This is a genomic window from Kitasatospora sp. NPDC101801 (assembly GCF_044766665.1).
Taxonomy (GTDB): domain Bacteria; phylum Actinomycetota; class Actinomycetes; order Streptomycetales; family Streptomycetaceae; genus Kitasatospora.
Genome location: NZ_JBIWML010000002.1, coordinates 374,039 through 431,709 on the forward strand (window position 1 = coordinate 374,039; position 57,671 = coordinate 431,709).

Consider the following 57,671-nt stretch of genomic DNA (forward strand, 5'->3'; position numbering starts at 1 on the left):
CGACGGCCGACCCCGCTGTACTCGAACTCGTCCTCCTCCTGGGTCGTCGCGGCCGGAGCGGCGACCGGGGCGGCGGCGGGCGCGGCCGGAGCGGCAGCGGCGGCCGGAGCACTCACGGCGGCGGCCGGAGCGGCGACGGGGGCGGCGGGGGCGACGTAGGGAGCGGGCTCCTGGAAGACCGGGGCCTGGAAGATCGCGGTGGACGGGCGGACCGCACGGCGGCGGGCCCGCGGCGGGGCGGCGTCCTCGACCACCGGGGCGGGCTCGGCGACCACGGCCGGGGCCTCGGCCACCGGCTCCTCGGCCGGAGCCTCGGGCTCCTCCTCGACGACCGGCTCCTCGGCCACCACCGGGGCGGCCTCGACCACCCGGCGACGGCGGGGGCGACGCGGCGGGGCGGCGTCCTCGACCACCGGAGCGGGCTCCTCGGCGACGACCGGGGCCTCCGCCACCGGCTCGACCACGGGGGTCTCCTCTGCCGCGACCGGGGCGGTCTCGGCCCGCTTGCGGGGGGTGCGACGGGCCCGGACGGGCTTCTCCGGCGCGGGCTCCTCGGCCACGGCCTCGACCGGGGCGGGCGCCTCGACGGCGGTCTCGACCGCGTCCGGCGCACCGGCCGGGGACTCCACGCGCTTGCGGGCCCGACGGGCCCGCACCGGCTTCTCGGGGGCGGGCTCCTCGGCGGCGGCCGGGGCCTCCTGGGTCTCGGCCGGCAGGACCGTCCCGGTGGTCTCCGCGGCGGCGCCCTGCGGCGTACCCGCCGGGCGGGACACCGCGCGGCGCCGGCGGCGCGGCGGGGCCGCGCTGTCGTCGGCCGCGGACTGCTGCGGTTCGTTGTTCTCGTTCTCGAGCATGCGGGTGGATCTCCCGTCAGGCCCCCGGGCTCCGCATCCGGGCACGGCGCGACGCCGCTGGTTCCGGTCGGTCGCGAGCTTCGCGGGCCGACCTCCACGGCGTCGCCGTGCGGGACGCCGATGCCGCACAGGGGCTCGTAGTCTCGCTCGGCGCCCCGCACAGTGCGGGGTGTCGAAAGTCTTCTGGTTCTGACCAGTCTTCAAGTTTTGTCCGGGCCGGTGCCGTCCCCCGTCCCGGATGGCTGCCGGAGGGGTCCTCGGGCCAACCGCCCATCCGGGGCGGCGGGCCACCAGGGGCTGGCCTGCGTTCGACGGCGCTCGCTCCCCTGGGGAGCCGCAGCGGCCCGGAGGGGACAGGCCCGGAGACCGGGCCGGCCCTCCTCCCGCTAGGCGGACGCAGGTGCGCGCGGCCCGGCGGCCTACAGGCCGGCCGGGGCCGCGGCGCGGTCGAGCGCCAGCGGGTCGGTCACCGTGCCGGTCTCCTCGTCGAGCGGCCCCTGCGCCAGCCTGGTCACCTCAGCGGGGACCGGCGGCGCCAGGTCGGCCGTCGCACGGAGACCGGACAAAACGTCGTCGGGTCGTACGGCGGGTGTGGCGTGTCGTACTACCAGCCGCAGTATCGCACAGGGATTGGTGCTACGAACATCGGAGGTACCGTCCGTGCCGGTCTCGTTACCATCGCCGACCTGCGGCGAAAGCAGTTCGAGTGCCGCGACGGGCCCGCGCGCGTCGAAGACCCGTACGCCGTTCTTGGTGAGGCGTTCGACCTCGACCCGTTCGGCGGCCAGGAAAGCGGTGATCGCCCGACCGGCCTCCTCGGGCGTGACCTGGTCCAATCGGACCTGCCACTCGGAGGCTTCCAGCCGCTCCACGAAGTTCGGGGTGCGGACCTCGACGGCGTCGGTGATGTCCAGACCGTCCGGCAGCGACTCGTCGAGCTGCGCGCGCAGCTGCTCCGGGTCGCGGAACTCGGCCAGGCCGATCTCCAGGTACTCGGCTTCGCTGGCCACCCCGGTCGGGGCGGCGTTGGCGTAGGAGACCTTCGGGTGCGGGGTGAATCCCGCCGAGTACGCCATCGGGACGGCCGAGCGGCGGAGCGCGCGCTCGAACGCCCGCTGGAAGTCACGGTGGCTGGTGAAGCGCAGACGGCCGCGCTTGGTGTACCGGAGACGGATGCGCTGCACCGTCGGCGCGGGCGGCGGACCGTCAGGCGTGCGGCGTGCCAGGGTCGCTCAGTCCTTAGTCAGTGGGCCGGTCCGGCCACTGCACCAACGGGCTCCGGCCGGACTCTGTCAGGCTCAAGGGTACGGCCTGATCACCCCACCAGCGCCCGCCTGGCCTCCCGGGCCGCCACCCGGACGGATGCCCAGGCCCGCCGGAGCTCGTCCTTGACCGGCCACCAGACCTCCCGGCGCAGCCAACGGCACGGCCGCGCCACCAGGGACCGCCACAGCCGGCCGCCCAAGTGCCAGGCCCGCCCCAGGAGCTGACCGACCGTCCGGAGCGCCAAGTACAGCACCGTCCGCCACAGCCACCCGAGCGGCCGCGCGACCAGGTGCCACAGCAGCCACCCCAGCCCGCGCACGAGCAGCACCGCCGACCGCAGCAGCCCGCGCCCGAGGGCGGCCACCCCCGCGACCAGGGCGCGCCAGAGCGGCGTGAGCACCGACCGCCACACCCACACCAGCGGCAGCACCACCAGCCGGTGGACCAGGTGGACCAGCGCCCGGCCGAGCCATCGCACGGCGCGCACCAGGCCCCGGCCCGCCGGGGTCAGCACCCGCTGCCACAGCCACCCCAGCGGGGCCAGCACCACCCACTCCACCAGCCACGCCAGCGGCAGCACGACGCCGTTGCGGGCGAACCAGAGCAGCCCCCGGCCGAGCGGGTTCAGCACCTTCCGGTGACACCACACCAGAGGCAGCAGCACCAGCACCCCGATCACCCAACCGACCGCCTGGCCGAGCCCCGCCGCCGCGAGCTCCAGCCCTCGGCCGACCGTACGGACGGCGAGGGCCAGGCCGCGCCCGAGCGGCGCCAGCAGGTTCCCGTACAGCCACTCGGCGGCCAGCGCCAGGCCGCGCCCGGTGGCCCGCACTGCGGCGGCCAGCGCCAGGCCGAGCGGTGCCAGCACGGAGCGCCGGCACCACCCCAGCAAGGCCAGCAGCATCCGGCCGGCCCAGTACGACGCGTGGCCGAGCGGGGTGAGCAGATGGCGGTGGACCATCAGCAGCGGCCGGCCGACCAGGCCGTAGCAGATCCGGCCGATCAGCCGGCCGAGCCAGTTGAGGGCCGCCCCGACCGGCCGCCGGACCAGGACCAGCAGTTCCCAGCCGAAGCGCAGCGGGACCACCACCGTGAAGGCGATGATCCGGGCCGGTATCCGGACGAAGGCGACCAGACAGCCCTCGGCCGGTCTGTCGTCCTGCTGCTCCATCGGTGTTCCCCCCTTGAATGCCCTGACGGCCCCTCCCGTGCAGCACGCACGGGAGGGGCCGTCAGGTTGCGGACCGGTCCTACGAGTTGAGCACGGTGAGCGGCAGCAGCTTCACGCCGGTCGGGCCGATCTGGATGGACGTGTCCATCTGGGGGCAGACGCCGCAGTCGAAGCACGGGGTCCAGCGGCAGTCCTCGACCTCGACCTCCTCGAGGGCGTCCTGCCAGTCCTCCCAGAGCCAGTCCTTGTCGAGGCCGCTGTCCAGGTGGTCCCAGGGCAGCACCTCCTCGTAGGTGCGCTCGCGGGTGGTGTACCAGGCGACGTCGACGCCGGTGCCGGCCAGGCCCTTCTCGGCGGCGGCGATCCAGCGGTCGTAGCTGAAGTGCTCGCGCCAGCCGTCGAACCGGCCGCCGTCCTCGTAGACGGCCCGGATGATCGCGCCGACCCGGCGGTCACCCCGGGAGAGCAGGCCCTCGATGATGCCGGGCTTGCCGTCGTGGTAGCGGAAACCGATGTTCTTGCCGTACTTGCGGTCGCTGCGGATCGCGTCCCGGAGCTTGCCGAGCCGGGCGTCGGTGTCCTCGGCGGAGAGCTGCGGCGCCCACTGGAACGGGGTGTGCGGCTTGGGGACGAACCCGCCGATCGAGACCGTGCAGCGGATGTCGTTCTGGCCGGTGACCTCGCGGCCCTTCTGGATCACGTTCTTCGCCATCGAGGCGATCTGCAGCACGTCCTCGTCGGTCTCGGTGGGGAGGCCGACCATGAAGTACAGCTTCACCTGGCGCCAGCCGTTGCCGTAGGCGGCGGCGACGGTGCGGATCAGGTCCTCCTCCGACACCATCTTGTTGATCACCTTGCGGATCCGCTCCGAGCCACCTTCGGGGGCGAAGGTCAGACCCGAGCGACGGCCGTTCCTGGTCAGCTCGTTGGCCAGGTCGATGTTGAAGGCGTCGACCCGGGTGGACGGCAGCGAGAGGCCGATCTTGTCCTCGGTGTAGCGGTCGGCCAGGCCCTTGGCGATGTCACCGATCTCGGTGTGGTCGGCCGAGGAGAGCGAGAGCAGGCCGACCTCCTCGAAGCCGGTGGCCTTCAGCCCGCGCTCGACCATCTCGCCGATGCCGGTGATGCTTCGCTCCCGCACGGGGCGCGTGATCATGCCGGCCTGGCAGAAACGGCAGCCGCGGGTGCAGCCGCGGAAGATCTCCACGGACATCCGCTCGTGCACCGTCTCGGCCAGCGGGACCAGCGGCTGCTTGGGGTAGGGCCACTCGTCCAGGTCCATCACGGTGTGCTTGGAGACCCGCCACGGCACGCCTTCGCGGTTGCCCACCACGCGGGCGATCCGGCCGTCCTCCAGGTAGTCCACGTCGTAGAACCGCGGGACGTAGACACCACCCGTACGGGCCAGCCGGAGCAGCACCTCGTCGCGGCCGCCGGGGCGGCCCTCGGCCTTCCAGGCCCGGATGATCTCGGTCATGTCGAGCACGGCCTGCTCGCCGTCCCCGATCACCGCACAGTCGATGAACTCCGCGATCGGCTCGGGGTTGAACGCGGCGTGCCCGCCGGCCAGCACGATCGGGTCGTCCAGACCCCGGTCGGCGGCGTTCAGCGGGATACCGGCCAAGTCGAGCGCGGTCAGCATGTTGGTGTAGCCGAGCTCGGTGGAGAAGGAGAGCCCGAACACGTCGAACGCCTTGACCGGCCGGTGCGCGTCGACGGTGAACTGCGGCACGTCGTGCTTGCGCATCAGCGCTTCCAGGTCCGGCCAGACGCTGTAGGTGCGCTCGGCGAGCACGCCCTCGCGCTCGTTCAGCACCTCGTACAGGATCATGACGCCCTGGTTGGGCAGCCCGACCTCGTAGGCGTCGGGGTACATCAGGGCCCACCGGACGTCGGCGCTGTCCCAGTCCTTGACGGTCGAGTTGAGCTCGCCGCCGACGTACTGGATCGGCTTCTGGACGTGCGGGAGGAGGGCCTCCAGGCGTGGGAAGACCGATTCGACTGGCATGCGGTGAGCCCTTTGCGGCGGGGACAGGGTGACCCTCAAGGGTAGCCGAACCGGACGGGGTCAAATCCCTATCGGCCGCTGGGTGCGGACGCACTGGAGCAGGCCGATGCCGATCCAGACCGCGAACATCGAGGAGCCGCCGTAGCTGACGAAGGGCAGCGGGATGCCGGCCACCGGCATGATGCCGAGGTTCATCCCGATGTTCTCGAAGGCCTGGAAGGCGAACCAGCTGACCACTCCGGCCGCCACGACGGTGCCGAACAGGTCGGTGGCGTGCCGGGCGATCCGGCAGCCCCGCCAGAGCAGCACGCCGAGCAGCACGATCAGGCCGAGCGCGCCGACGAAGCCGAGCTCCTCGCCGGCCACCGTGAAGACGAAGTCGGTCTGCTGCTCGGGGACGAACTGGCCGGTGGTCTGGGTGCCCTTGAAGAGCCCCATCCCGGTCAGGCCGCCGGAGCCGATGGCGATCCGGGCCTGGGCGGTGTTGTAGCCCACCCCGGCCGGGTCGAGCGCCGGGTTGGCGAAGGCGGCGAACCGGTCGATCTGGTACTTGCTCAGCACCCCGAGCTGCCAGATCGCGGCCGCGCCGAGCGCGCCGGTGCCGATCAGGCCGAAGACCCAGCGGTTGGCCGCGCCGGAGGCGAGCAGGATGCCGAGGATGATGACGCCCATCACCATCACCGAGCCGAGGTCCGGCATCAGCATGATCACGGCCATCGGCAGCGCGGCCAGCCCGAGCGCCTGGAGCACGCTGCGGTCCGGCGGGAACTCCCGCTCCCCCGCGTCCACCCGGGCGGACAGCACCACGGCCATGGTGAGGATGATGGCGAACTTGGCGAACTCGGCGGGCTGGATCGAGAAGCCGCCGCCGAACTGGATCCAGGCCTTGGCGCCGTTGATGGTCGAGCCCAGCGGGGTGAGCACCGCGAGCAGCATCAGCAGCACCACCACGTAGACCACCGGCACGGCGGTGCGCAGGCGCCGACTCCCTATCAGGACCACCACCCCGCACAGCGCCAGACCGATCGCCAGGTTGGTGAGGTGCCGGAACAGGAAGTACTGCGGGTCGCCGTGGGTCAGCGAGTCCCGGCCCCGGGTGGCCGACCAGACCAGCAGCGAGCTGCCCAGCGAGAGGCCGAGGGCGGCCAGCACCATGATCCAGTCCAGTCGGCGGAGCGGAGAGCCCTTGGCCAGCGCCCGGCCCACCGTGCCGCGCTGCGGCGCCAGCCGGTACTGGCTGTACGAGGAGGTCATGCCCGGCCCCTTCCGGCGGTGCGGGTGGCGGGTTCGAGCGCGGCCAGGGTCAGCGTGCCCGGCGCGGCGGGGGCAACCGGCGGCAGCGGGTCGAGGAACGCCACCGGGTGGACGGCGGTCCCGTCCGGGTTGAACTTCGGCAGCTCGGCCTGCGGCTTGCTGAGCAGCGCCTTGCCGTTGTCGATGTTGCCCTTGTCGTCCACGCCGTACAGCGCCTGGTAGATCCGCCGGACGGCGTCACCGGAGGCGCCGGAGCCGGTACCGGCCTGACTCATCGTCATGACCACCGCGTAGTCGCGGCTGTAAGTGGTCAGGTAGGAGGTGGTCTGCTTGCCGAAGACCTCCGCGGTGCCGGTCTTGGCGTGCAGCTCGATCTTGCCCTGCGGCCAGCCCGCGCCGGTGAACTTCCAGGCGGCGCTGCCCTGCTCGATGACGCCCTTGGTGGCCTGGTCGATGTACTGCAGGGTGCGCTCGTCGGTCGGCAGCTTGCCGTCCACCTGCGGGGCGATCTCGCGGACCACGGTGCCGTCCGGGCTGACCACGGCCTTGCCGATGGTCGGGCGGTAGAGCGTGCCGCCGTTGGCCAGCGCGGAGTAGATCTTGGCCATCTGGAGCGGCGTCACCAGGGTGTCGCCCTGGCCGATGGCGTAGTTGACCATGTCACCGGCGCGCATCTGGTTGCCGTCGGCGCAGTTCTCCTTGGCCACCAGGGTGCCGTACTCGTTGTCGTTCTTCTTCGCCTGCTCGCACCAGGCGTCCTTGTTGGCGTCGTAGTACTCCTGCTTCCACTTGCGGTCCGGGATCCGCCCCGGGGCCTCGCTGGGCAGGTCGATGCCGGTCTTGGCGCCGAGGCCGAACTGCTTGGCGGTCTTGAAGAACCAGTCCGCCGCGTCCTTCTTCGGCTTGATGCCGCCGTCGGCCATCCACTGGTCGTAGGCGAGGCCGTAGAAGACGGTGTCGCAGGACACCTCCAGCGCCCGGGCCAGGCTGATCGAGCCGTAGCCCTGGCTCTCGAAGTTCTTGAACTCGCGGCCGCCGATGGTCAGGCTGCTCGGGCAGGGGTAGTTGCCGTTCAGCGAGTACCCGGCCTGGGCGGCCGCGGCGGCGGAGACCACCTTGAAGGTGGAGCCGGGGGCGGACTGACCCTGTATGGCCCGGTTCAGCAGCGGGTAGTTGGACTCCTTGCTGGTCAGGCCCTGGTAGTCCTTGCCCGCGATGCCGCCGACCCAGAGGTTGGGGTCGTAGGTCGGGGCGCTGGCCATCGCGACGATCCGGCCGGTGTGCACGTCCATCACCAGGGCCGCGCCGGAGTCCGCCTCGTAGTTGCGCTTGGTGTCCTTGTCCCATGCCTTGCGGGCGTCCACCATGGCCTGCGCCAGGTTGTCCTCGACCGCCTTCTGCACCCGGGCGTCGATGCTGGTGACCAGGTTGTTGCCGGGCACCGCCGGGGTCTTGCCCGCGCTGCCGATCACCCGGCCGAGGTTGTCCACCTCCAGCCGGTCGATGCCGGTGGTGCCGCGCAGGTCGTTGTCGTACACCGACTCCAGGCCGGCCCGGCCGATCTGGTCGACCGGCAGCCGGCGCTCCCGGCCCTCCTTGTCCTTGGACTTGGTGACCTCCTCGTCGGTGACCGGCGAGAGGTAGCCGAGCACCTGGGCCAGGTTGGCGCCCTCGGCCCCGGTGTAGCGGCGCAGCGAGGTGGGCTGGGCGGTGATGCCGGGGAAGTCCTCGTGCCGTTCCATTATCTGCATCGCCTGCTGGGTGGTGGCCGCCTTGGTGACCGGGATCGGCTGGTAGGGCGAGCCGTTCCAACAGGGCTGCGGGGTCTTGGCGTCGCAGAGCCTGACCTTGTCCTGGACGTCCTTGGCGGGCATCCCGAGCACGTCGGCGAGCCGGGCCAGCACTGCCTTGCCGTGGTCCTTCTGCTGGAGCAGCGCGGTCCGGCTGACCGAGACCACCAGCTTGGCCTCGTTACCGGCCAGGATGCGGCCCGAGGCGTCCAGGATCTCGCCGCGGACGGTCGGCTCGACCACCTCGCGGACGTGGTTGCCCGCGGCCTTCTCGACGTACTCGTGGCCGGTGCGGATCTGCAGGTACCAGAGCCGTCCGCCCAGGGTGGCGAGCAGCGACAGCACCAAGACCTGCAGGACGATCAGACGGATCGTCACCCGCTGGGTGCGGCCGGTCTCCGGGATGTTGCTCAACGGTGCTCGCTCCTCAGGGGCGCTTGGCCAGGCCGGGAATCCGCCGCTTGCGGCCGTAGCCGGGCAGCGGGGACGCCTCGCGGGTGGTGCGGTAGCGGGACAGCGTGCCGAGGCCCGAACCGCCGGAGTCCTCGGACTCGGTGACCACGCTGCCGCCGTCGAACCGGCGGGCCAGCATCATCACGGCGGGCACCACGAACGGGGCCAGCAGCACGTCGTACAGCAGGGCGCTGAACACCAGGCCGGTCAGGCCGACGTGCCGGGCGGCGGTGTCGCCGACCAGGGCGCCGACCGTCGCGTACAGCAGGGTGGAGGCGACCGCGGCGACCGCCACGATCAGCAGCGCGCTGACCGCCGAGCGCTGCCGGGCGCCGTCCGGGCGGAGCAGCCCGGCGACGTAGCCGAGCAGGCAGAGCACCAAGGCGTAGCGGCCGATGGCGTGGTCGCTGGGTGGGGCCAGGTCGGCCAGCAGACCGGCCGAGAAGCCGACCAGGCAGCCGCCGGTGGGGCCGTAGACCAGGGCCAGACCGACCACCACGAGCAGCAGCAGATCCGGTGTGGCGCCCGGGAGTTGGAGCCGTCCGAGCACACTGACCTGGATCACCAGGCCGAGCAGGATCAGGATGGCGGAGAGCAGGACGCGGTTGATCCGCATGGTCAGTTCCCCCCTGCGGGTGTCGAGGCGGGCGGCAGCACGGCGTCCCTCGGGTCGGTCCGCGGCGGGACCACCACCACGCCGACCAGGTCGAGCCGGGTGAACTGGACGAACGGCTCCACCAGCACGGTCTTGGTGAGCTGACCCGGTGTCGCCTCCACCTCGACCACCTTGCCGACCGGGACGCCGGGGACGAACGGGCGGCCGCTCTGCGAGCCGAAGGTGACCAGCCGGTCGCCGGCCTTGACCTGGGCCTTGCCGTTGAGCAGCGAGACCTTCATCGGCCCGGTGCCCTGGCCGTTGGCGAAGCCGATCTCGCCGGAGCCCTCCATCCTGGTCCCGACGCTGAAGCCGGGGTCGGAGGCGAGCAGCACGGTGGCGGTGGTGGGCGCGATGGTGGTGATCCGGCCGACCAGGCCCTGGCCGTTGATCACGGTCATGTCCCGGGTCAGGCCGTCGTCGCTGCCGGCGTCGATGGTGATGGTCCAGGAGAAGCCCTGGGCGGCGCCGATCGCGATCACCTGGGCGGCCTTGACGGTGTAACCGCCGCTGCCCGCGGTGCGCAGCAGTTCGTCCAGCTGCTTGGTGCGGCCCGACGCCGTGTCGGAGGAGGCGACCCGCTGGCGCAGGTCGGTGTTCTCCCGGGTGATCTGGTCCAGCCTGGCCTGGTGGGTGCCCGCGTCCCGGACCGCCCGGACGGTACCGGCCACCGGGTCGACCACCCCGGCCGCCCCGCGCTCGACCGGGCCGAGCACGCTCGCGGCGGCCCGCCGGGCGCCGCTGAGCGGAGAGCTCTCGCCGCCCTTGATGTCCACGGTGATCAGGGCGAAAGCGACCGCGACCAGCAGGACCAGCAGCAGTCGGCTCTCTCGGGTGTCCCTCACGATGCTGGAGCTGCCCCTTCGGTGCCGGGCCCCCACCCGCTGTGGACGGCTGAGGGCCCTTCAGTTGACGTGTGTTCTCTCCCGCTCAACGACGGGGCTGGGCGTCCAGTACCTGCTGGAGCGCCTCGAACTCCTCGACGCACTTGCCGGAGCCGAGCGCGACCGAGTCGAGCGGGTTCTCCGCGATGTGGATCGGCATGCCGGTCTCCCGGCGGAGCCGCTCGTCCAGGCCGCGCAGCAGGGCGCCGCCACCGGTGAGCACGATCCCGCGGTCCATCACGTCGCCCGCCAGCTCCGGCGGGCACTGGTCCAGGGTGGTCTTCACCGCGTCGATGATCGAGTTGACCGGCTCGTCGATCGCCTCGCGCACCTCGGCCGCGGAGATCACCACGGTCTTCGGCAGACCGCTGACCAGGTCGCGGCCGCGGATCTCGGCGTGCTCGTCCTTCTCGCCCTCCAGGGCGAAGGCCGAACCGATGCTCATCTTGATCTGCTCCGCGCTGCGCTCACCGAGGAGGAGGCTGTACTCCTTCTTGATGTGCTGCACGATCGCGTTGTCCAGCTCGTCGCCGGCCACCCGGATCGACTGCGCGGTGACGATCCCGCCGAGCGAGATCACCGCGACCTCGGTGGTGCCGCCGCCGATGTCCACCACCATGTTGCCGGTGGCCTCGTGCACCGGGAGCCCGGCGCCGATCGCGGCCGCCATCGGCTCCTCGATGATGTGCACCTGGCGGGCGCCGGCCTGCGAGCTGGCCTCGATCACGGCGCGGCGCTCGACTCCGGTGATGCCGCTGGGCACGCAGACCACCACCCGGGGGCGGGCCAGGTAGCGGCGGCGGTGGATCTTCAGGATGAAGTACCGCAGCATCCGCTCGGTGATCTCGAAGTCGGCGATCACGCCGTCCTTGAGCGGGCGGATCGCGACGATGTTGCCGGGCGTGCGCCCGATCATCTTCTTCGCCTCGGACCCGACCGCCAGGATGCCGCCGGTGTTGGTGTTCACCGCGACCACGGACGGCTCGTTGAGGACGATCCCCTTGCCCCTGACGTACACCAGCGTGTTGGCAGTACCCAGGTCGATCGCCATGTCACGGCCGATGAACGACAGATTGTTGGCCATGGGGTGTGTGGTGCCTTCCCGAGCTCGGAATCAGATGGCGGGGAGAGGGGGGCGGACGACGGCTGACCTGCCGTACCGAGCCCGTGAGTTGTGCTCCATCGTAGCCACGCCGGTCGTCTCGGACTGCGGGGTACGGCGTGCTGCCCATTCTCCGGCGGCTCGTCGGCATCTCCGAGGATTGGGACGCCGTGTCGGGCCTTCGAGTTCCGTATTTGAGGATGAAACGCCTGGATTCACCTGGTCGGGCCTGACGGTGCGTGGCCCGACCAGGTGAGGGCCCGTCAGGCGGTCAGGCCTGGGCCGGGAAGAAGATCTTGATCTCGCGCTCGGCCGACGCCTCGGAGTCCGAGGCGTGGATCAGGTTCTCCCGGGTGATGGTGGCGAAGTCACCGCGGATGGTGCCCGGGCCCGCCTGCAGCGGGTCGGTGGCACCGGCCAGCGCGCGGATGCCGGGGACGACGTTCTCGCCCTCGACGATCAGCGCGATCGACGGACCGGAGGTCATGAACTCGAGCAGTGGCTCGTAGAACGGGCGGCCGACGTGCTCGGTGTAGTGCTGCTCCAGCGTCTCCCGGTCGAAGGTGCGCAGCTCGACCGCGGCGAGCCGCCAGCCGGCCTTGCGCTCGATCCGGCTGATGATCTCGCCGGCCAGGCCGCGCTTGACGGCGTCGGGCTTGAGCAGGACGAGAGTGCGCTGCGACACGTTAACGGCTCCTGGGGACTAGGGGTCGGTCACCCGAAAGGCTACCTTGCGTGAGCGCGGGGCTCGATCTGCGGTACTGGTGATGCCGGTAGGGGCGCGGGGAACTGCGCGACCCGGACGGCGGAGCACCTGCAAGCCGGGCTCGGTGAGCCGGTTGCCCGTGCTGCCCTGCCGTGACGCGCAGTTCCCCGCGCCCCTGGGACGCCCACGCGCGCGGGCCCGCCACCTAGGCGGCAGCGGCCTCGCGGGCGGCCTTGATCTCGTCGATCCGGCGCCCGTAGTGCACCGAGCACCACCAGAGCGCCGCGAAGACCAGCCCGAGCCCGAACATGGTGGGCAGCACGAAGCCGCTGACGATCAGTCCGATCTGGAGCGCCCAGCCGACCGCCACCGCCCCGGGGCGGGTGATCGCGCCGCAGAGCAGCACGCAGAGCAGCATCGCGATCCCGCTGACGATCCACACCGTGGTGGTGGGGACGTCCGAGAGCTGCATCGCGACCAGCGCCGCGAACATGATCAGCAGTGCCTCGCCGATCAGGGTCGAGGAACACAGGACGCGCATGTCACTTCCTCCCGAGCAGGATGCGGGCCTCGCCCACGGTGATGACCGAGCCGGTGATGACGACCCCGGCGCCGCCGAGCTCCTCGTCCTCCGCCATCGTGACGGCGGCGTCGATGGCGTCGTCCAGCCGGGGTTCGATCCGGACCCGGTCCTCGCCGAAGATCTCCACCGCGATCGCGGCCAGCTGGTCCACCGGCGTGGCCCGGTGGGTGGAGTTCTCGGTGATGACGACCTCGGCCAGGATCGGCTCGAAGACCGACAGGAAGCCGGAGGCGTCTTTGTCGCCGCTGGTGGCGATCACGCCGACCAGCTTGGTGAAGCCGAACGACTCGGTGATCGCGGCGACGCTGGCCTCGGCCCCGTGCGGGTTGTGCGCGGCGTCCAGGATCACGGTGGGGCTGCGCCGGACCACCTCGAGGCGGCCGGGCGAGCTGACGCCGGCGAACGCGGCCCGGACCTTCTCCGCGTCCAGCGTGCCGCCCCGGGCACCGCCGACGCCGAAGAACGCCTCGACGGCGGTGAGCGCGAGCGCGGCGTTGTGCGCCTGGTGGGCGCCGTGCAGCGGGAGGAAGACGTCCTCGTACTCGGCGCCGCCGAGCCCCCGGATCGTCACCAGCTGACCGCCGACCGCGACCTCACGGCGGATCACCCCGAACTCCATGCCCTCGCGGGCCACGGTGGCGTCCACCTCGACCGCGCGGCGCAGGATCGCCTCGGCGGCGTCCAGCGGCTGCTGGGCGACCACGGCGAGCGCCCCCGTCTTGATGATCCCGGACTTCTCGACGGCGATCTTGCCGGTGGTGTCGCCCAGCCGGTCGGTGTGGTCCAGGCCGACCGGGGTGATCACCGCGACGTCGCCGTCGACCACGTTGGTGGCGTCCCAGGAGCCGCCCATCCCGACCTCGACCACCGCGACGTCCACCGGGGTGTCGGCGAACACGGCGTACGCCATGCCGGTGAGCACCTCGAAGAAGGACATCGGGATCGGCTGCTGGGCGTCGACCATCTGCACGTAGGGCTCGATGTCGCGGTACGTCTCGATGAACTTGGCGACCGTGATCGGTGCGCCGTCCAGGCTGATCCGCTCGGTCACCGACTCGACGTGCGGGCTGGTGTAGCGCCCGGTGCGCAGCTCGAAGGCGAGCAGCAGCTGCTCGATCATCCGGGCGGTCGAGGTCTTGCCGTTGGTCCCGGTGATGTGGATCGCCGGGTACGCCCGCTGGGGCTGGCCGAGGATGTCCATCAGCGCCGCCATCCGGTCGAGCGACGGCTCCAGCTTGTTCTCCGGCCAGCGGGCGGAGAGGGCGGTCTCGATCTCGCGCAGCTCACCCGCCGGGTCTGCGGGGTCCGGGTTGACGGGGCGGATCGTGTACGGGTTCTGCGGGGCCTTGTCGCTCACGCGCCCAGTCTACGGAGCCGCTTCACCGCTCCGGTCCGGGTGGTCCACGACTCACGTGAGGGGGGTCACTCGGCAAAGAGTTGGCCAAGTTGAAGGTTTACCATGTGAATAGATGATGATTGAAGCAAGTCACCATCAAATCGAAGATCATTTTGCCGATGGAGCCTTGCAATGAATGCCGTTCACGCGTACTTCCTCAGTCACCGGACCCAGGTGCTGTGGACGGCCGAACTGCTCTCGCTCGCCCTGCTGGCGTACATGGTCTTCGTGTTCGGCCGCTTCCTGCTCTACTGGGCCGGCTCGGCCGACGCCTTCCGGCGCAGCCGGCCGGCCGAGCCCGGTGACCCGGCGGTCTTCCAGTGGCACCTGGTGATCCCCTGCCGGGACGAGGAGGCGGTGGTCGGGCAGACCCTGGCGGGGCTGCGCAGGTCCTCTCCCCGAGCGCACCTCTGGGTGGTGGACGACGACAGCGAGGATCGCACCCGCGAGCTGGTGCAGGCCGCCGCCGACCGCGACCCGATGATCCACCTGGTGCAGCGCCGCCGTCCGGACGCCCGGATCGGCAAGGGCGCCGCGCTGAACGCGGCCTACCGGCAGATCTCCGACCGGCTGGCGCCCGGCACCGACCGCGAGCGGGTGGTGCTCGGCGTGATCGACGCCGACGGCGAACTGGCCGCCGACACCCTGGCCCTGGTCAGCACCGAGCACGCGCTCGGACGCCCGGACACCGGCGCGGTGCAGATCGGCGTCCGGATGCGGAACGCCGACGACCCCCGCCCGCTGCCCGGCCGCGGCCGGGCCGCCAACGCCTTCGCCCGGGCCCTGGTCCGGATGCAGGACGTCGAGTTCCAGGCCAGCAACTCCGGCATGCAGCTGCTCCGCCGCCGCACCGGCAGCGTCGGCCTGGGCGGCAACGGCCAGTTCGTCCGGCTCGCCGCGCTGGACGCGCTGGCCGGCCGGGAGCAGCGCCCCTGGCCCGAGCGGGCATTGCTGGAGGACTACGAGTCCGGCCTCGAACTCCGGCTGGCCGGTTACCGGTTGACGCACGTGCCGGAGACCCGGGTGTCCCAGGAGGGCCTGGTCTCGGGCCGCCGCTTCCTCACCCAGCGGACCCGCTGGGCGCAGGGCAACATGCAGTGCCTGCGGTACGCCGGCCGGGTGCTCCGCTCCCCGCACTACACGCTGGGCGGCAAGGCCGAGGTGATGTACACCTTCCTCCAGCCGGTGGTCGCGGTGCTGCTGGTGCTGCTCCTCCCGGTCACCCTCGGCATCTCGCTGGCCACCCGGATCTTCTTCGGCGCGGCCGCGGCCGCCTTCGAGGCCGCCTACGGACCGCTGATGCTGCTCGCCTTCGCGCTCGCCGCGCTGCCGCTGGTCTGCTGGGGCTTCGCCTACCGCCGGACCGTGCACCCCGACCGCAGCCGACTGCTGGGCCTGCTCTGGGGATTGGCGCTCTGGCTGTACACCTACCACGTCTTCCTGGTGGCCACCCGGGCCGCCGTCCGGCTGCTGCTCGGCCGGAACGGCTGGGCGAAGACCCGCCGCAACGCCGAGCGGACCACCGCCGGCGCCCCGACCGCGCTCGAAGCCTGAACGGAGCCGTCCGATGACCGCCCCCTGCCACCCGTCCGTCGCCGCCTTCACCGGCAACCGGATCGCCGTCGTGCTGGGCACCCGCCCGGAGCTGGTCAAGCTCGCCCCGCTGATCCACGAACTCGGCCCGGCGGCCCGGCTGATGCACACCGGCCAGCACTGGGACGAGGCGATGTCCGGCCGCTTCCTGCGCGAACTCGGCCTCCCTGAGCCGGAGTTGCTCTCCGGCGTGGGCGGCAGGCCGCGGGCCGGGCAGATCGCCGCCTCGCTGGAGCAGCTGGACGCCGCCTTCACCACCGAGCGCCCCGGCGCCGTGGTGGTGCAGGGCGACACCAACGCCACCCTGGCCGGCGCCCTGGCCGCCAACGCGCACGGCATCCCGCTGGTGCACGTCGAGGCCGGACTGCGCAGCCACGACCGGGCGATGCCCGAGGAGCACAATCGGGTGATGGTCGACCACATCGCCGACCTGCTCTGCGCCGCCACCGAGGAGAACGCCGCCAACCTGCGCACCGAGGCACTGGCCGAGCGGGCGATCGCGCTGACCGGCAACACCGTGGTCGAGGTGGTGCGCCGTCAGCTCCCGGACGCCGAGGCCAGGGCCGAGCTGCTGGCCCGGTACGGGCTGCGCGCCGACGGCTACGTACTGGCCACCGTGCACCGGCCGGAGAACACCGACACCGCCGAGGCGCTCGGCGCGGTGCTGGGCGAGCTGGACGCGCTCGCGGCCACGGGCACCGAGGTGCTCCTGCCGCTGCACCCCCGGACCCGGGCCGCCGTCGAACGGCACGGCCTGGAGCCGCTGTTGGCCCGTCTGACGGTCACCGAGCCGGTCGGCTACGGCGAGTTCCTCGGGCTGGCCCGGCACGCCGCACTGCTGATCTCCGACTCCGGCGGCGTGCAGGAGGAGTGCACCGTGCTCGGCCGCCCGCTGCTGGTGGTCCGCCGCTCCACCGAACGCCCGGAGTCGGTGGCCGCGGGCTTCGCCGCCCTGGTCGGCCCCGGCCCCGAACTGGGCGCGCTGGCCGCCGCATGGCTCGCCGACACCCCCGAGCGGCTGACCCGGCTGGCCGCCACCCCGAGCCCGTACGGCGACGGAACCGCCTCCGCCCGGATCGCCGGGCTCACCCTGGCACTGGCCGAACCGGGGCGGCCGACGGTCTGACGCATTCCGGCGACGGCCTTGACAGCGGGATTGGTCTACTCCACCTTGTGACACAAGTCACTGGTACAGACCAGGACTTGACCCTGCACCGCACCATCCTCACTCCCCCACATGGAGATGGCATGCGCGCAAGACCGAGAAGCACCGTCCACCTGCTGCTGACCGCCCTGGTCGCCACCGCACTGGCCCTGGTCGGCCTGCTGCTGGCCACCCCGGGAGCCCGGGCCGCCGATGTCGAACTCGTCGCCAACGGCGGCCTGGAGAGCGGGAACCACCTGGCCCCCTGGGTCTGCACGGCCGGTTCCGGCCAGGGCGCCACCGGGCAGACGCACTCCGGCACGTACGCGCTCAAGGGCACCCCCAGCGGCAGTGACAACTCCCAGTGCACCCAGACCGTCACCGTCAAGCCCTCCTCGACCTACCAGCTGAGCGCCTGGGTGCTCGGCCCGTACGTCTACCTGGGCGCCACCGGCACCGGTTCGACCGACCCCAGCACCTGGACCAGCAGCACCGGTTGGACCAAGCTCAGCACCACCTTCACCACCGGCGCGGCCACCACCCAGGTGACCGTCTACCTGCACGGCTGGTACGGCCAGGGCGCCTACCTGGCCGACGACATCTCCCTGGTCGGCCCGGGCACCCCGAGCCCCACGCCGAGCAGCAGCGTGACGGCCACCCCCAGCCCGTCCACCAGCCCCAGTCCGAGTCCCAGCCCGAGTCCCAGCCCGAGTCCCAGCCCGAGCAGCAGCCCCACCACCCCGCCGCCGCCCGGCAAGCACCTGCTGACCGGCTACTGGCAGAACTTCGACAACGGCGCCACGGTGCAGAAGATCAGTGACGTCCCGGCCGCCTACGACATCATCGCGGTCTCCTTCGCCGACGCCACCGGCGGCGCGGGCGGGATCAGCTTCACCCTGGACAGCACGCTCGCCGGCCGCCTCGGCGGCTACACCGTCGCGCAGTTCAAGGCCGACATCGCGGCCAAGAAGGCGGCCGGCAAGAAGGTGATCGTCTCGGTCGGCGGCCAGAACGGCACCGTCTCGGTGAACAGTTCGGCCTCCGCCGGCAACTTCGCCGACACCGCGTACTCGGTGATCCAGGAGTACGGCTTCAACGGCATCGACATCGACCTGGAGAACGGCGTCAACGCCACCTACATGGGCCAGGCACTGCACTCACTGGCGGGCAAGGTCGGCAGCGGCTTCGTACTCACCATGGCGCCGCAGACCATCGACATGCAGTCGGCCGGAGCCGAGTACTTCAAGCTGGCGCTGAACGTGAAGGACATCCTCACCATCGTCAACATGCAGTACTACAACTCCGGCACCATGCTCGGCTGCGACGGCGGCGTCTACGCGCAGGGGACGGTCAACTTCCTCACCGCGCTGGCCTGCATCCAGCTCAAGAACGGTCTGGAGCCCCGGCAGGTCGGCCTCGGCGTCCCGGCCTCCACCAGTGCGGCCGGCGGCGGTTACGTCAGCCCGAGCGTGGTGAACGCGGCGCTGGACTGCCTGGCCCAGGGCACCAACTGCGGCACCTTCAAGCCGGACACCAAGTGGCCCGGTATCGGTGGCGCGATGACCTGGTCGACCAACTGGGACGCCAAGGCGGGCGGCGGCATCGCGAGCACCGTCGGCGGCCACCTGCACGCCATGCCGTAAGCGTCGGAAGCGCGGGGAACCGCGCGGGCCCGGGAAGCCTTCCGGCCCGCGCGGTTCCCCGCTCCCGGCCGGCCTCAGGCCTGGCGGGGGATGCTCCGGGAGCCGTGCCGGTGCCGGAGTTCGGCGGTGATCTCCCGCACCTCCCCGTCCGGGAGGAAGGGGAGCATCATCGCCACCGCCTGCAGCAGACCGCCCACCAGGAAGGTGGTGTCCGGGGTGGCGGCGACCAGGGCCCGGACGGTGCCCACGTCACCGGCGTCGACCGCCTCCACCAGCTCGGCCACGTCCACGAATTCCTCGTCCACCAGGACCCCGGAGGTGTCCGCCGGGGCCAGCCGGGCCAGACCGCGCAGCACCCGGTCGGCGACCTCGGGCGCGTACGCCTTGCGGACCGCCTCGGCGGCGATCCACACCAGCAGCGTGGTCACCTCCTGCTCGGCCTGATCAGCCAGCAGGCGCTCCAGCTCGCGGTCGAAGGCGAGTTGGTTGCCGTGCCGGAAGGCGAGCAGCAGGGTCGCCGCCCTGGCCTTGGCGACGTCGACCGCCTCCGCAGGCAGTTCGTCGGCCAACTCCCTGGTCACCACCACGCCGTGCCCTCCCGTCAGTCGACATCCACTGCCCAGAACTTCCACTTACCGTACACAGTCGAACTGCAAACGCCTCTTAACCCGCGCGCAAAAAGGCAGACCCGATCGGCCGAACGCCAATTAAGGAATTCACTGATTCACGGCCGGACAACAGCGGGACAACACCCCGCCCGCGGTCAGACGCTCGTCGCGAAGGTCCGCCGCAGCTCCTCGATCTGCTCGACGCACTTCCCCGAGCCGATCACCACGCAGTCCAGCGGATTCTCGGCGACCCGGACCGGCAGGCCGGTCTCCCGGGAGATCCGCGCGTCGAGACCGCGCAGCAGTGCGCCGCCGCCGGTGAGCACGATGCCCTGGCCCATCACGTCGCCCGACAGCTCCGGCGGCACCGCGTCCAGGGTCTGCCGGACCGCGAGCACGATCTCGGCGACCGGCTCGTCCAGCGCCTCACGGATCTGAGCGGCCGTCACGGTGGCGCTCCTGGGCAGGCCGCCGACCGCGTCCCGGCCCCGGACCACCAGCTCGGCGGGGGTCTGGTCGCCGGGTATCGGATCGGCCGAGCCGATCGCCAGCTTGAGCTCCTCGGCGGTCCGTTCGCCGATCAGCAGACCGTGGTCCTTCTTCACCTGCTTGGTGATCGCGGCGTCCATCCGGTCCCCCGCGACCCGGATCGAGCGGGACGCGACCATGCCGCCCATCGACACCACGGCCACCTCGGTGGTGCCACCGCCGATGTCCACCACCATCGAGCCGGTCGGCTCGTGCACCGGCAGGCCGGCCCCGATCGCGGCCGCCATCGGCTCCTGGATCAGGTGCACCGAAGCCGCCCCCGCGCTGCCCACCGCCTCGATCACGGCCCGGCGTTCCACCCCGGTGATGCCGCTCGGCACGCAGACCACCACCCGGGGCCCGGCCCGGAACCGGCGGACCGCCGTACCGGTGGCCTTGGCCAGCAGGTGCCGCAGCAGGTGCCGGGTGCCGTCGAAGTCGGCGATCACCCCGTCCCGCAGCGGGCGGCTGGCGACCACGTCCTCGGGGGTGCGGCCGAGGGTGCGCCTGGCCTCCGTCCCGACGCTCAGCACCTCGCCGGTCTTCCGGTCCACCGCCACCACCGACGGCTCGTTCAGCACAATTCCCTTGCCCCGGAGGTAGACCAGGGTGTTCGCCGTTCCGAGATCGATGCCGATGTCCTGCCCGTGCCGTTGCCGAGTACCCGCCATTGGCCGCCCGCCCTTCTCCGCTTTCGAACTCTTCGTGCACATCCGCCGCTGGCCAGCGTACGTGATGGAATTCGGCCGAACGGGCTATCCGGAACTCGGCGGGGGTGCAGGAAATGGCCGACGGGTAATCAGCTTCCTTTGCCGCCCCGAACGCCGAGGGCCGTGCCGCCCGCACGAAGCGGGAGGCACGGCCCTCGGGACGGACGGTCAGCCCTGCGGCAGCGCCGCCAACTGCGCGGTGATCCGGGCGATGTCGGCCTCGGCGGTGGCCTGCCGGGCCTTGATCTTGTCGACCACGTTGTCCGGCGCCTTGGCCAGGAAGGCCTCGTTGCCGAGCTTGGCGGTGGCCTGGTCCTTCTCCTTCTCGGCGGCGGCCAGGTCCTTGGCCAGCCGCTTGCGCTCGGCCGGCACGTCGATGGTGCCGGAGAGGTCGAGCGCCACGGTGATCCCGGCGACCGGCAGCGAGGCGGTGGCCGCGAAGCCCTCCTCGGGCTCGGTCAGCCGGGCCAGCGAGCGGATCGCGGCCTCGTGCGCGGCCAGCGCCGTACCGGCCAGCGCCAGCTGGGCCGGCAGCCGCTGACCCGGGTTCAGGTTCTGGTCGGACCGGAACCTGCGGACCTCGGTGACCACCTGCTGGACGGTGCCGACCTCCGCCTCGGCGGCGGCGTCGATCCGTGCGCCGTCGGCGACCGGCCACTCGGCGACCACCAGCGACTCCCCGCCGGTCAGCGTGGTCCACAGGGTCTCGGTGACGAACGGCACGACCGGGTGCAGCAGGCGCAGCGTCTTGTCCAGCACCTCGCCGAGCACCCGGCGCGCTGCGTCGGCCTGCGGGCCGCCCGCGAACAGGGTGGTCTTGGAGAGCTCGACGTACCAGTCGAAGACCTCGTCCCAGGCGAAGTGGTAGAGGGTGTCCGCGACCTTGGCGAACTCGTAGTCCTCGTAGTACGCGTCCACCTGGGTGATGGTCGCGTTCAGCCGGGACAGGATCCAGCGGTCGACCGCGGTGAGCTCCTCGGGCGCGGGCAGCGGGCCCTCGACCGTGGCGCCGTTCATCAGGGCGAACCGGGTGGCGTTCCAGATCTTGTTGCAGAACTTGCCCGAGGCCTTGACCCAGTCCTCGCCGACCGGCACGTCCGCGCCGGGGTTGGCGCCGCTGGCCAGGGTGAACCGGACGGCGTCCGCGCCGTACTCGTCCATCCAGTCCAGCGGGTCGACCGCGGTGCCGGAGGACTTGGACATCTTCTTGCCGAACTGGTCCCGGACCAGGCCGGTCAACGCGACCGTCTTGAACGGCGCCTGACCGTCCATCGCGTACAGGCCGAACATCATCATCCGGGCGACCCAGAAGAAGATGATGTCGTGGCCGGTGAGCAGCACGTCGGTGGCGTAGAACTTCTCCAGGTCCGGGGTCTGCTCCGGCCAGCCGAGCGTGGAGAACGGCCACAGGCCGGAGGAGAACCAGGTGTCCAGGACGTCCGGGTCCTGGTGCCAGCCCTCGCCGGTCGGCGCCTGCTCGTCCGGGCCGACGCAGACCACCTGGCCCTCGGGGCCGTACCAGACCGGGATCCGGTGACCCCACCAGAGCTGGCGCGAGATGCACCAGTCGTACATGTTGTCGACCCAGTCGAAGTAGCGGCGCTCCAGCTCCTTCGGGTGGATGTCCACCTTCCCGTCGCGGACCGCGTCGCCGGCCGCCTTGGCCAGCGGCTCGACCTTGACCCACCACTGCAGCGAGAGGCGCGGCTCGACGATGGTGTGGCAGCGCGAGCAGTGGCCCACGGCGTGCGTGTAGGGACGCTTCTCGGCGACGATCCGGCCCTGCTCGCGCAGTGCCCCGACCACGGCCGCACGGGCGTCCAGCCGGTCCAGTCCGAGGAACGGGCCGTGCACGGTGATCGCACCGCGCTCGTCCATCACGGCCAGGTTCGGCAGGTTGTGGCGCTGGCCGATGGCGAAGTCGTTCGGGTCGTGCGCGGGCGTCACCTTGACCGCACCGGTGCCGAACTCCGGGTCGACGTGCTCGTCCGCGACCACCGGGATCTCACGGTCCGTCAGCGGCAGCTTGATGGTGCGGCCGACCAGGTGGGCGTAGCGCTCGTCGCCCGGGTGCACCGCGACGGCGGTGTCGCCGAGCAGGGTCTCGGCCCGGGTGGTGGCGACCACGATCGAGTCGTCCCCGTCGCCGTAGCGGATCGAGACCAGCTCGCCGGCCTCGTCCTCGTGCTCCACCTCGATGTCGGAGAGCGCGGTGAGGCAGCGCGGGCACCAGTTGATGATGCGCTCGGCGCGGTAGATCAGGCCGTCGTCGAAGAGCTTCTTGAAGATGGTCTGGACGGCCTTGGACAGGCCCTCGTCCATGGTGAAGCGCTCGCGCGACCAGTCCACCCCGTCACCGAGGCGGCGCATCTGGCCGAGGATCTTCCCGCCGTAGCTCTCCTTCCACTCCCAGACCTTCTCGACGAAGGCCTCCCGGCCCAGGTCGTGCCGGGACAGGCCGGACTCGGCGAGCTGCTGCTCCACCTTGTTCTGGGTGGCGATGCCGGCGTGGTCCATGCCGGGCAGCCAGAGCGCCTCGAAGCCCTGCATCCGCTTACGCCGGGTCAGGGCGTCCATCAGGGTGTGCTGGAAGGCGTGGCCGAGGTGCAGCGCACCGGTGACGTTCGGCGGCGGGATGACGATGGTGTACGCGGGCTTGTCGCTCTTGGCGTCGGCGGTGAAGTAGCCGCGGTCCACCCAGCGCTCGTACAGCACGCCCTCTACCTCCGCCGGGGCGTAGGTCGTCGGGAGGGTGGCTGCGTTGTCCCCGTCGAAGGTTCCGGGGCGCTGGTTCGTCGTGTCGGTCACGACACCCAGTTTACGTAAACCTGGAGGCCGCCTTCGACCGCATTCCCGCCCGACCACCCGGACGGGGGCCGGTCTTGACGGGTGCGGTACCGTGCCCCGATACTCGCACGCCCGTTTGGCGCGCACTGACGAACAGTCACAACCGACGTGGGGGAGACCGATGAACGGGCCGGGGCAGCAGTATCCGCAGGGTCATCCGCAGCAACCGCAGCCGCCGTACGGTCAGCCGCCGCAGCAGCCCTACGGCGCGCCCCAGCCCCCGTACGGTCAGCCGCCGCAGCAGCAGTACGGCTACCCGCCCCAGGCCCAGCCGCCCGCGGCTCCGCCCGCCGCTCCGTACGGCGCGCCGCCGCAGCAGCCGGGCCAGTTCGGCCAGCCCCAGCCGCCCGCCCCGCCGTACGGCCAGCCCCAGCAGCAGCCCGCCGCGCCGCAGTTCGGCGCCCCGCCGGCGTACGGCCAGCCGCCCGCCTACGGGCAGCAGCCCCCGCAGTACGGGGCCCCGCAGCCGCCGTACGGGCAGCAGCCGTACGGCCAGCAGCAGTTCGGCGGGCCGATGGCCGAGCCGCGGAAGAGCAAGGCCGGGCTGGTGATCGGCCTGGTGATCGGCGCCGTGGTGCTGGTCGGCGGCGGCGGCGTCGCGTACTGGGCGCTCAACTCCTCCGGCTCGCCGGTCGGCCCGGGCAGCTCCACCGGGGGCAAGTTCAAGCTGGCCGCCCCGCCCACCCTGCCCGGCGGGTACACCCTGAAGACCACCAAGGACACCCCGGGCGACCCCAAGGAGTCCGGCCTGGGCTACAGCTCGTACGACGGCGGTCTGCTGGCGACCTACCTGAAGGGCAAGGACGCCACCGACAGCGTCACCGTCGGCGGCTCCTGGGGCACCATCACCGACCCCACGGCGATCACCAAGCAGGTCAACAAGCAGGCCGGCGCCTCGGCCACGCTGACCTGGAAGACCCCGCTGGCCCCGGTCGACGCCAAGGACGCCAAGGACCCGGGCGGCAAGCTCTCCTGCGGGGTGGCCAGCAGCAGCGGCATCGAGATCCCGATCTGCCTCTGGGCCAACCACTCCACGGCCGGCTCGGTCACCTTCACCAAGATCTCGCTGGACGGCAAGAGCAGCCCGCTCAGCGCGGCCCAGGCCGCCGACCAGACCCGGGCGATCCGGGACGCCATGGTGGTCGCCAAGTAACCCGCGGACGCGAGAAGGCCCCGCACCCTTCCGGGTGCGGGGCCTTCCTGCTGCTCGGGCCGCGGGTCAGGCGCTCTTGTCGCGCCGCTCGCGCTTGATCATGTCGCGCGGGACCAGGGTCGGGATCGCGTGCTTGGAGACCACGTCGCCGGTGACCACCACGCGGGCCACGTCCTGCCGGGACGGCACCTCGTACATCACGGACATCAGCACCTCCTCCATGATGGCCCGCAGGCCACGGGCACCGGTGCCGCGGAGGATCGCCTGGTCGGCGATCGCCTCCAGCGCGTCGCGGCTGAACTCCAGCTCGACGCCGTCCAGTTCGAAGAGCTTGCGGTACTGCTTGACCAGCGCGTTCTTCGGCTCGGTGAGGATCTGCAGCAGCGCCTCGCGGTCCAGGTTGTGCACGCTGGTGATCACCGGCAGGCGGCCGATGAACTCGGGGATCATCCCGAACTTCACCAGGTCCTCCGGCATCACCTGACGGAAGTGGTCGCTGCTGTCCGAGTCCCGCTTCGAGCGGATGTTGGCCCCGAAGCCGATGCCCTTGGCACCCGCCCGGCCCTCGACGATCCGCTCCAGACCGGCGAACGCGCCACCCACGATGAACAGCACGTTCGTGGTGTCGATCTGGATGAACTCCTGGTGCGGGTGCTTGCGACCGCCCTGCGGCGGCACGCTCGCGGTGGTGCCCTCCAGGATCTTCAGCAGCGCCTGCTGGACGCCCTCGCCGGAGACGTCGCGGGTGATCGACGGGTTCTCGCTCTTGCGGGCGACCTTGTCGATCTCGTCGATGTAGATGATGCCGGTCTCGGCCTTCTTGACGTCGTAGTCAGCGGCCTGGATCAGCTTCAGCAGGATGTTCTCGACGTCCTCGCCGACGTAGCCGGCCTCGGTGAGGGCGGTGGCGTCGGCGATCGCGAACGGCACGTTCAGCATCCGGGCCAGGGTCTGCGCGAGCAGCGTCTTGCCGGAGCCGGTCGGGCCGAGCAGCAGGATGTTGGACTTGGCCAGCTCGATCGCGTCCTCGCGGCCGTTGCCACCGCTGCGCCCGGCCTCGCCGGCCTGGACCCGCTTGTAGTGGTTGTAGACCGCCACCGACAGCGACTTCTTCGCGGTGTCCTGGCCGACCACGTACTGATCCAGGAACTCGTAGATCTCACGGGGCTTCGGGAGCTCCTCGAAACGCACCTCGGAGGTCTCGGCGAGCTCCTCCTCGATGATCTCGTTGCACAGGTCGATGCACTCGTCGCAGATGTACACGCCTGGACCGGCGATCAGCTTCTTCACCTGCTTCTGGGACTTGCCACAGAACGAGCACTTGAGCAGGTCGCCACCGTCTCCGATGCGTGCCACGAGGTGCTTCCCCTTCGCCAGGGGCCCCGCGGGGGTCCGGGGCCTGGTGCTGTGGACCGGTTCGCCGTCGAGCGATCGGTCTCGCTATCCGACGGTACTCTGCCGAGCCGCCAATTCCGTCGTCTTCGACAGCTCTGCCGTACGCCCAGGGCGAATTGATACCGAACAGATGCCGTCGGACGGGACGGGCGGAGCACGGCTCGGTGCCGTGCCCCGCCCGGTGAACCGCTGGGATCAGGAGGTCAGCGAGGACTTCCGGGTCGAGATGATCTGGTCGATCAGCCCGTACTCCAGGGCCTCCTCGGCCGTCAGGATCTTGTCCCGCTCGATGTCCTCGCGGACCTGCTCGACCGGCTTGTTGGAGTGCTTGGAGAGCATCTCCTCCAGCTGCTCGCGCATCCGGAAGATCTCCCGGGCCTGGATCTCCAGGTCGGAGACCTGGCCGCGACCGGTCTCGGTGTACGGCTGGTGGATCAGGATCCGGGCGTTCGGCAGCGCCATCCGCTTGCCGGGGGTGCCCGCCGCCAGCAGGACGGCCGCCGCGGAGGCCGCCTGGCCCATGCAGACGGTGGTGATGTCCGGCTTGACGTACTGCATGGTGTCGTAGATCGCGGTCAGCGCCGTGAAGGAGCCGCCGGGCGAGTTGATGTACATCTGGATCTCACGGTCCGGGTCCATCGACTCGAGGCAGAGCAGCTGCGCCATGATGTCGTTGGCCGAGACGTCGTCCACCTGGGAGCCGAGGAAGATGATGCGCTCCTCGAACAGCTTGGCGTACGGGTCGTACTCGCGGATGCCCTGCGAGGTGCGCTCGACGAAGCGCGGGACGATGTAGCGGCCCTCGGCCCTCGGGGCGGTGAACTCGGTGCGCGCGGTGTTCATGGGGTGTTCGGTCCTCCGAAGCGTGACGGTCGGTTGGGTCTGCTGCCGGCTGCTGTCAGGCGCCGGTGCCGCCGCCGCCGGGAACGTCCGCGGCGCTGTGCATGATCGAGTCGATCAGGCCGTACTCCTTGGCCTGCTCCGGGGTGAACCAGCGGTCCCGGTCGGAGTCCGCGGTGACCCGCTCGAAGGACTGGCCGCTGTGCGCGGCGATCAGCTCGGACATCCGCTTCTTGGTGCGGAGCAGCTGCTCGGCCTGGATCCGGATGTCGGTGGCCGAACCGCCGAGACCGGCGGAGGGCTGGTGCATCAGGATGTTGGCGTTCGGCAGCGAGAAGCGCTTGCCCTTCGCACCGGCGGTCAGCAGGAACTGACCCATCGAGGCCGCCATGCCCATCGCGATGGTGACCACGTCGTTCTTGATGTACTGCATGGTGTCGTAGATCGCCATGCCCGCGGTGATCGAACCACCGGGCGAGTTGATGTACAGGTAGATGTCCTTCTCCGGGTCGGCCGCGAGGAGAAGGAGCTGGGCCGTGATCTTGTTGGCGATGTCGTCGTCGACCTGCTGGCCGAGGAAGATGATCCGCTCGTTGAGCAGCCGGTTGTAGACCTGGTCCCCCAGGCCGCCGAGCACGTCACCAGCGGCGGCGTGCGGCGCCATCAGGCCAGGCATCTGCATCTGCGGGAACGTCACTTAGCCACCTGCTCAGTCGAATTGGACGGCCGGGCTGCGGCCGCCGCTCTGTCGCACAGCTAGATATCACTGCGTGAATGTCACTGTCTAAGGACCCTAACGCGCAGGCCCGGCCGCAGAATCCCCCACGCAGAACTGTTCGCTGTGAGCGCAGGGTCGGAGCGGGAACAACGGACGGCCCGGACACCCCGCTGACGGGGTGTCCGGGCCGTCCGGAACAGCTGGTGCTACCGGGGCGTGATCAGGCCTCGGTGGTCTCGGCGGCGGCCTCGACCGCCTCGGTCGACGCCTCGGTGGCGTCCTCGTCCTCGTCGTCCTCGAAGGACACGACGTCGCCGTTGGTGTCGGTGACCTTGGCGGCCTCGACCACCAGCGCCAGCGCCTTGCCACGGGCGACCTCGCCGACCAGCAGCGGCACCTGGTTGCCCTGGACCACCTGCTGGGCGAACTGGTCCGGCGTCATGCCGGAGCCCGCCGCACGGCGGATGAGGTGCTCGGTGAGCTCCTCCTGGTTGACGCCCAGCTTCTCCTTGTCGACGATCTCGTCGAGCACGAACTGGGTCTTGATGCCCTTCTTGGCCTGGTCCTCGGTCTCCTTGGCGAAGTCCTCGACGGACTTGTCCTGGGTGGCGAGGTAGGTCTCCAGGGTGAGGCCCATGGGCTCGAGCTGGTGGTGCTCGAGGTTGTGCTTGCGGGTCTCGACCTCGTCCTTGAGGAGCTTCTCCGGGTAGTCCATCTCGACCAGCTTCAGCAGCTCGTCGAGCACCCGCTCCTGGGCCTGGGTGGCCTGGTCGAACTCGCGCATCCGCTCGAGGCGCTTGCGGGAGTCGTCCTTCAGCTCCTCCAGGCTGTCGAACTCGCTCGCCATCTGGGCGAACTCGTCGTCCAGCTCGGGGAGTTCCTTCTCCTGGACGGTGACCACGGTGACGGTCACCTCGGAGCTCTGGCCGGCCTGGGTGCCGCCCTTGAGCTCGGTGGTGAAGGTCTTGGTCTCGCCGGCCGACAGGCCGACCACGGCCTCGTCGATGCCGTCCAGCAGGCGGCCGGAGCCGATCTCGTAGCTCACGCCGGTGGCGGTGCCGTCCTCCGGCACCTCACCGTCGACCTTGGCCTCGAGGTCGACGACCACGACGTCGCCCTCGGCGGCGGCGCGCTCGACGTCCTTGACCGAGGAGAAGCGCTCGCGCAGCTGCTCCAGCGACTTCTCGACGTCCGCGTCCTCGACCACGATCGGGTCGACGACGACCTCGATGCCGGCGAAGTCCGGGAGGGTGATCTCGGGACGGACGTCGACCTCGGCGGTGAACTTGAGGTCACCGCCGTCGGCGAGGTTCTCGACACCCTCGATGTCGGTGATGTCGGGCTGTCCGAGGACCTCGATCTTGCCCTCGTCGACGGCCTGCGTGTAGAAGCGCGGCAGGGCGTCGTTGACCGCCTCTTCCAGCACGGCGGCACGGCCGAAGCGCTGGTCGATGACGCGGTTCGGGATCTTGCCCTTACGGAAGCCCGGGACCGAGACCTGCTGGTTGATCTTCTTGTACGCCGCGTCGAGGCTGGGCTTGAGCTCCTCGAAGGGCACCTCGACGGTGAGTCGAACCCGGGTCGGGTTCAGAGTCTCGACGGCGCTCTTCACGGTTGGGTCTCCTAGAGGCTTGCGGTCAGGTTGTCTACGCCGTCCGACGAACGGCCGTGGGCCGATCGGGTTCGGGCGAGACGGGTGATGGGCGGTTGGAGCTGCATCTCCCGTACGGGGGTGGACGGTGAGCGTGACTCCTCGCCCTCGGGCGGTCTGACCTGTGCACATGCCACAGGGACGACCGCCAGCGGCCCATCCTACCGGTAGCACGAAAGGCGGACGCCAGGGCGCCGCTGTCCGGGTCGCCCACACGGCCCGACGGCCCCCCGAACCCGGCTCCCCGCACGGCCCCGGACGGTCGCATCGGCGTCCGAATTCCGGACCGGCCGGGCCCGGCCGGGAAAAGCGGACGCGCCGGCTGGCACAGCGTCAGGTTCGCCGTCGGCGTACCCGGCGCTCCGGTCGCGGCCCCGTGAAACGCCAACAGGGCCCCGCGCACCGACGAGACCCTGCCGCACTGTCGGGGTGGCCGGATTCGAACCGACGGCCTTCCGCTCCCAAAGCGGACGCGCTACCAAGCTGCGCCACACCCCGTGGTGCCGAGAGGAAGCGTACACGCCGCCCAGGGCGCCCCATTGGTCATATCGGAGACCCGCCGTACACCCCGAACCGCCGAAGCGGTGTGCGCGCAACCGACCCGACCAGGTACGCTGACCCTGTCCTCGAGACCGGCAACGGGCCCGAGGTCACCGTGTGCTCAGGCACCGCACGCGGGTGTAGCTCAATGGTAGAGCCCCAGTCTTCCAAACTGGTCACGCGAGTTCGATTCTCGTCACCCGCTCCACAACGTAGGCCCCAGCTCAGCGACTTGTTCGCCAAGCTGGGGCCTACGTCGTTTGAGGGTCAGTCAGGGCGTCGTGCCCTTGACGTGCCCGTTCGGGTCGTCCTTGTCCCTCTCCCGCTCCACCATGTCGCTGACGGCCCGGGTGATGGCGTTCTCCCGCTCGTTGCTGGCGTGCTGGTAGATCAGCGCGGCCCGGGTCGAGCTGTGCCCCATGCGGGTCATCAGCTCCCTGGTGCTGGCCCCGGTCATCGCCGCCAGTGAGTTGGCGAGGTGGCGCAGGTCGTGGAAGTGCAGACCGGTGACACCCACCTTGACGCAGGCCCGGCGCCACAGCCGGTTGAAGTGGTTGCGCCGGGGCACCGCCCCCTTCTCACCGATGAAGACCGAGCCGTCGGCCAGCCGCTCGGCGAAGGTCTCCAGGTGCTGGGCCAGTTCGGCCCGGATGACGTCGGGGATGCCGACCGTGCGCACGCCCGCCTTGGTCTTGGGCAGCTTGACGATGCGCTCGCCGTTGGCCAGCTCGGAGACCGAGCGCCGGACGCGGAGCGTGCCCGCCTCGGTGTCCACGTCGCGCCGGGTCAGGCCGAGCAGTTCACCCCAGCGCAGCCCAGAGAAGGCGGCGACCAGGACGAGGGCCCGGTACCGCTCGGGCACCTCGGCGGCCAAGGCGTACACCTGGGGAACGGTGGGGAGCGGACGCTCCGGGGTCTCCTCCTTGCTGCCGCCCTTGATCTGGCAGGGGTTCCGGCGGATCAGCCGATCCTGCACGGCGGTGTTGAGGATGGCCCGCAGCAGGGCGTACGCCTTGGCGATGGTCGAGGCCCCAACACCGGCGTTCCGGCGAGTCGCCCGCCAGGCCCGGACCGACGCCGGGGTGATGTCGGCCAGCGCGGAGTGCTCGAAGGTCGGCGCGAGGTGGAGACGGAGGAGAGAGAGGTAGAGCTGCTCGGTCCGCTCGGCGAGCCCCCGCTCAGTGATCCAGGTCTTGCCGAAGGGCCCGAAGATCACCCGCCCGGCGTCAGGGTCCATCCAGTCCCCCACCCGGAGCTCGGTCTGAGTGGCGGCAAGCCAGTCGTCCGCCTCCTTCTTCGTGCCGAAGGTCTTGGGCGCCGGACGGTCGATGCCGTCGGGTCCCGGGTACCTCGCCTGCCAGCGGCCGGAGGGCAGCTTGCGGACACGGCCGAAGGTGCGCTTCCTGGCCATCAGGCAGCCACCCCCAGCCGCAGGCGGACGGTCGGGGCGACGGTGTTGGCCTTGATGAAGTCCGCCAAAGCGCCGGCGGGGATGCGGACGTGCCGACCCACCTTCACGAAGACGATGCGGTGCTCTTCGATCAGCCGCCGGGGGAAGCGCTCGGTCGTCCCGAGCACCTCCGCCACCTGAGCGACGGTCAGAAGTCGATCCATGAGTCTTCCCCCTCTTGAGCGAGCAACATGGGCAGTTCCTGGCGCGCGGTTTCCCGGTTGGTGCGCTTGTCGCTGGCGACCTGGGCAGCGATCAGTGACTCGCCAGGCGTGTGGCCGACCCCGGCGAAGCGCCAGTGCGACACCACGTAGGTGGCCCCCTCGGTGCCGCCTTCCTGACCGTGCTCTTGGCGGTCCTGCCGAGCCCGGAAGTCGGCTCGGACCTGGCGCAGGGCGCCGAGAGTCGTGCCGTAGGTGCGGGCCTTGGTCGAGAAGTGCCCCCGGAAGCCGAGCATGTGAGACCAGTGCGCCAGCAGCCGATCCGGATAGGCGGCGTCCAGGTCCCAGCACGCTTCGATCAGGCGACGGGTGTGGGCGGGTAGGCCGGTGAGCTTGTCCACGTCCGAGCGTTCGGCGATGCGGCGGTCCACGGTCTGCGTCGTCTCGGCTGCCTTGGTCGCGTACTTGGCGACGTAGGAGGCCACCGCGCCGTCGTCCAGATCCTCACCCGCCAAGGCGGTGCCACCGATCGGCTGGACGTCGACCTGCTTCCCCCAGCCCAGGGTCCGAGCCATGTGCTCGCCGGACGCGGGCACGGGCAGCGTGACGCGAGCGGCAGCAGCGCGGATCGCGTCGTCCAGGAGCTCGGTGCTGGCCCACGACGGAGGCGCGTCCCCTGCACCGTCGGGACCGTCCAGCCGGATCACGGCGTGGAAGTGGACGGCGCCACGGCGCTGGAACTCCGCCACCTTGGCGAAGGCGACCCGGCAGTGGCCCTTGAGATCCCGCTGAGCTACCCCGGCCCGCTTCGCCAGCTCACGCCGGAGGTAGATCGTGAAGCGCTGCCACAGCGCCCCGGCGTGGTTGTTCCACAGCACTGCCCCCGCGTAGTCGTACCCGGCGGGGTCCAGCGGCGTACCCAAGAGCGGGTCGTCCTCCCCATGCGCTGCACCGCAGCGGCAGCAGCGGCGGTCGGGCCGGTTGTGGACCGGGCCGAACGACGGGGCGGTGAGGGTAGCGAAGACGCGGGGGTGCTCGCCGACCGCGTACGGGATGCCCTTGCCGCCCCGTAACCCGGACATCATCAGGTGGTAGGTGTCCCCCGCGTAGGTGTAGGCGCACGACGGGCAACGCGAGGCACGGCGGTTGCCGCACGCCAGTCGAAGCCGTCCGCCGGGCTGACGCATGGTCGAGTACGAGAGCGGCTTGATGATCCGCCCCGAGGCCCGGTCGTAGACGTGCCGCCAACCGGCGATGTGGATCGGCTGTGCGCAGCCCCCGGTTCGTTCGATCTGGTGACGCAGCTCGGGGAGGTCCGGCCGGGAGGCCACCCGCACCAGGTCGGTGAAGGTGGCCCGGTCCAGCCAACCCGGCAACTGCGTTGCTGAGTTGGTCACTTAACACCCCAGCGGGTGATGCCGGTCCCGAGCTCGGTGATCCAACCGTCCCGGCAACCACAGGAGATGGCCGAGATCTCCACACCCGGGAAGCAGGGGGCGGGACGCCAGCCGGAGCCGTCGCAGCGGCCGTCGGGGCACTCCCCCGGCTCGGTCACCTTGGCGGACGCCACCGGGGCGGCCAACCCGCGCGGGGGCTGAATCGAGGAGCGGCGAGTGGTCTTGGCAGCAGGCATGATGGGTGCTCCCTCATAGGGGCACGGGGCGGCGTTTCTGCTTGGCGGTAGGGCGCCGCTCCGTGGCATTGGGGTGAGGCATCAGAGCAGCCCGAAGAAGGGGCTACTTGCCGCTCCCGGTTCTCCCGGTTGCGACACCCTTAAGGTAGGCCAACCTCCCTAGGTAGGTCAACCAACCCAGGGAACCTGACTATGGCGGCCATCCGTCCTAGGATGGTTGGCATGAGCCTCGACCCCGACGACCTGCGCCCGCCGTACGTCCAGCTGAGCACCCAGCTACGAGCGGCGATCCTGACGAAGAAGTACCTGCCCGGCGAGCAACTGCCGTCCGGCCCCGCCCTGATGAAGCACTACGGCGTCGCGAAGGCCACGGTCGGCCGGGCGATCGACCTGCTTCGGGAAGAGGGGCTGATCGTGACGCGGCCCGGCAAGGGCTCATTCGTCCGGGAGCGCACGGAGCGGCCGGTCGGTCTCCGGCCCCACCTCGAAGTCGCCTTCGCCGAGCCACAGGTGACCATCGACTTCGCCGGGTTCTCCAGCGAGACGCTGCACAGCGCGATGCAGGAGCCGATCGACAAGATCCGGTCCGGTCGGCTGACGCCGGAGTCCATCAAGGTCCGGCTGCTGCTGCCCGACACCACGGCGCCCATGGCGGTGCCCACCCTGGTGGAGGGGCTCCAGGACGACCCTGCACTCCGGGAGCGGGCCCGAGGGATCGCACTCACCAACGCCGGAGGCATCGCGCACTCGGTCGAGATGCTGGCCGAACTCGGCTTGGTGAAGTCGGCCACCGTCGAGGTGAAGGTTCACCGGGCGTCGTCGCTGTTCAAGCTCTACATCCTGAACCGGGCCGAAGCGTTCTTCGGGTTCTACCCGCTCCGCGAGCGGACCATCTCGATCGACAGCGACCCCAAGACGTTCTTCGACGTCACCGGCAAGGACACGACCCTGTTCCACCACTCGGCGGGCCCCGACGGCGAGTCGATGGGGTCTCAGTACGTCCAGCAGGCCCAGGCTTGGTTCGACAGCGTGTGGACCACCATCGCGTACGAGCGTGAGGCATGAGAGAGATCAACGAGTCACTGGCAGCTGTGCTGGCCCCGGTCCGCCACGTGCTGCTCGACTTCGACGGGCCGGTCTGCTCGGTGTTCGCCGGTCGGCCGGCGGCTGAGGTCGCGGCCCGCATGTCGGCTGAGCTTGTCGCCCGGGGCGAGGAGCTTCCCGCAGGCATCGAGACCGAGCGGGACCCGTTGGCTCTTCTGCGGCGGATCGACGGGGCGCGGCCGGAGCTGACTGCCTGGGTGGATGGTCTGCTGGAACAGCTCGAAGTGGAAGCCGTACAGGTGGCCGCTCCCAACCGGGAGGGGGAGGTGACGCTCAAGGCGTGCGCCGACTCCGGCCGGACGGTGTGGATGGTCAGCAACAACGCGGGCCGGGCCATCCAGTCGTACGTGGAGCTTCACGGGCTCCAGAGCTACGTTGCTGGCGTCTACGGGCGTGTTCCCGGCGACCCGTCGTCCATGAAGCCTTCCACCCGCCTCCTGGACGACGCGATGACCGCTGCGGCAGCCAAGCCCGAGGCGTGTGTCTTCATCGGTGACGCCGTGCGAGACGTCGAGGCCGCCAACGCCGCTGGCATCCGCAGCATCGGCTACGCCAACAAGCCCGGCAAGGCCGAAGCCCTGGCAGCCGCCGGAGCCGCCGTCGTCGTTGGGTCGATGCGGGAGATCGCGGACGCTCTGACCTGATCAGCCGTTGGGCGTTCGCCGGAGAGCCCACCACCAGCTCGGCGGGTGGGTTCATATAAGGCAAGGTCAGAGGGTTTTGGGTGTGGGGGTGTTACAGATTTCGCTACTCCATCAAGGCTCGCTGCGCTCGCGGCGCTGGCCCGCCGCTCGCCTCCGCTCCTGTCTTCGCCCCGCGACGGCGGCGGCAGCCGCGCCAGCAAGCAGGCGGCCGGAGTGTGCCGAGGTTTTAGACCCGCCGTGGCCGGGGCGGGCGGTTCCACGGTTTTACCCACCTGTCAGGACCGGGACCCGCACCGAGCAAGACCGGGGGGCCACTCGGCCAAATTGCGGTCAGGCCCAAAAGCCCTGACCGAGACGCGATGAGCTTACGGCCCCCCGATCATGCTCGGACCCAGACCAGACAGGACACCGGCCAAAACCGCTCCACCACCCGCGAGCGCGGCTGTTTGAGCCGCTAGCTGTCCGATTCGGTCGGCGGAGTTCCAGCCTCGGCAAGCCTGTCTATGAGCGCCTCAGCCAACTTGGCGTCCGCAGTGCTCAGAGATTCGATCTTTACGACTGTCCGTGATGCTCGGTCCGAGACCTGCCCATCGAGGGGAACCCCGTACCAATCCGCAGCCACCATCCGCGCCACCTGGTCAGTGGACACCTTGAAGAGCCTGGCAATGCCCTCAAACTGGTACGGCTTGGGTGGGCCGGTGTGACTACCGCTCGGCCCTTCCCAGGGGCCGTACTCGCAGACGTTCCGCCACCAGCCGTGCGACCGAGCTCTCTGACACCTGACTTGCATGGTCATGTAGTCACTTGACGATGCAACTTTCTTGGCCATGTCCCTAAATGGAGTGGTTGTCATCCATTTAGCGTAAATCTCCCCTGTGATGTACGCCACGCATACAGATTCCGCTTGATACAGCCCCTTCGACCAACGGCTCAGCGCGTGCCCGCTCCATGCCCGATCGGACGGGAATCCGCAGGGAGTCGCGGGGAACCACGGCAAGGAGCTCCCCTTGGCCCAGGTTGGCGAGTTGGCTGGTCAGCCGCCAGGCGGTGCCTACGTCTTCCAAACTGGCCACGCGAGTTCGATTCTCGTCACCCGCTCCAAACACTTCGGCCCCCCGGTCAATGACCGGGGGGCCGAAGTCGTCTGAGCTGGGGTCAGACCCTGATCAGACGCTGACGCCGTGGGCGCGCAGGTACGCGACCGGGTCGATGTCGGAGCCGTAGGACGGGCCGGTGCGGACCTCGAAGTGCAGGTGCGGGCCGGTCACGTTGCCGGTGGCGCCGGAGAGGCCCAGCTGCTGGCCGGCCGAGACGGTCTGGCCGACCTTGACGGAGATCGAGGAGAGGTGGGCGTACTCGGAGTACTTGCCGTCGGCGTGCTTGACGACGACCTCGTTGCCGTAGGACCCGCCGTTGCCGGCCGAGACCACGGTGCCGGTGGTGATGGCCTTGACCACGGTGCCGGTCGAGGCACGGAAGTCGACGCCGGTGTGGTAGCCGCTGGACCAGGAGGAACCGGAGGCGTGGTACGCGGTGGAGGTGCCGCCGCTGACCGGGGCGACGTAACCGCCGGCCGCCACGGTGGCGGGCTTGGCGGCCTCGGTGGTGGCCGGGGCGGTGGTGGTCGACTTGGCCTTGGGGGCCGTGCTGGCCTTCGGGGCCGGGGTCGACTTGGAGCGGGACGCCTTGGTGGAGTCCGTGGTGCTCGTGGAAGAGGAGGAAGAGGACTTGGTCTCGGTCTTCGGCGCCTCGGCGGCCTTCGGAGCCTCCGCGGCGGGCTGCGGCGCGACGGCCGCGGCCTGGCCGGCGAGCGAGAGCTGCTGGCCCGGGTAGATCAGGTTCGGGTTGCCACCGACCACCGAGCGGTTGTCCTGGTAGAGCTTCTCCCAACCGCCGTCCACCTGCTTGGCGGTGGCGATCTTCGAGAGGGTGTCGCCGCTGACGACCTGGTAGCTGCTCGCGGCCGGGGCGGCCGGAGCGGAGACCGGGGCCACCGCGGTGGCGGCGGTCTCGGTGGCGACGGTGGTGACGGCGGCGGCCGGGGCGGCCGGGGCGGCCTGCGGCACGGAGGCGGCGGCATGGCCCTGGTGGGCGCTGGCGGCGGCGACCGGCAGCGCGAAGGTGGCGCCGAGCACGCCGGTCGCGACGGCGATCCGGGTCAGGTGGGACAGCTGGACGCGACGGTGCTTGCCCTGTGCGGACATGGGGGTGGTCCTCTCCGACGCCTACGAGGTGAGCTGTCGGGTGCGGGCTGGAGATGCCCGGCCGCAGGAATGCGGCTTAACCCCAAGCCGGCCCGGTTCACACCGGTTCGGCGACTTACCTTGGGTCCCCCGCTCCTGCCATGCGTGCCTGGTACGAGGCGCCGGGCGGCGGCAGGACTCGGCGTTCCGCCCGGTTGAGCCCATCCGGTCGTTCACCGGACAGGCCTCGAAGCAAAGCCGATCGGCCGCCCGCTGGCAAGCCCCGGTTGAACGATGAACAAGGATGATCAGGGACGAAGGTCACGTCCGGTCCGGGACTTGCGACCCGGAGGGTCCGATTCGGCGACACTTCGTCCCCGATCGGTTCACGGAGGGTGGCCGATATCGCCGTCCGTACCCACCTGGCCCCGCTCCGCCAGCGCCGACAGTGACACCGCTCACGCCGGGCCGATACGCTCGCCACGGTCGCGCTCGAACGAAGGTGTTCGAAGCGCCGTCGAGCAGAGTTCTGTCGAGCGAGGAGCCCCGTCTGTGCGCCCCGAGGAACGGCTGGCCGTCATCCAGCGCGCGGCCGTCCGTGAGCTGGCCCGGCTCGGCCAGGAGTTCACCGCCGACGGTCCGCTGCTGCGCGGGCCCGGCACCACGGCGGTGGCGTTCCGGGAGCACGACGAGCACGGCACCGGCGGCGGCCACGTCGACCTCGGCTACGTGCTGCGGCTCGGCCAGGGCGACGCGCCGGTGATCTGGGACTGCGCGGCCGGCGTCGGCGGCACCGAGGTGGAGCGGCTGGACAGCGCGGTGCGGATGTGGGCGGGCACCACGGCGAGTGCCGTGGTCGGCCTGCTGACCGGCGGCGGCGACCACTACGACGCCCCCGAGCTCCCGGGCTGGCACGTCGTGCAGGGCCCGGCCGCGGTGTTCGGCGTCGACACCGACCCGCTGTTCGACTGGGTCGCCGAGCGGGATCTCGGCCCGGTGCTGGCCGCCGCCGTGCTGCCGGAACTGGCCGAGCGTCAGGTCAACGGCGTGAAGCTGTTCTTCGGCGGCAAGGCGGGCGACGACGTCGCCGAGGTCCGGATCAACGGGACGGTCTGCGAGTCGGCCTCCACCACGCTGCGCGCGCTGGACTGGCCGCGCGGTGAACGGCTGTGCTGGGCCCGGCTGTTCCTGCTGCTGGTCGCCGAGCACCCGGCGACGGAGACCCCGGGACAGGCCGAACCCCCGCCGCGGCGCAGCCGGTTGGGCCGCTGGTGGCGGGGCCGTCGCTGAGACCGGCCGAAGCCGGCCCGACCCGGGTCAGGCGCGCCCGGTCAGCTGGCGACCGAGGAGATGGTCTGGGCGAGTTGGGTCAGGAAGTCCTGGATCGGCTTGGCCGCCGTGGACTGGCTCAGCATGAAGCCGAAGAGCGCGGCCATGACCGCGTGACTGGTCTTCAACTGCTTGTTGCGGATGAAGATGACCACGATGATCCCGAACAGGACCAGCGCTGAGACGGAGAAGGCCACCAGGACTCACTTCCTCATTCTTTCGTAGCGAGCTTCGTGGCGGGCCCAATCCCCCGAGACCCCCGAGAACCGACCGTCCCACCCGAACTCAGTGTGGTCGTTCGTGCCGACTGCGTAAAGGACTTGCCGGAAGGCAGCCGCGAAGATCCTGCGATGTGAGACGAATTTCCGCCGACCGAGACGATAGCCCAGCCAACCTGACGGGCCGTCGAACGGGTACCCCTAACTGGAAGTTGACCGCTCCCGGGCTGGTGGGGCCGGACCTAGATCCACTGCACCGGGCCGCGGTCAGGAATGGCCGAAGACCGGTGCACCGACTTGACACACTTCGGCCACCCGTCGGTCACCCGCGCCACAGCAGCAGGACCGCCCGGTCGTCGTTGACGTCCTTGGCCACCGACTCGATCAGCTTCACCGCCGAGCCCCGGCCGCCGTGTTGGGAGAACGGGGCGCCGCCGACCAGCCGGTCCGCCTCCCCCATCAGCCGGTCCATCCCCTCGGTCAGGTCCCGGCCGGGGATCTCCACCATGCCGTCGGTGCAGAGCATCAGCACGTCGCCCTGGTCCAGCCGGCCCCGGACCGCCTCGAAGACCGCACCGTCGTAGACCCCGAGCAGCGCGCCCTCGACCGACTCCTTGATCTCCCAGCGGCCGGTGCCCGCGTGCCGCTGCATCCCGGGCAGGTGCCCGGCCGACAGCAGCTCGTACTCGCCGGTCTCCAGGTCCAGCACCAGGTGCACGGCGGTCGCGAAGCCCTCGTCCCAGTCCTGCCGGAGCAGGTAGCCGTTGGCGGCGGGCAGGAACTGGTGGGCCGGCAGCGAGCCGAGCAGCCCGCCGAACGCGCCGGAGAGCAGCAGTGCCCGGGAGCCCGCGTCCATGCCCTTGCCCGAGACGTCGGCGAGCACCACCTCAAGGGTGCGGCGGCCCGGGCCGGTCCTGGTGGCCACCACGAAGTCGCCGGAGAAGGACTGGCCGCCGGCCGGGCGGAGCGCCATGTCGGCGGACCAGCCCTCGGGAAGCGCGGGCACCCTGCTCTGCACCCGCAGCCGCTCGCGCAGGTCGAACAGCATCGAGCCGCCGCCCCGCCAGGGCACGCCGACCCGGCTGCGGAACTGGGCCAGCAGCAGCCCGGCCACCCCGACCGCGCCGACCACCAGGGCGGCGCCGGGGGTGACGCCGAAGACGTAGGTGTCGGGCCGGTCGCTGGCCACCCGCTCGCCGGTGTGGATCAGCGACTCGACCGAGAGCCCGAGCGCGGCGGCCGCGTACAGCAGCACCAGGGTGCCGGGGCGCAGCAGCAGGGCCCCGGCCAGGATCGGCAGCACCAGGGCGGTGGGCGGCGCCCAGGCCGGGATCAGGACGTTGAGCACCACCAGCAGCGGGACGGTCGCGAACAGCACCGCGAAGGCGAGCCAGTCGGAGGCGTCGCCGCGGAAGTAGTCCACCCCGGTCCGGCGCAGCACTCGGCGGACCCGGTGGAGCCTGCTGCGCAACCGGGCCGTCCACGGGGTGTCGGCCGCCTGCGCGGCCGGGCCCGTCTCAGTCGGCCGGGGCGTGAAACCCGGCGTGCTGCCAGCCATGGGCTCTGACCTTATCCACCGGCGTGGCCCGCCGTCGACGGTTGGGGCGCCGCCGGGCGCACCGTTCCGCGCGGCCCAGTGGATTTCGGCCGCCGGAGGCGCCCACCCGCCGCCGGAACCCGGGAGGTCAAGCCGCCGAATGTCGCTCGCGCACGATGCGACTCGGTGATAGCTGTTGGCATATGACCGCTGATGAGACGACAGTTGACGGCCTGACCGTACGTACGCTGACGAGCCGGGAGTGGGAAGGCTGGTACCGGACCCTGGAGGTCGCCTTCGGCGGCCAGGAGGAGCACCCCGAGGAGCGGGCACTCTGGCGGGAGTTGACCGAGCCGGACCGCTCGCTGGGGATCTGGGACGGCGCCGACCCGGTGGCCTGCGCCGGGGCGTTCTCGCTCCGGATGACCGTGCCGGGCGGGGCGGTGGTTCCGGTCGCGGCGGTCACCATGGTCGGGGTGCTGCCGACCCACCGGCGGCGCGGCCTGCTCACCGGGTTGATGCGCCGTCAGCTGACCGGCCTCCGGGACGGCGGTGAGGCGCTCGCGGTGCTGACCGCGTCGGAGTCCGGCATCTACGGCCGGTTCGGCTACGGCCTGGGGAGCTGGCGGATGGCGCTGACCGCGCCGACCGGCCGGGTCCGGGTGCAGGCGCCGGTGGACCGCGAGGTCCGGCTCCGGCTGGCCGACCCGGTGGCGAGCGGCCCGGCCTGCGAGCGGCTGTACGCCGAGCTGGTGCCCGGCCGGCCGGGGATGCTGGAGCGCCGGCCCGGCTGGGAGCAGCTCCCGCTGCTCGACCCGCCCGCCGGCCGGGACGGCTACTCGCCCCGGCAGTGCGTGCTGGCCGAGGACCGGGCGAGCGGCCGGCTGCTCGGCTACGCCAGGTACGCGGTCTCGGTGGACTGGGGCACCGAGGACATCCCGGACGGCACGGTCCGGGTCCGGGACGTCGAGGCGCTCACGCCCGGGGTGTACGCCGCGCTCTGGGACTACCTGCTCAGCCTGGACCTGGTCCGCCGGGTGACCGTCGCCAACCGCCCGGTGGACGACCCGGTGCTGCACCTGGTCGACGACCCGCGCCGGCTGGAGCCCCGGCTGGGCGACGCGCTGCACGTCCGGCTGGTCCGGCTCGACGAGGCGCTGGAGCAGCGCGGGTACGCGACGGCGCTGAACGTGGTGCTGGAGGTGACCGACCCGTTCGCGCCGTGGAACGCCGGGCGCTGGCGGCTGCGCAGCGCCGGCCCGGGCAAGGGGGCGAGCTGCGTCCGCACCGAGGACGCGGCCGATCTCGCGCTGGACGTCCGGGAGTTGGGGGCCGCCTACCTGGGCGGCGTCCGGCTCGCGGCGCTCGGCCGGGCCGGGCTGGTACGGGAGCTGGGCGACGGCGCGCTGGCGGAGGCCGACCGGGCCTTCGCCTCGGACCTCGCGCCCTGGCTGCCGCACGGCTTCTGACGGTCCGGCGGACCGCCGGGGGCCGGGCCCCCGGCGGTCCGGGAGGATCAGACCTGCGGGTGGTGGGCGGGGATCGGCGGGAGCTCGCCGGTGGTCTCGTACTCGGAGAGCATCTCGATCCGGCGGGTGTGCCGCTCCTCGCCGCTGTACGGGGTGTTGAGGAAGATCTCGACGAACCGGGTGGCCTCGGCCTCGGTGTGCATCCGGCCACCGACGCTGATCACGTTGGCGTTGTTGTGCTCGCGGCCGAGCGAGGCGGTCTGCTCGCTCCAGGCCAGCGCCGCCCGGACGCCCTTGACCTTGTTGGCGGCGATCGCCTCGCCGTTGCCGGAGCCGCCGATCACGATGCCCAGCGACTCCGGGTCCGCGGCGGTGCGCTCGGCCGCCCGGAGGCAGAACGGCGGGTAGTCGTCCACCGCGTCGTAGATGTGCGGGCCGCAGTCGACCGGCTCATGGCCGTTCTCCTTCAGCCACTGGACGAGGTGGTTCTTGAGGTCATATCCGGCATGGTCGGAACCCAGGTACACGCGCATGCGCAGATTGTGGCACGCGCGGGCCGCCGGGCCCGGTCGGCGGGTCGGATTCAGGAGGCGCGCCGGACCAGCTTCCAGGCCAGCGGCAGCGCGCCCATCGCCAGCACCAGCTTCAGCGCGTCGCCCACCAGGTAGGGGTAGAGCCCGAGTTCGGCCGCGCGGGCCAGCGGGACGTGCAGCGAGGCGGCCAGGTACGGAACGCCCACGGCGTAGATCGCCAGGGTGCCGAGCAGCATCGCGCCGGCCGTCCGCAGCGGGCTGCGGTCCGCGCCGCGCCGGGCCAGCGCGCCGACCAGGCCGGCCGCCAGTACGAAGCCGATCACGTAGCCGAGGCTGGGCATCGCGAAGCCGGCGCTGCCGTCGGCGAACCAGGGCAGGCCCGCCATCCCGGCCAGCAGGTAGAGGCCGAGCGAGGCGATGCCGCGCCGGGCACCGAGCGCGGTGCCGACCAGCAGGGCCGCGAAGGTCTGGCCGGTGACCGGGACCGGCGAGCCGAGCACCGGCACCGAGAGCTGGGCGGCCAGGCCGGTGACCGCGGCTCCCCCGGCGACCAGGGCGAGCTCGCGGACCTGGGCGCCGAACCGGGATCCGGCCTGCGGGAGCAGGTCGGCGAGGACCGGGGCGGCGGGGGCGGACGTGGCGGTGGCCATGGGCGGGTCTCCTGACGACTCGTTCGGTGATCACTTGTGAACCTATGCCGCCGCCCGGCCCGACGAGGGCGTCGGATCCGACCAAGGGCCGGTGCCCCGGCTTGTCGTGTTCGACCCATTCCGGCCAGAAAGAGTGAGAATGCGATCACTTTCCGTCAGATGACCGTCCGGATGGCGGTCTCCCGACCCTGGACATTGGCATGCCCACCGTTCGTACCGAATAGTGGACGGTCTCTCCCGCTATCCGTACAGAGTCTGGACCCAGCTGATGTCCTCCCCCACTCCCCAGCCGACGCTGGAGCCCGCCGAGCAGCCCGCCGAAGGCGGGCTCACCCACGGTCTGAAGCAGCGTCACCTGTCGATGATCGCGCTCGGTGGCGTGATCGGCGCCGGGCTGTTCGTCGGCTCCGGAGCGGGCATCGCCGCGGCCGGACCGGCCATCGTGCTGGCGTTCGCCGCCTCCGGCCTGCTGGTCATGCTGGTGATGCGGATGCTCGGCGAGATGTCGGCGGCCCGCCCGGCCACCGGCTCCTTCTCGGTGCACGCCGAGAAGGAGATCGGCCCCTGGGCCGGCGTGGCCTCCGGCTGGGTGTTCTGGACCCTGCTCTGCGTGGGGGTGGCCGCCGAGGCGATCGCCGCCGCCGGGATCGTGCACGGCTGGCTGCCCGGGGTGCCCAGCTGGGCCTGGGTCGCGCTGTTCATGACCTTCTTCTGCGGCACCAACCTGGCCGCCGTGAAGAACTTCGGCGAGTTCGAGTTCTGGTTCGCCGCGATCAAGGTGACCGCGATCGCCGCCTTCCTGGTGATCTGCGTGCTGGCGATCCTCGGCCTGCTGCCCGGCGTGCAGGCCCCCGGCACCGGCAACCTGACCGGCCAGGGCGGCTTCCTCCCGAACGGGGTCAGCGGGCTGGTCACCGGGCTGCTCGCCTCGGTCTTCGCCTACGGCGGCCTGGAGACGGTGACCATCGCCGCCGCCGAGTCCGAGAACCCCCGGCGCAGCGTGGCCATCGCCGTGCGCACCGCGATGTGGCGGATCGCGCTGTTCTACGTCGGCTCGATGGCCGTGATCGTCACGCTGGTCCCGTGGAACGACCCCGAGGTGGTCAGCAGCGGCCCGTACGTCGCGGTGCTGGACGCCATCGGCATCCCGAACGCCGCGCAGCTGATGAACGTGGTGGTGCTGATCGCGCTGCTCTCCGCGATGAACGCCAACATCTACGGCTCCTCGCGGATGGCGTACTCACTGGTCCAGCGCGGCCAGGGGCCGCGGGTGCTGGCCAGGGTCAGCGGCGGGGTGCCGCGGGTCGCGGTGCTGGCCTCCTCGGCCTTCGGCTTCTTCGCGGTGCTGCTCAGCTTCAAGTGGCCCGACACGGTGTTCGCCTGGCTGCTCAACATGGTCGGCGCGGCGGTGCTGGTGGTCTGGGGCTTCATCGCGGTGTCCCAGCTGCGGATGCGGCGGCGGCTGGAGCGGGAGGCGCCCGAGCTGCTCGGCGTCCGGATGTGGGCCTTCCCCTACCTGACCTGGGTGGCGCTGGCGGGCATCGTCACGGTGCTCGGGCTGATGACGCTGGATCACGACAACCGGGTCCAGCTCTACTTCACCGCGGCGCTCACCCTGGCACTCTCGCTGGCCGGCCGGCTCAAGCAGCGCCGGGACGCCGAGGCGGCGACCGACGCCTGACCCCCGATCAGCCCGAAGGCCCCGGCCCGCCGACGCGGACCGGGGCCTTCGGCGTGCCGTCACTCGAAGGACGGGCCCGCGGTACGGGTGCGCTTGATCTCGTAGAAGCCGGGGGTGCCGGCCACCAGCAGGGTGCCGTCCCACAGCCGGGCGGCGGCCTCGCCGCGCGGGGTCGGGGTGACCACCGGGCCGAAGAAGGCGACCCGGTCGCCGTCCGGACCGTCCACCGCGATCACCGGGGTGCCGACGTCCTCGCCGACCAGGGTGATGCCCTCGGCGTGCGAGGCGCGCAGTGCCTCGTCGTACTCGGTGGAGTCGGCCGCGTCGGCCAGCTCGACCGGCAGGCCGGCCGCGACCAAGGCCGCCTCGATGGTGGCCCGCTCGTTCGGCAGACCCTGGTTGTGGAAGCGGGTGCCGAGCTCGGTGTAGAGCGGGCCGAGCACCTTCTCGCCGTGCGCCTGGGCGGCCGCGATCAGCACCCGGACCGGGCCCCAGCCCTTGGCGACGAAGTCCTTGTACTGCGGCGGCAGGTCCTCGCGGTGCTCGTTCAGCACCGACAGGCTCATCACGTGCCAGCGGGTCTGCACCGGGCGGAGCTGCTCCACCTCCAGCATCCAACGGGACGTCATCCAGGCCCACGGGCAGGCCGGGTCGAACCAGAAGTCGGCGATCTTCTTGGAGTCTGCGGTCGTCACTGACGGCGTCCTTCGGTCGGTAGGGGCGGTTCCACCCTGGGCAACAGCGCTGGGGCCCCGCTGATTCCGACCTGACCTGTGCAATGGCACCGCGCGGCACACGTGAAAGGATGCGCCTGGGAGGACCTCCCGACAGAGACCGAGCGATCCGGACAAAGGAGAACCGCCCGTGCCGGGCAAGAACCTGAGCCGCGAGGAAGCCCAGCACCGGGCCGCCATCCTCTCGGTGGACAGCTACCGCGTCCACCTCGACCTGACCTCGGCCGTCGACCCGACGGCCGCCACCTTCCGGTCGACCACCACGATCGCCTTCCGCTCCGCCGAGGCCGGGGCGGCGAGCTTCGCCGACCTGCTCGCGCCGCGGGTCCGGACCGTGACCCTGAACGGGCGCGACCTGGACCCGGCCGAGGTGTTCGACGGCACCCGGGTGCAGCTGGCCGACCTGGCCGAGCAGAACCTGCTGGTGGTCGAGGCCGACTGCGCCTACAGCCGGACCGGCGAGGGCCTGCACCGCTTCGTCGACCCGGTGGACGGCGAGACCTACCTCTACACCCACTTCGAACCGGCCGACTCCCGGCGGGTGTTCACCAACTTCGAGCAGCCCGACCTGAAGGCTCCGTTCACCTTCACGGTGACCGCGCCGGCGGCCTGGGACGTGTACGCCAACGGCGTGCACACCGCAGTCACCGCGGAGGGCACCGCCCGGATCTGGGAGTTCGCGCCGACCCAGCCGATCGCCACCTACCTGACCGCCGTGGTGGCCGGGCCGTACCACGTCGAACGCGACCACTACAGCCGCGCGCTGCCCGACGGCTCGACGCTGGAGATCCCGCTCGCGGCGACCTGCCGCAAGTCGCTGTCGAAGCACTTCGACGCCGACGAGATCTTCACCGTCACCAAGCAGGGCCTGGACTTCTTCCACGCCGAGTTCGACTACCCGTACCCCTTCGGCAAGTACGACCAGTGCTTCGTCCCGGAGTACAACATCGGCGCGATGGAGAACCCCGGCTGCGTGACCTTCCGGGAGGAGTTCGTCTTCCGCTCGAAGGTCACCGAGGCGGCGTACGAGGGCCGGGCGAACGTCATCCTGCACGAGATGGCGCACATGTGGTTCGGCGACCTGGTCACCATGAAGTGGTGGGACGACCTCTGGCTGAAGGAGTCCTTCGCCGACTTCATGGGCTCGTACGCGCTGATCGGCGCGGGCACCAAGTACAAGGCCGCCTGGATCACCTTCGCCAACCGGCGCAAGGCGTGGGCGTACCGGCAGGACCAGTTCCCCACCACCCACCCGATCACGGCCGACATCCGTGACCTGGAGGACGCCAAGCTCAACTTCGACGGCATCACCTACGCCAAGGGCGCCTCGGTGCTCAAGCAGCTGGTGGCGTACGTCGGCGCGGAGGCGTTCTTCGAGGGCGCCCGCACCTACTTCAAGCAGCACGCCTTCGGCAACACCGTGCTCGGCGACCTGCTCGGCGCGCTGGAGCAGACCAGCGGACGGGACCTCAGCTCCTGGGCCGCCGCCTGGCTGCAGACCTCCGGGGTCAACGCGCTCACCCCGCAGCTCACCGTGGACGCCGAGGGCCGGATCACCGAGCTGGCCGTGCTCCAGGACGGCGCCACGCTCCGGCCGCACCGGATCGCGATCGGCTTCTACGAGCGGGACAGCGACGGCGCGCTGGTGCGCACCGAACGGGTCGAGCTGGACGTGGACGGCGCCCGCACCGTGGTGCCCGAGCTGGCCGGCAAGCCGCGCCCGGCGCTGGTGCTGCTGAACGACGACGACCTGACGTACTGCAAGATCCGGTTCGACGACCACTCGCTGGAGACGCTGCGCGAGGGCCTCGGCGAGATCGACGAGCCGCTGTCCCGCGCGCTGGCCTGGTCCGCCGCCTGGAACCTGACCCGGGACGGCCTGATGCCGACCCGGGACTACCTCGCCCTGGTGGACCGGTTCGCCGGCCCCGAGTCGGACATCGGGGTGCTGCAGTCGCTGCACCAGCAGGCCAAGGGTGCCCTCGACCTGTACTCCGCGCCGGAGCACCGGGCAGCGGGCGCACGGCAGTTGGCGGGCTGCGCACTGCGCGAGCTGCGGGCTGCCGAGCCGGGCAGCGACCACCAGCTGGCCTGGGCCAGGTTCCTGGCACTGACCGCCGACCAGCCCGAGCAGCTCCAGCTGGTCGAAGGTCTGCTGGCCGGCACCGCGAAGGTCGACGGCCTGGCGGTCGACCAGGAGCTGCGCTGGGCACTGCGGCTCTCGCTGGCCTCGGCCGGCCGGACCACCCCCGAGGAGCTGCGGACCGAGCTGGAGCTGGACAACACCGCGAGCGGTCGCCAGTACCTGACGCAGACGCTGGCCGCGCTGCCCACCCCCGGGGCCAAGGCCACCGCCTGGGCCGCCGTGCTGGACTCCGACGAGCTGCCGAACGCGCTGGTGGAGGCCCAGATCGCGGGCTTCGCCCAGCCCGGCCAGCGGGAGCTGACCGCCGGGTACGCCGACACCTACTTCGAGGTCATCGAGTCGGTCTGGGCCCAGCGCTCGATCGAGATCGCGATGCGGATCGTCGGCGGCTTCTTCCCCCGGTTCCAGACCGACCCGGCCACCCTGGCCGCGGCCGACGCCTGGCTGGCGGAGCACCCGGGCGCCGCCCCGGCGCTGCGCCGCCTGGTGCTGGAGTGCCGGGACGACCTGGACCGCGCGCTGCGCGCGCAGGCGGTCGACCGGGGCTGAACGCACTGACGGGGCCGCCCACTTGTCCACGTGGGCGGCCCCGTCGGCAGTTGACTGCGGTTACTTCAGGGTGGCCGAGGTGAGACCCGACTGCACCTGGCGCTGGAAGGACAGGTACACCACCAGCACCGGCAGCATCGCGATGGTCATACCCGCGAACAGCGCCGGGGCGTCGCTCTTGTAGCCGGACTGCAGGGCGAGGTTGACCAGGCCCTGGGCCAGCATCGAGTGGTCCGCCTCGCCGGCCGAGGTCGGCTGCATCAGGGTGACCGGCAGGATGTACTGGTTCCACTGCCCCAGCACGTTGAAGATGCCGACGCTGATCAGGCCGGGCTTGGCCATCGGCACCATCACCTGGAAGAACGCCCGCGCGTGCGAGCAGCCGTCCAGCATGGCCGCCTCGTGGATCGCGGTCGGCAGCGTGCGGAAGAACGAGTGCAGGAAGAACACGGTGAACGGCAGCGAGTACGCCGTGTACACCAGGATCAGGCCGCCGTAGCTGTTCAGGCCCAGGTACGGGCTGATCTCGCCGAGGTTGCGGACCATGAAGAAGAGCGGGACGAGCGCGAGGTAGACGGGGAACATCGCGCCCGCGACGAACAGGAAGTAGATCGACCGGTTGCCCTTGAACTCGTAGCGGGCCAGCACGTAGGCCGCCATCGCGCCGAGCAGCATGGTCAGGGTGAGCGAACCCGCCAGCACGATCAGGGTGTTGGCGAAGAAGCCGCCGATGCCCTTCTCCCAGGCGCTGCCGAAGTTCTTGAAGCTCCAGGAGGTCGGCCAGCTCCAGGCGCTGGTGTTGATCTGGGTGTCGGTCTTGAACGAACCGAGCACCACCCAGGCCAGCGGGAACAGGATCAGCAGGGCCCAGATGGCCAGGAAGCCGTGCGAGAACACGTTCAGCACCCCGCCGCCGTCGGCGAAGCGCGCCTCCTTGGCCGGCGGCCGGGGCTTGACGGAGCGTTGGGCCGGAACGGTCGTGGTCTTGTCGATGCTGGTACTCATGCCATGCCCCGCTCAGTACTCGATGCGCTCGCGCCGGGTGACCCGCAGCGAGACGACGGACAGGATGAGGGTGAAGAAGAAGATCACAACACCCATCGCGCAGGCGTAGCCCGCCTCACCGAAGGCGAGGAAGTTGCGCATCAGGTACGTCGACATCAACTCGCTGTGGTGGTCCGGGCCACCGCCGTAGGTGCGGCCCGGGGTCATGCTGGCGACCAGTGCGAAGGCGTCCATCGCCACGATGGCGAGGTAGACCCAGGCGGTCTGGATGGTCTCCCAGAGCAGCGGCAGGGTGATCTTGAAGAAGGTCTGGCCGCGCTTGGCGCCGTCCAGCAGCGCCGCCTCGTAGATGTCCTTCGGGATCGACTGCATGGCCGCCGAGAACAGCACCAGGTAGAACCCGACGCCGCCCCAGATCAGGACGCCCATGATGCACCAGAGCACCAGGTTCGGGTCGTTCAGCCACTCGACCGGGTGCTGCGGGTCGCCCAGGCCGAGCTTGAGCAGCGCGCCGTTGGCCAGACCCGCGCCGTCGCTGCGGTACACCGCCTGCCAGAGCACCGCCAGGATGGCGATAGACAGGACCTGCGGGAAGAAGAAGACCACCTTGTAGAAGGCGGCACCCGCGACGCCCTGGACACCGCCGGTCCCGCCCTTGCCACCCACGTTGAGCATGAAGGCGAAGAACAGCGCGATCAGGATGGTGGCGATCGGGAGCACCGCGAGCAGGAGCAGGTTGTGCCAGAGCGCGCCGAGGAAGACCTCGTCACCGAGGAGCTTGGTGTAGTTGTCCAGGCCGACGAAGTTCATCTCCTGGCTCTGCCCCGACCAGTCGGTCAGGGAGTATCCGAAGGTCTGCGCGTAGGGCCAGAGCACCAGGCCCACGTACAGCACGATCGGAAGAAAGAGGAACCCCACGATGAAGGGGTACTTGCCGTGACGCATGGTCACTTCTCCTGTCCGTCAGGCGTTGACGCACCGGGGGACTGGTGCGGGAGCCCCCCGGTGCGCTGTGTCACGTCGCCGGTCAGGCGGTCTTGTTCTTGGTGGCCGACTCCTTGGCGCGCTTGATCCACTCCGCCGGAGTGATGCGCTTGGCCAGCAGCTCACCGGAGGCGTTCTGCAGGTCCTCGTCGAACTTGCTCGCGGTGTTCGGGTACTGGAAGTTGAAGACGTTGGCGCCCGCGTCCTTCAGTGCCACCACGGTGGACTTGGTGCCCGGCTTCAGCTGGACGTCCGGACCGACACCGTCCTTGAGGCAGGTGAGGCTGTTGGCGGCCTGGGCGAACTTGCCCGACGCCTCCTTGGTCAGCATCATCCGGAGGAACTCCAGGCCGCCGGCCACGTTCTTGGCCTTGGCCGGCACCACGAACGGCTCGCCGGAGCCGGCCCGGATGGCCTCGAACGGAAGCTTGTCGCCGGGGAGCGACGGCATCGGCAGGAAGGTCATCTCGAAGTCGGCCGGGGTGGAGGAGAGCTGCTCGTTCTCCAGCCAGGAGCCGGACGGGATGAAGACCGCCTTGTACTGGTTCCACGCGGTCTGCGACTCGGTGTGGGTCATGCCGTTGGTGCCGGGCAGCAGGAAGTCCTTCTCCACCACCTGGAAGAACGCCTCGACGGCGGTCTTCACGGCCGGGTCGTCCCACGCGGTCGGGTCGAGCTTGTCGATCCGGGCCATCAGGTCGAGGCCGCCCTGCTTGGCGATCATGTCCAGGATGGCGACGTTGATGTAGTACGGGTACTTGCCCTGGTGGGCGAGCGGGGCGATGCCCTTGGCCTTGGCCTTCTCACAGATGGTGATGAAGTCGGCCCAGGTCTTCGGCGCGGTCCAGCCGTTGTCCTTGAAGAGCTTGTTGGAGTACCACAGGCCCCACATGGTGTACGCGTACGACAGGTTGTAGACCTTGCCGTCGATGGTGCCGGACTCGATGGTGCCGGGCATCAGGACGTCACGGACCTTCTTCGACGGGTCGTCGATGTACGGCGCGTCCAGCAGCGGGGCCAGGTCGACCAGGCTCTTGTCCTTGGCCAGGACGTCGAGCTTGATCTGCTTGTTGCCCGAGTCGTCGATGACGTCCGGCGGGGAGCCGGCGTTGAAGCGCGGCTGCAGCTTGCCGGTGATGTCCTTGTCGGCCTGCTGGTCGACCTTGGCGTCCGGGTAGGTCTTGGCATAGACCGCGGCGAACGCGGCCAGGTAGTCCTTGCCGTAGCCGCCGTCGAAGATGAAGACCTCAAGACCCTTCTTGGCGTCCACGCCGAACGGGTTCTTGGCGTCCTTCAGGTTGTACTCGCCGGCCTTCTTGCCATCGCTGCTGCTGCCACCGGCACAGGCGGCGAGCAGCGAGCCGCTGCCGGCCGCGAGCACGGTGATGGCCGCGGCCCGCTTGAAGATGTCACGGCGGTTGTACTCGGTTGCAGAGCCCATGAGTGCCCTAACCCCTCGGTGTCCAGAAGATGCGTACAGGTACTGACGGATCGTCAATTCCTGCCAGTGAGGCGCGCCCAGCGGCCAAGGGGCCGGTCAGAGGCGGTTTCTGTGATGGGCAAAGGTATAGTCCACTGTTCATCTGGCAGCAATAGCCGGACCGCCCGATGCGGCCCCTGGGGGCCAAAGCGTTGTCGGCGATGCAGCATGTGCAATGTGCAGGAGGCCTGCATATTTGCCCGTCCGGCCCGTCGATGGAGGAGAATCTAGCGCGGTTGTGTTCGTTTGAACATAGAAACGCGCAGCTTCGCGCATCACAGAACAGTGACGCACGAAGCCGCGCGCAGCGAATCGACTGTTGGGAACCTGTCAGAACTTGCGGCGCTTGTCGAGCGCCCTCACCAGGGTGCCGCTGCCGTCGTCGTTGTCGAGGGCCCAGAGCATGACCCCGCCGAGCCCACCGAGGCGGCGGTAACGCGGCTCTGTGGCTCAGCACCTCGGGGTGTCGAAGGTGTGCGGGGTGGTGCCGCCGTACGTCCGGCCGGCTCCGCGCAGCCAGTCGGTGTGCACCGTGCAGGGCAGGTCCCGCGAACAGGTCGGCCTGGTGGGCGGTCGACCCGGTGCCCTCCCAGGGGCCGTGCAGGAACGCACGAGGGGCCCGGACTGCATCGCTGCGGTCCGGGCCCCTCACTGCTCGCCTCAGCCGATCAGGCTGCGCAGCACGTACTGCAGGATGCCGCCGTTGCGGTAGTAGTCCGCCTCACCGGGGGTGTCGATCCGGACCACCGCGTCGAAGCTGACGTCGCCCGCGGTGACCTTGACGGTCTTCGGGGTGCGACCCTCGTTGAGCTCGGTCACGCCGGTGAAGGAGAAGGTCTCCTCACCGGTGAGGCCCAGCGACTCGGCGGTCTGGCCCTCCGGGAACTGGAGCGGCAGGACACCCATGCCGATCAGGTTCGAGCGGTGGATGCGCTCGTAGGACTCGGCGATGACGGCCTTGACGCCGAGCAGCGCGGTGCCTTTGGCCGCCCAGTCACGGGACGAGCCCGAGCCGTACTCCTTGCCCGCCAGGACGACCAGCGGGATGCCGGCGGCCTGGTAGTTCTGCGAGGCGTCGTAGATGAACGACACCGGCGCGTCGGGCTGGGTGAAGTCGCGGGTGTAGCCGCCCTCGGTGCCCTCGGCGATCTGGTTCCGCAGCCGGATGTTGGCGAAGGTGCCGCGGATCATCACCTCGTGGTTGCCACGGCGCGAGCCGTACGAGTTGAAGTCGCGCTTCTCCACACCGTTCTCGGTGAGGTACTGCGCGGCCGGGGTGCCCGGCTTGATGTTGCCGGCCGGGGAGATGTGGTCGGTGGTGACCGAGTCGCCCAGCTTGGCCAGCACGCGGGCGCCGGCGATGTCGTTCACCGGGCTCGGGGTCTTGGCCATGCCCTCGAAGTACGGGGGCTTCCGGACGTAGGTGGACTCGGCGTCCCACTCGAAGGTGTTGCCGGTCGGGATCGGGAGCGACTGCCAGCGGTGGTCACCGGCGAAGACGTCCTGGTAGCCCTTGTCGAACATCGCCTCGTCGATCGAGCTCGCGACGGTGTCGGCGACCTCCTTCTCGGAGGGCCAGATGTCGGCGAGGAAGACGTCGTTGCCGTCCTGGTCCTGGCCGAGCGCGTCCCGGGTGATGTCGATGTTCATGTTGCCCGCGAGCGCGTAGGCGACCACCAGCGGCGGGGAGGCCAGGTAGTTCATCTTGACGTCGGGGTTGATCCGGCCCTCGAAGTTGCGGTTGCCGGAGAGCACCGAGACGACCGCGAGGTCGGCCTCGTTGACGGCCGCCGAGACCTCCTCGGGCAGCGGGCCCGAGTTGCCGATGCAGGTGACGCAGCCGTAGCCCACCAGGTTGAAGCCGAGCTTCTCCATGTAGGGGACGAGGCCGGCCTTCTCGTAGTAGTCCATGACGACCTTGGACCCGGGGGCCAGGGTGGTCTTGACCCAGGGCTTGACGCGCAGGCCCTTCTCCACGGCCTTCTTCGCCAGCAGGGCGGCGCCCAGCATGACGGAGGGGTTGGAGGTGTTGGTGCAGGAGGTGATCGAGGCGATCACGACCGCGCCGTTGTCGATCTGGTACTGGCCGCCGTCGGGAGCGGTCACCGTGGTCGGCTTCGACGCCTCGGCGGAGTACGCGGGCAGCACCTCGGCGAACTTCTCGGCCGCCTCGGCCAGGATGACCCGGTCCTGCGGACGCTTCGGGCCGGAGATCGACGGGACGACGGTGGAGACGTCCAGCTCGAGGTACTCGGAGTAGACCGGCTCGACCGACGGGTCGTGCCAGAGGCCCTGCTCCTTGGCGTACGCCTCGACCAGGGCGAGCTGCTGCTCGGAACGGCCGGTCAGCTTCAGGTAGCTGATCGTCTCGGCGTCGATCGGGAAGATCGCGCAGGTGGAGCCGAACTCCGGCGACATGTTGCCGATGGTGGCGCGGTTCGCCAGCGGGATGGCGGTGACGCCGGCGCCGTAGAACTCGACGAACTTGCCGACCACACCGTGCTTGCGCAGCATCTCGGTGATGGTGAGCACCAGGTCGGTGGCGGTGGTGCCGGCCGGCAGCTCGCCGCTCAGCTTGAAGCCGACCACGCGCGGGATCAGCATGGAGACCGGCTGGCCGAGCATCGCGGCCTCGGCCTCGATGCCGCCGACGCCCCAGCCCAGCACGCCCAGGCCGTTGACCATGGTGGTGTGCGAGTCGGTGCCGACGCAGGTGTCGGGGTACGCCTGGCCGTTGCGGACCATGACGGTGCGGGCCAGGTGCTCGATGTTGACCTGGTGCACGATGCCGGTGCCCGGCGGGACGACCTTGAACTCGTCGAACGCGGTCTGGCCCCAGCGCAGGAACTGGTAGCGCTCCTTGTTACGGCCGTACTCGATCTCGACGTTCTGGGTGAACGCGTCCTGGGTGCCGAACTTGTCGGCGATGACGGAGTGGTCGATGACCAGCTCGGCCGGCGCCAGCGGGTTGATCTTCGCCGGGTCGCCGCCCAGCTCCTTCACGGCCTCGCGCATGGTGGCCAGGTCGACCACGCAGGGGACACCGGTGAAGTCCTGCATGATCACGCGGGCGGGGGTGAACTGGATCTCCTCGCTCGGCTGGGCGTTCTCGTCCCAGTTGCCCAGCGCCCGGATGTGGTCGGCGGTGATGTTCGCGCCGTCCTCGGTGCGGAGCAGGTTCTCCAGCAGCACCTTGAGGCTGTACGGCAGCCGCTCGGAACCCTCGACGGCGGAGAGCTTGAAGATCTCGTACGACTCGTCGCCCACCTGCAGCGAGCTGCGGGCGTCGAAGCTGTTCGCGGACACGACTGACTCCTTTTGGATCCACCCGGTGGTAAGGTGACCCTAAGTTGGGCCTACCCGAGCTCCGGTGGGGGCGTACGCCTCTCGGCAAGTATCTTGACGTCAAGATAAATCATAGCGTGGAGTTATCTCGATGTCGAGATAAACCATAGTGCATGCCCGGGTGCGCACCGCGTCAGGCTGGCCCCTGTCCGACGGTCCGGCCGGGACACCTCTCCAAACTTCCGCCCCCACTGCTGTCGCGCAAGTTCGCCGCTCCTCCGGCCCCGGTCGGGCGGGCTCACCGGGCGGCCTCGCGGCGGACGCCCCGTACGGGTGACTTCCGGGGGCGGAGCGCGCTCCGGGGCGGCCGGAGCTGGCAGTTTGGGGCAGGACCCCCTCCGGAAAGGCCCGCTCATGTACGCCGTCCCCGTCCTGGCGCTCGCCCTGCTGCAGCCGCTCCTCCCGCCGGTCCAGACGGTGGAGGCCACCTTCGACCGGACGGACGGCATCGCGCCCGCCACCGCCGTCAGCTTCGACCCGGAGGCCGTGCCGTACGGCGCGACCGCCCGGATCGTGGTGCACCGGACGCCGGGGCGGACCACCGTCGCCATGACGGTGGACGGGCTGACGCCCGATCACCACTACCCGGCGCACGTGCACACCCGGGGCTGCGGCACCGTCCCGGCCGACGCGGGACCGCACTACCAGGACCGGCCGGACCCGGTGCAGCCCTCCACCGACCCTGCCTACGCCAACGACCGGAACGAGCTCTGGCTGACCCTGCGCACCGACGCGACCGGCCACGCCTCCGCGAGCAGCACGGTGGAGTGGGAGTTCCGGGACGGCGGGGCCGGGTCGGTGGTGCTGCACGCCGGGCCGGACGACCACGGGCACGCGCCGGCGCAGCGGGTGGGCTGCGTCAACGTGGACTTCTGAGCCTCGGCGCCTGCGGTTCCCACCGCTCCTGCTCCTCCCGCCGCTCCGGTCGCTCCTGCCGTTCCCGACGGGCCGTCAGGAGCCGAGCGTCGCCACCAGGACCGCCTTGATGGTGTGCAGGCGGTTCTCGGACTGGTCGAAGACCACCGAGTGGGCGGACTCGAAGACCTCGTCGGTGACCTCCAGCTCGCTGAGGCCGGTGGCCTCGAAGATCTGACGGCCGACCTCGGTGCCGAGGTCGTGGAAGGCCGGCAGGCAGTGCAGGAACTTCACGTTCGGGTTGCCGGTGGCCCGGATCGTCTCCATCGAGACCTGGTACGGCTTCAGCAGCGCGATCCGCTCCGCCCAGACCTCCTTGGGCTCGCCCATCGAGACCCAGACGTCGGTGTAGAGGAAGTCGGCCCCGGCGACGCCGTCGGCGACGTCCTCGGTGAGGGTGATCCGGGCGCCGCTGACCTCGGCCAGCGCCTGGGCCGCCTTCTGCACCTCAGGGGCGGGCCAGAGCTGCTGCGGCGCGACGATCCGGATGTCCATCCCCAGCAGCGCACCGGTGACCAGCAGTGAGTTGCCCATGTTGTAGCGGGCGTCGCCGAGGTACACCAGGGCCGTCCGCTCCAGCGGCTCGGTGCCGTGCTCGACGATGGTGAGGATGTCGGCCAGTGCCTGGGTGGGGTGCCACTCGTCGGTGAGCCCGTTCCACACCGGGACGCCGGCGTGTGTGGCCAGCTCCTCCACCAGCACCTGGCCGTGGCCCCGGTACTGGATGCCGTCGAACATCCGGCCGAGCACCCGGGCGGTGTCCTTGATGGACTCCTTGTGACCGAGCTGCGAGCCGGACGGATCCAGGTAGGTGGTGCTGGCACCCTGGTCGTGGGCGGCCACCTCGAAGGCGCAGCGGGTCCGGGTGGAGGTCTTCTCGAAGATCAGCGCGATGTTCTTGCCGGTCAGCCGGGGCTGCTCGGTCCCCGCGTACTTGGCGGCCTTGAGCTGGGCGGACAGCTCCAGCAGGAAGCGGAACTCCTGCGCGGTGAAGTCCAGCTCCTTGAGGAAGTGCCGGTTCCGGAGGTTGAAGGCCATGCCGGGCTCCTGGATTGCGGGGACAATGAGACGGGAAGTGTATACGACTTCCAGAATTCTTATGCAACAGGAGGTGAGCGTGGCGGGCCACCCGTCGGAGTGGGTGGCCCGCCACGGCCGGCCCCGGCACCGGCGGGCCGGGGGCGGAGTGAGTCGGCCCCGGGTCGGTTCAGGGTCGGCGCAGGGGTCGGAGCCGGGTCGGAGTCGGGTCGGAGTCGGGCTCAGAGCCGGGGGTCGACCGGCTCCGACTCCAGCGCGAGGACGGCGAAGACCGCCTCGTGCACCCGCCAGAGCGGCTCGGACCCGGCCAGCCGGTCCAGCGCCTCCAGGCCGAGCGCGTACTCGCGCAGGGCGAGCGAACGCTTGTGCCCGAGCGAGCGCTGCCGCAGCTCGGCGAGGTGCTCGGTGTAGTCCGGACCGTAGATGATCCGCAGGTACTCCCGGCCCCGGACCTTCACGCCGGGCTGGACCAGGCCGCCCCGGCCGCCGGCACCGCCGCGGACCAGCGCGGCCAGCGGCTTGACCACCATGCCCTCACCACCCGCCGCGGTCAGCTCCTCCCACCAGGCGACTCCGGCCGCGACCGAGTCCGGGTCGGAGGTGTCGACCAGCAGCCGCCCCGTCCGCCGCAGGATCGGCGCCGCCGGGTCGTCGGCCGCCACCAGCCGGTCGATCCAGCCGAGGTGCTGGTCGTGCGAACGGACCGCGAGGTTGGCCCCCTCGGCCGCCAGCACCTGGAACGGGGCCAGCCGAAGACCCGTCAGCCCTTCGGTGGGCCAGCAGTAGCGTCGGTAGGCGACGGTGAACGCCGCCGCGTCCGCCGACCGCTGCTGCTGACGCCCGATCAGCTCGTCCACCGGCAGGCCGCGGGCCGCGCCGAGCCGCAGCGCGGCGAGCGCCTCCGGCAGCGCGGCACCGGCCGCCGCACCGACCGCCGCGTACTGCCGGCGCAGCAGCTCGACCGCCTTGAGCGACCAGGGCATCAGCTCCGCGTCCAGCAGCAGCCAGTCGGTGCCCAGCTCCTCGAACAGTCCTGCCCGCTCGGCCGCGGCCCGGAGCCGCTCCAGCACGGCGTCGGTGAGCTCCTGGCCGTTCAGGAAGGCCCGGCCCGTCCTGGTCCAGATCGCGCCCGGGCCGGCCAGGCCGAACCGGCGCTGCAGCGCTGCTTCGCTGCGCGCGACCAGCACCACCGCGCGGGAGCCCATGTGCTTCTCCTCGCAGACGACCTGCTGGACCCCGTCGTTGCGGTAGCCCAGGAACGCCTCCTCCGGGTGCTCCAGGAAGCCGTCCCGGCGCGAGGTGGCGACCGGTGCCATGGTCGGCGGCAGGTAGGCGAGCAGGCGTGGGTCGAGGGCGAACCGGCTCATCACCTCCAGTGCGGCGGCCGCGTT

General features: G+C 70.8%; 47 protein-coding genes, 2 tRNA genes and 1 riboswitch (2 of these 50 running past the window's edge). Of the genes, 12 read left to right on the plus strand and 37 right to left on the minus strand.

Going from position 1 to position 57,671, the window contains the following annotated elements; translation table 11 throughout:
- From ACIRPK_RS05960 to ACIRPK_RS06015, 12 genes are all read right to left on the minus strand, one after another.
- Positions 1-854: the 5' end (the start) of an Rne/Rng family ribonuclease gene (locus ACIRPK_RS05960; protein WP_403033581.1), read on the minus strand. Its footprint begins 2,665 nt before the window's first position; the window shows 854 of its 3,519 coding nt (coding positions 1-854); it begins with the start codon at positions 852-854; its stop codon lies beyond the left edge, outside the window.
- A 419-nt stretch (positions 855-1,273) separates the two neighbouring features.
- Positions 1,274-2,038, minus strand: a complete 765-nt coding sequence (locus ACIRPK_RS05965; protein WP_403033584.1) for a TIGR03936 family radical SAM-associated protein — start codon at positions 2,036-2,038, stop codon at positions 1,274-1,276.
- 131 nt (positions 2,039-2,169) lie between these two features.
- Complete coding sequence (locus ACIRPK_RS05970; protein WP_403033586.1) at positions 2,170-3,291, minus strand: hypothetical protein; 1,122 nt, start codon at positions 3,289-3,291, stop codon at positions 2,170-2,172.
- A 79-nt stretch (positions 3,292-3,370) separates the two neighbouring features.
- Positions 3,371-5,299, minus strand: a complete 1,929-nt coding sequence (locus ACIRPK_RS05975) for a TIGR03960 family B12-binding radical SAM protein (RefSeq protein ID WP_403033589.1) — start codon at positions 5,297-5,299, stop codon at positions 3,371-3,373.
- Between the two features lie 60 nt (positions 5,300-5,359).
- Positions 5,360-6,553, minus strand: a complete 1,194-nt coding sequence (gene rodA, locus ACIRPK_RS05980) for a rod shape-determining protein RodA (RefSeq protein WP_403033591.1) — start codon at positions 6,551-6,553, stop codon at positions 5,360-5,362.
- Positions 6,550-8,757: a penicillin-binding protein 2 gene (gene mrdA / locus ACIRPK_RS05985; protein ID WP_403033593.1), complete on the minus strand. Its 2,208-nt coding sequence runs from the start codon at positions 8,755-8,757 to the stop codon at positions 6,550-6,552. The genes rodA and mrdA overlap by 4 nt, the downstream gene beginning before the upstream one ends.
- 13 nt (positions 8,758-8,770) lie before the next feature.
- Complete coding sequence (gene mreD / locus ACIRPK_RS05990) at positions 8,771-9,412, minus strand: rod shape-determining protein MreD (RefSeq protein WP_403033596.1); 642 nt, start codon at positions 9,410-9,412, stop codon at positions 8,771-8,773.
- A gap of 2 nt (positions 9,413-9,414) precedes the next feature.
- Complete coding sequence (gene mreC, locus ACIRPK_RS05995) at positions 9,415-10,296, minus strand: rod shape-determining protein MreC (RefSeq protein ID WP_403033599.1); 882 nt, start codon at positions 10,294-10,296, stop codon at positions 9,415-9,417.
- 85 nt (positions 10,297-10,381) lie between these two features.
- A complete protein-coding gene (locus ACIRPK_RS06000) occupies positions 10,382-11,407 on the minus strand; it encodes a rod shape-determining protein (protein ID WP_073927935.1) in 1,026 nt (341 codons plus the stop codon).
- Between the two features lie 301 nt (positions 11,408-11,708).
- Positions 11,709-12,122 (minus strand): nucleoside-diphosphate kinase, encoded by a 414-nt coding sequence (ndk, locus tag ACIRPK_RS06005; protein ID WP_403033601.1) that lies wholly within the window; start codon positions 12,120-12,122, stop codon positions 11,709-11,711.
- 226 nt (positions 12,123-12,348) lie between these two features.
- Positions 12,349-12,684 carry a DUF4233 domain-containing protein gene (locus ACIRPK_RS06010; protein ID WP_403033603.1) on the minus strand — a complete coding sequence of 112 codons (336 nt, stop codon included), beginning with the start codon at positions 12,682-12,684 and terminating at the stop codon, positions 12,349-12,351.
- 1 nt (position 12,685) lies between these two features.
- The gene (locus tag ACIRPK_RS06015) at positions 12,686-14,050 is read right to left on the minus strand and encodes a bifunctional folylpolyglutamate synthase/dihydrofolate synthase (protein ID WP_403033753.1); all 1,365 of its coding nucleotides are present in this window, start codon (positions 14,048-14,050) and stop codon (positions 12,686-12,688) included.
- Between the two features lie 204 nt (positions 14,051-14,254).
- On the opposite strand from ACIRPK_RS06015, the gene ACIRPK_RS06020 reads away from it, so the two are divergent.
- The 3 genes from ACIRPK_RS06020 (at position 14,255) to ACIRPK_RS06030 (ending at position 18,502) form a co-directional block, all read left to right on the plus strand.
- Positions 14,255-15,676 carry a glycosyltransferase gene (locus tag ACIRPK_RS06020; RefSeq protein WP_403033606.1) on the plus strand — a complete coding sequence of 474 codons (1,422 nt, stop codon included), beginning with the start codon at positions 14,255-14,257 and terminating at the stop codon, positions 15,674-15,676.
- 13 nt (positions 15,677-15,689) lie between these two features.
- The gene (gene wecB / locus ACIRPK_RS06025; RefSeq protein ID WP_403033607.1) at positions 15,690-16,841 is read left to right on the plus strand and encodes a non-hydrolyzing UDP-N-acetylglucosamine 2-epimerase; all 1,152 of its coding nucleotides are present in this window, start codon (positions 15,690-15,692) and stop codon (positions 16,839-16,841) included.
- A gap of 122 nt (positions 16,842-16,963) precedes the next feature.
- Complete coding sequence (locus tag ACIRPK_RS06030) at positions 16,964-18,502, plus strand: chitinase (protein WP_403033610.1); 1,539 nt, start codon at positions 16,964-16,966, stop codon at positions 18,500-18,502.
- Between the two features lie 74 nt (positions 18,503-18,576).
- On the opposite strand, the gene ACIRPK_RS06035 is transcribed toward ACIRPK_RS06030, so the two are convergent.
- The 3 genes from ACIRPK_RS06035 to ACIRPK_RS06045 form a co-directional block, all read right to left on the minus strand.
- On the minus strand, positions 18,577-19,089 hold the full coding sequence (locus ACIRPK_RS06035) for a hypothetical protein (RefSeq protein WP_403033612.1): 513 nt from the start codon (positions 19,087-19,089) through the stop codon (positions 18,577-18,579).
- A 176-nt stretch (positions 19,090-19,265) separates the two neighbouring features.
- On the minus strand, positions 19,266-20,309 hold the full coding sequence (locus tag ACIRPK_RS06040) for a rod shape-determining protein (protein ID WP_403033615.1): 1,044 nt from the start codon (positions 20,307-20,309) through the stop codon (positions 19,266-19,268).
- Between the two features lie 207 nt (positions 20,310-20,516).
- Complete coding sequence (locus ACIRPK_RS06045; protein WP_403033618.1) at positions 20,517-23,156, minus strand: valine--tRNA ligase; 2,640 nt, start codon at positions 23,154-23,156, stop codon at positions 20,517-20,519.
- A 160-nt stretch (positions 23,157-23,316) separates the two neighbouring features.
- Between ACIRPK_RS06045 and ACIRPK_RS06050 the strand changes: the two genes are divergently transcribed.
- Complete coding sequence (locus tag ACIRPK_RS06050) at positions 23,317-24,348, plus strand: hypothetical protein (RefSeq protein ID WP_403033620.1); 1,032 nt, start codon at positions 23,317-23,319, stop codon at positions 24,346-24,348.
- A gap of 66 nt (positions 24,349-24,414) precedes the next feature.
- On the opposite strand, the gene clpX is transcribed toward ACIRPK_RS06050, so the two are convergent.
- The 5 genes from clpX to ACIRPK_RS06075 form a co-directional block, all read right to left on the minus strand.
- Positions 24,415-25,704 (minus strand): ATP-dependent Clp protease ATP-binding subunit ClpX, encoded by a 1,290-nt coding sequence (clpX, locus tag ACIRPK_RS06055; RefSeq protein ID WP_403033622.1) that lies wholly within the window; start codon positions 25,702-25,704, stop codon positions 24,415-24,417.
- Between the two features lie 234 nt (positions 25,705-25,938).
- Complete coding sequence (locus ACIRPK_RS06060; RefSeq protein ID WP_184919476.1) at positions 25,939-26,586, minus strand: ATP-dependent Clp protease proteolytic subunit; 648 nt, start codon at positions 26,584-26,586, stop codon at positions 25,939-25,941.
- 55 nt (positions 26,587-26,641) lie between these two features.
- Complete coding sequence (locus ACIRPK_RS06065; RefSeq protein WP_403033754.1) at positions 26,642-27,259, minus strand: ATP-dependent Clp protease proteolytic subunit; 618 nt, start codon at positions 27,257-27,259, stop codon at positions 26,642-26,644.
- Between the two features lie 262 nt (positions 27,260-27,521).
- On the minus strand, positions 27,522-28,913 hold the full coding sequence (gene tig, locus ACIRPK_RS06070; RefSeq protein ID WP_403033625.1) for a trigger factor: 1,392 nt from the start codon (positions 28,911-28,913) through the stop codon (positions 27,522-27,524).
- A gap of 463 nt (positions 28,914-29,376) precedes the next feature.
- A tRNA-Pro gene (locus tag ACIRPK_RS06075) sits at positions 29,377-29,450 on the minus strand.
- A gap of 176 nt (positions 29,451-29,626) precedes the next feature.
- Between ACIRPK_RS06075 and ACIRPK_RS06080 the strand changes: the two genes are divergently transcribed.
- A tRNA-Gly gene (locus ACIRPK_RS06080) sits at positions 29,627-29,700 on the plus strand.
- Positions 29,701-29,763: 63 nt separating this feature from the next.
- Here ACIRPK_RS06080 and ACIRPK_RS06085 read toward each other — a convergent pair.
- Genes ACIRPK_RS06085 through ACIRPK_RS06100 form a run of 4 tightly spaced genes read right to left on the minus strand, consistent with a single transcriptional unit; the run spans position 29,764 to position 32,736 of the window.
- Positions 29,764-30,903 carry a tyrosine-type recombinase/integrase gene (locus ACIRPK_RS06085; RefSeq protein ID WP_403033628.1) on the minus strand — a complete coding sequence of 380 codons (1,140 nt, stop codon included), beginning with the start codon at positions 30,901-30,903 and terminating at the stop codon, positions 29,764-29,766.
- The gene (locus ACIRPK_RS06090; protein ID WP_403033635.1) at positions 30,903-31,106 is read right to left on the minus strand and encodes an excisionase family DNA-binding protein; all 204 of its coding nucleotides are present in this window, start codon (positions 31,104-31,106) and stop codon (positions 30,903-30,905) included. Before ACIRPK_RS06090 ends, ACIRPK_RS06085 begins: the two co-directional genes overlap by 1 nt.
- Complete coding sequence (gene repSA, locus ACIRPK_RS06095) at positions 31,091-32,500, minus strand: replication initiator protein RepSA (RefSeq protein ID WP_403033637.1); 1,410 nt, start codon at positions 32,498-32,500, stop codon at positions 31,091-31,093. Before repSA ends, ACIRPK_RS06090 begins: the two co-directional genes overlap by 16 nt.
- On the minus strand, positions 32,497-32,736 hold the full coding sequence (locus tag ACIRPK_RS06100; protein WP_403033639.1) for a hypothetical protein: 240 nt from the start codon (positions 32,734-32,736) through the stop codon (positions 32,497-32,499). The genes repSA and ACIRPK_RS06100 overlap by 4 nt, the downstream gene beginning before the upstream one ends.
- A 222-nt stretch (positions 32,737-32,958) precedes the next feature.
- Here ACIRPK_RS06100 and ACIRPK_RS06105 point away from each other — a divergent pair, with 222 nt between their 5' ends.
- Both ACIRPK_RS06105 and ACIRPK_RS06110 read left to right on the plus strand, forming a co-directional pair.
- Positions 32,959-33,801, plus strand: a complete 843-nt coding sequence (locus ACIRPK_RS06105; protein WP_403033642.1) for a GntR family transcriptional regulator — start codon at positions 32,959-32,961, stop codon at positions 33,799-33,801.
- A complete protein-coding gene (locus ACIRPK_RS06110) occupies positions 33,798-34,484 on the plus strand; it encodes an HAD family hydrolase (RefSeq protein ID WP_403033645.1) in 687 nt (228 codons plus the stop codon). The genes ACIRPK_RS06105 and ACIRPK_RS06110 overlap by 4 nt, the downstream gene beginning before the upstream one ends.
- Positions 34,485-34,938: 454 nt before the next feature.
- On the opposite strand, the gene ACIRPK_RS06115 is transcribed toward ACIRPK_RS06110, so the two are convergent.
- Positions 34,939-35,373 (minus strand): hypothetical protein, encoded by a 435-nt coding sequence (locus ACIRPK_RS06115; RefSeq protein WP_403033648.1) that lies wholly within the window; start codon positions 35,371-35,373, stop codon positions 34,939-34,941.
- 277 nt (positions 35,374-35,650) lie between these two features.
- Positions 35,651-36,688: a peptidoglycan DD-metalloendopeptidase family protein gene (locus tag ACIRPK_RS06120; protein ID WP_403033651.1), complete on the minus strand. Its 1,038-nt coding sequence runs from the start codon at positions 36,686-36,688 to the stop codon at positions 35,651-35,653.
- Positions 36,689-36,693: 5 nt separating this feature from the next.
- Positions 36,694-36,859, minus strand: a riboswitch (cyclic di-AMP (ydaO/yuaA leader).
- Positions 36,860-37,219: 360 nt separating this feature from the next.
- On the opposite strand from ACIRPK_RS06120, the gene ACIRPK_RS06125 reads away from it, so the two are divergent.
- Positions 37,220-37,957: a DUF6348 family protein gene (locus tag ACIRPK_RS06125; protein ID WP_403033654.1), complete on the plus strand. Its 738-nt coding sequence runs from the start codon at positions 37,220-37,222 to the stop codon at positions 37,955-37,957.
- A 41-nt stretch (positions 37,958-37,998) separates the two neighbouring features.
- Here ACIRPK_RS06125 and ACIRPK_RS06130 read toward each other — a convergent pair whose 3' ends face one another.
- Together ACIRPK_RS06130 and ACIRPK_RS06135 are read right to left on the minus strand one after the other, a co-directional pair.
- Entirely contained in the window at positions 37,999-38,193 is a 195-nt protein-coding gene (locus ACIRPK_RS06130; protein ID WP_057238501.1) for a hypothetical protein, read from the minus strand.
- 343 nt (positions 38,194-38,536) lie between these two features.
- Positions 38,537-39,685: a PP2C family protein-serine/threonine phosphatase gene (locus tag ACIRPK_RS06135; protein WP_403033757.1), complete on the minus strand. Its 1,149-nt coding sequence runs from the start codon at positions 39,683-39,685 to the stop codon at positions 38,537-38,539.
- 269 nt (positions 39,686-39,954) lie between these two features.
- Between ACIRPK_RS06135 and ACIRPK_RS06140 the strand changes: the two genes are divergently transcribed.
- Complete coding sequence (locus ACIRPK_RS06140) at positions 39,955-41,220, plus strand: GNAT family N-acetyltransferase (protein WP_403033658.1); 1,266 nt, start codon at positions 39,955-39,957, stop codon at positions 41,218-41,220.
- 47 nt (positions 41,221-41,267) lie between these two features.
- Here ACIRPK_RS06140 and ACIRPK_RS06145 read toward each other — a convergent pair whose 3' ends face one another.
- Together ACIRPK_RS06145 and ACIRPK_RS06150 are read right to left on the minus strand one after the other, a co-directional pair.
- Positions 41,268-41,753: a ribose-5-phosphate isomerase gene (locus ACIRPK_RS06145; protein WP_403033659.1), complete on the minus strand. Its 486-nt coding sequence runs from the start codon at positions 41,751-41,753 to the stop codon at positions 41,268-41,270.
- 50 nt (positions 41,754-41,803) lie between these two features.
- Entirely contained in the window at positions 41,804-42,403 is a 600-nt protein-coding gene (locus ACIRPK_RS06150; RefSeq protein WP_403033661.1) for a biotin transporter BioY, read from the minus strand.
- Positions 42,404-42,671: 268 nt separating this feature from the next.
- On the opposite strand from ACIRPK_RS06150, the gene ACIRPK_RS06155 reads away from it, so the two are divergent.
- Positions 42,672-44,084, plus strand: a complete 1,413-nt coding sequence (locus ACIRPK_RS06155) for an amino acid permease (RefSeq protein WP_403033664.1) — start codon at positions 42,672-42,674, stop codon at positions 44,082-44,084.
- Between the two features lie 59 nt (positions 44,085-44,143).
- On the opposite strand, the gene ACIRPK_RS06160 is transcribed toward ACIRPK_RS06155, so the two are convergent.
- Positions 44,144-44,779, minus strand: coding sequence for a disulfide bond formation protein DsbA (locus tag ACIRPK_RS06160; RefSeq protein WP_403033667.1), 636 nt, complete (start codon positions 44,777-44,779; stop codon positions 44,144-44,146).
- Between the two features lie 169 nt (positions 44,780-44,948).
- On the opposite strand from ACIRPK_RS06160, the gene pepN reads away from it, so the two are divergent.
- Positions 44,949-47,513, plus strand: a complete 2,565-nt coding sequence (gene pepN / locus ACIRPK_RS06165) for an aminopeptidase N (RefSeq protein ID WP_403033670.1) — start codon at positions 44,949-44,951, stop codon at positions 47,511-47,513.
- 60 nt (positions 47,514-47,573) lie between these two features.
- Here the strand turns inward: pepN and ACIRPK_RS06170 are convergent, their stop codons facing one another.
- The 4 genes from ACIRPK_RS06170 to acnA all read right to left on the minus strand — a co-directional run bounded on the left by ACIRPK_RS06170 (position 47,574) and on the right by acnA (position 54,288).
- Positions 47,574-48,518: a carbohydrate ABC transporter permease gene (locus tag ACIRPK_RS06170; protein WP_057238476.1), complete on the minus strand. Its 945-nt coding sequence runs from the start codon at positions 48,516-48,518 to the stop codon at positions 47,574-47,576.
- Positions 48,519-48,530: 12 nt separating this feature from the next.
- Positions 48,531-49,463 carry a carbohydrate ABC transporter permease gene (locus ACIRPK_RS06175; RefSeq protein WP_403033673.1) on the minus strand — a complete coding sequence of 311 codons (933 nt, stop codon included), beginning with the start codon at positions 49,461-49,463 and terminating at the stop codon, positions 48,531-48,533.
- 82 nt (positions 49,464-49,545) lie between these two features.
- Entirely contained in the window at positions 49,546-50,943 is a 1,398-nt protein-coding gene (gene ngcE, locus ACIRPK_RS06180) for an N-acetylglucosamine/diacetylchitobiose ABC transporter substrate-binding protein (RefSeq protein WP_403033676.1), read from the minus strand.
- 699 nt (positions 50,944-51,642) lie between these two features.
- On the minus strand, positions 51,643-54,288 hold the full coding sequence (gene acnA, locus ACIRPK_RS06185) for an aconitate hydratase AcnA (RefSeq protein ID WP_403033678.1): 2,646 nt from the start codon (positions 54,286-54,288) through the stop codon (positions 51,643-51,645).
- 393 nt (positions 54,289-54,681) lie between these two features.
- Here acnA and ACIRPK_RS06190 point away from each other — a divergent pair, with 393 nt between their 5' ends.
- The gene (locus ACIRPK_RS06190; RefSeq protein ID WP_403033681.1) at positions 54,682-55,203 is read left to right on the plus strand and encodes a superoxide dismutase family protein; all 522 of its coding nucleotides are present in this window, start codon (positions 54,682-54,684) and stop codon (positions 55,201-55,203) included.
- A gap of 75 nt (positions 55,204-55,278) precedes the next feature.
- Here the strand turns inward: ACIRPK_RS06190 and argF are convergent, their stop codons facing one another.
- Both argF and ACIRPK_RS06200 read right to left on the minus strand, forming a co-directional pair.
- A complete protein-coding gene (gene argF, locus ACIRPK_RS06195) occupies positions 55,279-56,280 on the minus strand; it encodes an ornithine carbamoyltransferase (protein WP_403033684.1) in 1,002 nt (333 codons plus the stop codon).
- A 221-nt stretch (positions 56,281-56,501) separates the two neighbouring features.
- A protein-coding gene (locus ACIRPK_RS06200; RefSeq protein ID WP_403033687.1) for a polynucleotide kinase-phosphatase crosses the window boundary here: on the minus strand, positions 56,502-57,671 show its final stretch. Its footprint extends 1,437 nt past the window's final position; the window shows 1,170 of its 2,607 coding nt (coding positions 1,438-2,607); the start codon falls outside the window, past its right edge; its stop codon occupies positions 56,502-56,504.

Coding starts and splice junctions, on each gene's coding strand:
- ACIRPK_RS05970 (WP_403033586.1), bottom strand. CDS start 3,291: ATGGAGCAGCAGGACGACAGACCGGCCGAGGGCTGTCTGGTCGCCTTC.
- ACIRPK_RS05975 (WP_403033589.1), bottom strand. CDS start 5,299: ATGCCAGTCGAATCGGTCTTCCCACGCCTGGAGGCCCTCCTCCCGCAC.
- rodA (WP_403033591.1), bottom strand. CDS start 6,553: ATGACCTCCTCGTACAGCCAGTACCGGCTGGCGCCGCAGCGCGGCACG.
- mreD (WP_403033596.1), bottom strand. CDS start 9,412: ATGCGGATCAACCGCGTCCTGCTCTCCGCCATCCTGATCCTGCTCGGC.
- ACIRPK_RS06010 (WP_403033603.1), bottom strand. CDS start 12,684: ATGCGCGTCCTGTGTTCCTCGACCCTGATCGGCGAGGCACTGCTGATC.
- ACIRPK_RS06020 (WP_403033606.1), top strand. CDS start 14,255: ATGAATGCCGTTCACGCGTACTTCCTCAGTCACCGGACCCAGGTGCTG.
- wecB (WP_403033607.1), top strand. CDS start 15,690: ATGACCGCCCCCTGCCACCCGTCCGTCGCCGCCTTCACCGGCAACCGG.
- ACIRPK_RS06030 (WP_403033610.1), top strand. CDS start 16,964: ATGCGCGCAAGACCGAGAAGCACCGTCCACCTGCTGCTGACCGCCCTG.
- ACIRPK_RS06040 (WP_403033615.1), bottom strand. CDS start 20,309: ATGGCGGGTACTCGGCAACGGCACGGGCAGGACATCGGCATCGATCTC.
- ACIRPK_RS06050 (WP_403033620.1), top strand. CDS start 23,317: ATGAACGGGCCGGGGCAGCAGTATCCGCAGGGTCATCCGCAGCAACCG.
- ACIRPK_RS06060 (WP_184919476.1), bottom strand. CDS start 26,586: ATGAACACCGCGCGCACCGAGTTCACCGCCCCGAGGGCCGAGGGCCGC.
- ACIRPK_RS06065 (WP_403033754.1), bottom strand. CDS start 27,259: ATGCCTGGCCTGATGGCGCCGCACGCCGCCGCTGGTGACGTGCTCGGC.
- ACIRPK_RS06085 (WP_403033628.1), bottom strand. CDS start 30,903: ATGGCCAGGAAGCGCACCTTCGGCCGTGTCCGCAAGCTGCCCTCCGGC.
- ACIRPK_RS06090 (WP_403033635.1), bottom strand. CDS start 31,106: ATGGATCGACTTCTGACCGTCGCTCAGGTGGCGGAGGTGCTCGGGACG.
- ACIRPK_RS06100 (WP_403033639.1), bottom strand. CDS start 32,736: ATGCCTGCTGCCAAGACCACTCGCCGCTCCTCGATTCAGCCCCCGCGC.
- ACIRPK_RS06105 (WP_403033642.1), top strand. CDS start 32,959: ATGAGCCTCGACCCCGACGACCTGCGCCCGCCGTACGTCCAGCTGAGC.
- ACIRPK_RS06110 (WP_403033645.1), top strand. CDS start 33,798: ATGAGAGAGATCAACGAGTCACTGGCAGCTGTGCTGGCCCCGGTCCGC.
- ACIRPK_RS06120 (WP_403033651.1), bottom strand. CDS start 36,688: ATGTCCGCACAGGGCAAGCACCGTCGCGTCCAGCTGTCCCACCTGACC.
- ACIRPK_RS06140 (WP_403033658.1), top strand. CDS start 39,955: ATGACCGCTGATGAGACGACAGTTGACGGCCTGACCGTACGTACGCTG.
- ACIRPK_RS06145 (WP_403033659.1), bottom strand. CDS start 41,753: ATGCGCGTGTACCTGGGTTCCGACCATGCCGGATATGACCTCAAGAAC.
- ACIRPK_RS06150 (WP_403033661.1), bottom strand. CDS start 42,403: ATGGCCACCGCCACGTCCGCCCCCGCCGCCCCGGTCCTCGCCGACCTG.
- ACIRPK_RS06155 (WP_403033664.1), top strand. CDS start 42,672: ATGTCCTCCCCCACTCCCCAGCCGACGCTGGAGCCCGCCGAGCAGCCC.
- ACIRPK_RS06170 (WP_057238476.1), bottom strand. CDS start 48,518: ATGAGTACCAGCATCGACAAGACCACGACCGTTCCGGCCCAACGCTCC.
- ACIRPK_RS06175 (WP_403033673.1), bottom strand. CDS start 49,463: ATGCGTCACGGCAAGTACCCCTTCATCGTGGGGTTCCTCTTTCTTCCG.
- ngcE (WP_403033676.1), bottom strand. CDS start 50,943: ATGGGCTCTGCAACCGAGTACAACCGCCGTGACATCTTCAAGCGGGCC.
- ACIRPK_RS06190 (WP_403033681.1), top strand. CDS start 54,682: ATGTACGCCGTCCCCGTCCTGGCGCTCGCCCTGCTGCAGCCGCTCCTC.
- argF (WP_403033684.1), bottom strand. CDS start 56,280: ATGGCCTTCAACCTCCGGAACCGGCACTTCCTCAAGGAGCTGGACTTC.